At 70.6% G+C, this 56,147-nt stretch carries 52 protein-coding genes, 3 rRNA genes and 1 pseudogene (2 of these 56 only partly in view); 31 read left to right on the forward strand and 25 right to left on the reverse strand.

The features are described from left to right. The 11 genes from OHA89_RS21010 to OHA89_RS21060 all read left to right on the forward strand — a co-directional run. Positions 1-302 (forward strand): 16S ribosomal RNA (locus OHA89_RS21010) (it extends 1,223 nt beyond the left edge of the window). 284 nt (positions 303-586) lie between these two features. Next, positions 587-3,709: ribosomal RNA gene (locus tag OHA89_RS21015) — 23S ribosomal RNA — on the forward strand. 76 nt (positions 3,710-3,785) lie between these two features. Further along, positions 3,786-3,902 (forward strand): 5S ribosomal RNA (gene rrf / locus OHA89_RS21020). The 16S, 23S and 5S rRNA genes sit together here, the layout of an rRNA operon. Positions 3,903-4,036: 134 nt before the next feature. Beyond that, entirely contained in the window at positions 4,037-4,690 is a 654-nt protein-coding gene (locus OHA89_RS21025) for an HAD family phosphatase (protein WP_266609321.1), read from the forward strand. A gap of 43 nt (positions 4,691-4,733) precedes the next feature. Then, positions 4,734-5,945: an MFS transporter gene (locus OHA89_RS21030; protein WP_266609322.1), complete on the forward strand. Its 1,212-nt coding sequence runs from the start codon at positions 4,734-4,736 to the stop codon at positions 5,943-5,945. Then, on the forward strand, positions 5,896-7,065 hold the full coding sequence (locus tag OHA89_RS21035) for an acetoin utilization protein AcuC (protein ID WP_266609323.1): 1,170 nt from the start codon (positions 5,896-5,898) through the stop codon (positions 7,063-7,065). Before OHA89_RS21030 ends, OHA89_RS21035 begins: the two co-directional genes overlap by 50 nt. A 78-nt stretch (positions 7,066-7,143) precedes the next feature. Continuing rightward, a complete protein-coding gene (locus OHA89_RS21040; RefSeq protein WP_406366828.1) occupies positions 7,144-7,974 on the forward strand; it encodes a phosphatase in 831 nt (276 codons plus the stop codon). Positions 7,975-8,088: 114 nt separating this feature from the next. Next, positions 8,089-8,298 (forward strand): helix-turn-helix domain-containing protein, encoded by a 210-nt coding sequence (locus tag OHA89_RS21045; RefSeq protein WP_008738568.1) that lies wholly within the window; start codon positions 8,089-8,091, stop codon positions 8,296-8,298. A 121-nt stretch (positions 8,299-8,419) separates the two neighbouring features. Beyond that, positions 8,420-8,518, forward strand: a complete 99-nt coding sequence (locus tag OHA89_RS21050) for a 30S ribosomal protein bS22 (protein ID WP_003948845.1) — start codon at positions 8,420-8,422, stop codon at positions 8,516-8,518. Positions 8,519-8,613: 95 nt separating this feature from the next. After that, positions 8,614-9,690 carry an NAD-dependent epimerase/dehydratase family protein gene (locus tag OHA89_RS21055; protein ID WP_215147332.1) on the forward strand — a complete coding sequence of 359 codons (1,077 nt, stop codon included), beginning with the start codon at positions 8,614-8,616 and terminating at the stop codon, positions 9,688-9,690. Further along, complete coding sequence (locus OHA89_RS21060) at positions 9,690-10,664, forward strand: lysophospholipid acyltransferase family protein (protein ID WP_215147323.1); 975 nt, start codon at positions 9,690-9,692, stop codon at positions 10,662-10,664. The genes OHA89_RS21055 and OHA89_RS21060 overlap by 1 nt, the downstream gene beginning before the upstream one ends. 111 nt (positions 10,665-10,775) lie before the next feature. On the opposite strand, the gene OHA89_RS21065 is transcribed toward OHA89_RS21060, so the two are convergent. The 3 genes from OHA89_RS21065 to OHA89_RS21075 form a co-directional block, all read right to left on the reverse strand. Beyond that, the gene (locus OHA89_RS21065; protein ID WP_257555705.1) at positions 10,776-11,984 is read right to left on the reverse strand and encodes a DUF5667 domain-containing protein; all 1,209 of its coding nucleotides are present in this window, start codon (positions 11,982-11,984) and stop codon (positions 10,776-10,778) included. Positions 11,985-12,220: 236 nt separating this feature from the next. Continuing rightward, positions 12,221-13,036 carry an ECF subfamily RNA polymerase sigma factor, BldN family gene (locus OHA89_RS21070; RefSeq protein ID WP_257555706.1) on the reverse strand — a complete coding sequence of 272 codons (816 nt, stop codon included), beginning with the start codon at positions 13,034-13,036 and terminating at the stop codon, positions 12,221-12,223. 399 nt (positions 13,037-13,435) lie between these two features. Continuing rightward, positions 13,436-14,416 (reverse strand): HAD family phosphatase, encoded by a 981-nt coding sequence (locus tag OHA89_RS21075; RefSeq protein ID WP_215147325.1) that lies wholly within the window; start codon positions 14,414-14,416, stop codon positions 13,436-13,438. A gap of 80 nt (positions 14,417-14,496) precedes the next feature. Here OHA89_RS21075 and OHA89_RS21080 point away from each other — a divergent pair, with 80 nt between their 5' ends. From OHA89_RS21080 to OHA89_RS21120, 9 genes are all read left to right on the forward strand, one after another. Then, positions 14,497-14,775 (forward strand): glutaredoxin family protein, encoded by a 279-nt coding sequence (locus OHA89_RS21080; protein WP_215147327.1) that lies wholly within the window; start codon positions 14,497-14,499, stop codon positions 14,773-14,775. A 273-nt stretch (positions 14,776-15,048) separates the two neighbouring features. Next, entirely contained in the window at positions 15,049-15,858 is an 810-nt protein-coding gene (locus tag OHA89_RS21085) for a redox-sensing transcriptional repressor Rex (RefSeq protein ID WP_215147329.1), read from the forward strand. Continuing rightward, entirely contained in the window at positions 15,855-17,576 is a 1,722-nt protein-coding gene (locus OHA89_RS21090; protein ID WP_266609325.1) for a glutamyl-tRNA reductase, read from the forward strand. The genes OHA89_RS21085 and OHA89_RS21090 overlap by 4 nt, the downstream gene beginning before the upstream one ends. Continuing rightward, positions 17,573-18,541, forward strand: coding sequence for a hydroxymethylbilane synthase (hemC, locus tag OHA89_RS21095; RefSeq protein ID WP_257555709.1), 969 nt, complete (start codon positions 17,573-17,575; stop codon positions 18,539-18,541). Before OHA89_RS21090 ends, hemC begins: the two co-directional genes overlap by 4 nt. Then, the gene (locus OHA89_RS21100) at positions 18,538-20,205 is read left to right on the forward strand and encodes a bifunctional uroporphyrinogen-III C-methyltransferase/uroporphyrinogen-III synthase (protein ID WP_266609326.1); all 1,668 of its coding nucleotides are present in this window, start codon (positions 18,538-18,540) and stop codon (positions 20,203-20,205) included. Before hemC ends, OHA89_RS21100 begins: the two co-directional genes overlap by 4 nt. A 107-nt stretch (positions 20,206-20,312) precedes the next feature. Then, positions 20,313-21,314, forward strand: coding sequence for a porphobilinogen synthase (gene hemB / locus OHA89_RS21105; protein ID WP_257555711.1), 1,002 nt, complete (start codon positions 20,313-20,315; stop codon positions 21,312-21,314). A gap of 303 nt (positions 21,315-21,617) precedes the next feature. Further along, positions 21,618-22,958 carry a S8 family serine peptidase gene (locus tag OHA89_RS21110; RefSeq protein ID WP_266609327.1) on the forward strand — a complete coding sequence of 447 codons (1,341 nt, stop codon included), beginning with the start codon at positions 21,618-21,620 and terminating at the stop codon, positions 22,956-22,958. Further along, positions 22,955-23,182, forward strand: coding sequence for a hypothetical protein (locus tag OHA89_RS21115; RefSeq protein WP_266609328.1), 228 nt, complete (start codon positions 22,955-22,957; stop codon positions 23,180-23,182). The genes OHA89_RS21110 and OHA89_RS21115 overlap by 4 nt, the downstream gene beginning before the upstream one ends. Before the next feature lie 83 nt (positions 23,183-23,265). After that, a complete protein-coding gene (locus OHA89_RS21120) occupies positions 23,266-23,538 on the forward strand; it encodes a DUF1876 domain-containing protein (RefSeq protein WP_215150286.1) in 273 nt (90 codons plus the stop codon). A gap of 47 nt (positions 23,539-23,585) precedes the next feature. Here the strand turns inward: OHA89_RS21120 and OHA89_RS21125 are convergent, their stop codons facing one another. Together OHA89_RS21125 and OHA89_RS21130 are read right to left on the reverse strand one after the other, a co-directional pair. Then, the gene (locus tag OHA89_RS21125) at positions 23,586-24,335 is read right to left on the reverse strand and encodes an ABC transporter permease (RefSeq protein WP_406366830.1); all 750 of its coding nucleotides are present in this window, start codon (positions 24,333-24,335) and stop codon (positions 23,586-23,588) included. Further along, positions 24,332-25,258: an ATP-binding cassette domain-containing protein gene (locus OHA89_RS21130; protein WP_406366831.1), complete on the reverse strand. Its 927-nt coding sequence runs from the start codon at positions 25,256-25,258 to the stop codon at positions 24,332-24,334. Before OHA89_RS21130 ends, OHA89_RS21125 begins: the two co-directional genes overlap by 4 nt. Positions 25,259-25,350: 92 nt before the next feature. Between OHA89_RS21130 and OHA89_RS21135 the strand changes: the two genes are divergently transcribed. Beyond that, positions 25,351-26,121, forward strand: coding sequence for a TetR/AcrR family transcriptional regulator (locus OHA89_RS21135; protein ID WP_266609331.1), 771 nt, complete (start codon positions 25,351-25,353; stop codon positions 26,119-26,121). Here OHA89_RS21135 and OHA89_RS21140 read toward each other — a convergent pair. Both OHA89_RS21140 and OHA89_RS21145 read right to left on the reverse strand, forming a co-directional pair. Further along, positions 26,093-26,179 (reverse strand): annotated as a pseudogene (locus OHA89_RS21140) (DUF397 domain-containing protein); the annotation flags it as partial. The gene OHA89_RS21135 and the pseudogene OHA89_RS21140 overlap by 29 nt on opposite strands. 136 nt (positions 26,180-26,315) lie before the next feature. Then, entirely contained in the window at positions 26,316-27,113 is a 798-nt protein-coding gene (locus tag OHA89_RS21145) for a VOC family protein (protein WP_257559397.1), read from the reverse strand. Positions 27,114-27,304: 191 nt separating this feature from the next. On the opposite strand from OHA89_RS21145, the gene OHA89_RS21150 reads away from it, so the two are divergent. Then, complete coding sequence (locus OHA89_RS21150) at positions 27,305-27,826, forward strand: hypothetical protein (protein WP_266609333.1); 522 nt, start codon at positions 27,305-27,307, stop codon at positions 27,824-27,826. Between the two features lie 30 nt (positions 27,827-27,856). On the opposite strand, the gene OHA89_RS21155 is transcribed toward OHA89_RS21150, so the two are convergent. Next, positions 27,857-30,538 (reverse strand): BTAD domain-containing putative transcriptional regulator, encoded by a 2,682-nt coding sequence (locus OHA89_RS21155; protein WP_406366832.1) that lies wholly within the window; start codon positions 30,536-30,538, stop codon positions 27,857-27,859. 198 nt (positions 30,539-30,736) lie between these two features. Here OHA89_RS21155 and OHA89_RS21160 point away from each other — a divergent pair, with 198 nt between their 5' ends. Both OHA89_RS21160 and OHA89_RS21165 read left to right on the forward strand, forming a co-directional pair. Beyond that, positions 30,737-31,627 carry an aegerolysin family protein gene (locus tag OHA89_RS21160; protein ID WP_257555719.1) on the forward strand — a complete coding sequence of 297 codons (891 nt, stop codon included), beginning with the start codon at positions 30,737-30,739 and terminating at the stop codon, positions 31,625-31,627. A gap of 2 nt (positions 31,628-31,629) precedes the next feature. Further along, positions 31,630-32,157 (forward strand): hypothetical protein, encoded by a 528-nt coding sequence (locus tag OHA89_RS21165; RefSeq protein ID WP_257555720.1) that lies wholly within the window; start codon positions 31,630-31,632, stop codon positions 32,155-32,157. Between the two features lie 52 nt (positions 32,158-32,209). On the opposite strand, the gene argS is transcribed toward OHA89_RS21165, so the two are convergent. Continuing rightward, positions 32,210-33,982: an arginine--tRNA ligase gene (gene argS / locus OHA89_RS21170; RefSeq protein ID WP_266609337.1), complete on the reverse strand. Its 1,773-nt coding sequence runs from the start codon at positions 33,980-33,982 to the stop codon at positions 32,210-32,212. A gap of 168 nt (positions 33,983-34,150) precedes the next feature. Between argS and lysS the strand changes: the two genes are divergently transcribed. Further along, positions 34,151-35,881 (forward strand): lysine--tRNA ligase, encoded by a 1,731-nt coding sequence (lysS, locus tag OHA89_RS21175; protein WP_215150199.1) that lies wholly within the window; start codon positions 34,151-34,153, stop codon positions 35,879-35,881. Positions 35,882-35,962: 81 nt separating this feature from the next. Here lysS and OHA89_RS21180 read toward each other — a convergent pair whose 3' ends face one another. The 3 genes from OHA89_RS21180 to OHA89_RS21190 all read right to left on the reverse strand — a co-directional run bounded on the left by OHA89_RS21180 (position 35,963) and on the right by OHA89_RS21190 (position 39,102). Next, entirely contained in the window at positions 35,963-37,249 is a 1,287-nt protein-coding gene (locus OHA89_RS21180) for a DUF2637 domain-containing protein (RefSeq protein WP_406366834.1), read from the reverse strand. Positions 37,250-37,362: 113 nt separating this feature from the next. Then, a complete protein-coding gene (locus OHA89_RS21185) occupies positions 37,363-38,124 on the reverse strand; it encodes a DUF3558 family protein (protein ID WP_266609338.1) in 762 nt (253 codons plus the stop codon). A 126-nt stretch (positions 38,125-38,250) separates the two neighbouring features. After that, entirely contained in the window at positions 38,251-39,102 is an 852-nt protein-coding gene (locus OHA89_RS21190; RefSeq protein WP_266609339.1) for a DUF3558 domain-containing protein, read from the reverse strand. 191 nt (positions 39,103-39,293) lie between these two features. Between OHA89_RS21190 and OHA89_RS21195 the strand changes: the two genes are divergently transcribed. After that, positions 39,294-40,487, forward strand: coding sequence for an RtcB family protein (locus OHA89_RS21195; RefSeq protein WP_266609340.1), 1,194 nt, complete (start codon positions 39,294-39,296; stop codon positions 40,485-40,487). A 75-nt stretch (positions 40,488-40,562) separates the two neighbouring features. Here OHA89_RS21195 and OHA89_RS21200 read toward each other — a convergent pair whose 3' ends face one another. Together OHA89_RS21200 and OHA89_RS21205 are read right to left on the reverse strand one after the other, a co-directional pair. Beyond that, positions 40,563-41,135 (reverse strand): Uma2 family endonuclease, encoded by a 573-nt coding sequence (locus tag OHA89_RS21200; protein WP_215148424.1) that lies wholly within the window; start codon positions 41,133-41,135, stop codon positions 40,563-40,565. A gap of 166 nt (positions 41,136-41,301) precedes the next feature. Further along, entirely contained in the window at positions 41,302-42,132 is an 831-nt protein-coding gene (locus tag OHA89_RS21205; RefSeq protein ID WP_406366835.1) for a hypothetical protein, read from the reverse strand. A 335-nt stretch (positions 42,133-42,467) separates the two neighbouring features. Here OHA89_RS21205 and OHA89_RS21210 point away from each other — a divergent pair, with 335 nt between their 5' ends. Beyond that, positions 42,468-43,880, forward strand: coding sequence for a glycosyltransferase family 39 protein (locus OHA89_RS21210; protein WP_266609342.1), 1,413 nt, complete (start codon positions 42,468-42,470; stop codon positions 43,878-43,880). A 52-nt stretch (positions 43,881-43,932) separates the two neighbouring features. Next, complete coding sequence (locus OHA89_RS21215; RefSeq protein ID WP_266609343.1) at positions 43,933-45,081, forward strand: glycosyltransferase; 1,149 nt, start codon at positions 43,933-43,935, stop codon at positions 45,079-45,081. Positions 45,082-45,149: 68 nt separating this feature from the next. Here OHA89_RS21215 and OHA89_RS21220 read toward each other — a convergent pair whose 3' ends face one another. Both OHA89_RS21220 and OHA89_RS21225 read right to left on the reverse strand, forming a co-directional pair. Next, positions 45,150-45,911: an SDR family oxidoreductase gene (locus OHA89_RS21220; protein ID WP_215148433.1), complete on the reverse strand. Its 762-nt coding sequence runs from the start codon at positions 45,909-45,911 to the stop codon at positions 45,150-45,152. A 55-nt stretch (positions 45,912-45,966) separates the two neighbouring features. Continuing rightward, on the reverse strand, positions 45,967-46,302 hold the full coding sequence (locus OHA89_RS21225; protein WP_266609344.1) for a YnfA family protein: 336 nt from the start codon (positions 46,300-46,302) through the stop codon (positions 45,967-45,969). 126 nt (positions 46,303-46,428) lie between these two features. Between OHA89_RS21225 and OHA89_RS21230 the strand changes: the two genes are divergently transcribed. Continuing rightward, complete coding sequence (locus OHA89_RS21230; RefSeq protein ID WP_257555733.1) at positions 46,429-46,905, forward strand: hypothetical protein; 477 nt, start codon at positions 46,429-46,431, stop codon at positions 46,903-46,905. Here the strand turns inward: OHA89_RS21230 and OHA89_RS21235 are convergent. Genes OHA89_RS21235 through OHA89_RS21245 form a run of 3 tightly spaced genes read right to left on the reverse strand, consistent with a single transcriptional unit; the run spans position 46,893 to position 49,704 of the window. Then, entirely contained in the window at positions 46,893-48,461 is a 1,569-nt protein-coding gene (locus OHA89_RS21235) for an FAD-dependent oxidoreductase (protein ID WP_406366837.1), read from the reverse strand. The two genes, OHA89_RS21230 and OHA89_RS21235, sit on opposite strands and share 13 nt — an antisense overlap. 41 nt (positions 48,462-48,502) lie before the next feature. Then, a complete protein-coding gene (locus OHA89_RS21240) occupies positions 48,503-49,246 on the reverse strand; it encodes a Mut7-C ubiquitin/RNAse domain-containing protein (protein WP_257555737.1) in 744 nt (247 codons plus the stop codon). 41 nt (positions 49,247-49,287) lie between these two features. Continuing rightward, positions 49,288-49,704: a helix-turn-helix domain-containing protein gene (locus OHA89_RS21245; protein ID WP_266609347.1), complete on the reverse strand. Its 417-nt coding sequence runs from the start codon at positions 49,702-49,704 to the stop codon at positions 49,288-49,290. A 124-nt stretch (positions 49,705-49,828) separates the two neighbouring features. Between OHA89_RS21245 and OHA89_RS21250 the strand changes: the two genes are divergently transcribed. After that, positions 49,829-50,725: an NADP-dependent oxidoreductase gene (locus tag OHA89_RS21250; protein ID WP_406368540.1), complete on the forward strand. Its 897-nt coding sequence runs from the start codon at positions 49,829-49,831 to the stop codon at positions 50,723-50,725. Here OHA89_RS21250 and OHA89_RS21255 read toward each other — a convergent pair. Then, positions 50,709-51,233 carry a GNAT family N-acetyltransferase gene (locus tag OHA89_RS21255; RefSeq protein ID WP_266609348.1) on the reverse strand — a complete coding sequence of 175 codons (525 nt, stop codon included), beginning with the start codon at positions 51,231-51,233 and terminating at the stop codon, positions 50,709-50,711. The two genes, OHA89_RS21250 and OHA89_RS21255, sit on opposite strands and share 17 nt — an antisense overlap. 177 nt (positions 51,234-51,410) lie before the next feature. Here OHA89_RS21255 and OHA89_RS21260 point away from each other — a divergent pair, with 177 nt between their 5' ends. Further along, positions 51,411-51,911 carry an EF-hand domain-containing protein gene (locus OHA89_RS21260; RefSeq protein ID WP_266609349.1) on the forward strand — a complete coding sequence of 167 codons (501 nt, stop codon included), beginning with the start codon at positions 51,411-51,413 and terminating at the stop codon, positions 51,909-51,911. 41 nt (positions 51,912-51,952) lie between these two features. Here the strand turns inward: OHA89_RS21260 and OHA89_RS21265 are convergent, their stop codons facing one another. The 5 genes in view from OHA89_RS21265 to OHA89_RS21285 are tightly spaced (at most 41 nt apart) and all read right to left on the reverse strand, a layout consistent with a single transcriptional unit that may run on beyond the window. After that, positions 51,953-53,026: a zinc ribbon domain-containing protein gene (locus OHA89_RS21265; protein ID WP_406366838.1), complete on the reverse strand. Its 1,074-nt coding sequence runs from the start codon at positions 53,024-53,026 to the stop codon at positions 51,953-51,955. Positions 53,027-53,067: 41 nt separating this feature from the next. After that, positions 53,068-53,640 (reverse strand): phage tail protein, encoded by a 573-nt coding sequence (locus OHA89_RS21270; RefSeq protein ID WP_266609351.1) that lies wholly within the window; start codon positions 53,638-53,640, stop codon positions 53,068-53,070. Beyond that, positions 53,637-55,613 (reverse strand): putative baseplate assembly protein, encoded by a 1,977-nt coding sequence (locus OHA89_RS21275; RefSeq protein ID WP_266609352.1) that lies wholly within the window; start codon positions 55,611-55,613, stop codon positions 53,637-53,639. The genes OHA89_RS21270 and OHA89_RS21275 overlap by 4 nt, the downstream gene beginning before the upstream one ends. Further along, the gene (locus OHA89_RS21280; RefSeq protein ID WP_030722541.1) at positions 55,613-56,035 is read right to left on the reverse strand and encodes a GPW/gp25 family protein; all 423 of its coding nucleotides are present in this window, start codon (positions 56,033-56,035) and stop codon (positions 55,613-55,615) included. The genes OHA89_RS21275 and OHA89_RS21280 overlap by 1 nt, the downstream gene beginning before the upstream one ends. After that, positions 56,035-56,147, reverse strand: the 3' portion of a protein-coding gene (locus OHA89_RS21285; protein WP_257555752.1) for a PAAR domain-containing protein. It continues 205 nt past the right edge of the window; only the last 113 of its 318 coding nucleotides appear in the window; its start codon lies beyond the right edge, outside the window; the stop codon is at positions 56,035-56,037. Before OHA89_RS21285 ends, OHA89_RS21280 begins: the two co-directional genes overlap by 1 nt.

A 56,147-nucleotide genomic window follows, 5' to 3' on the forward strand; every position in this document is an offset into this window, starting at 1 on the left:
CGGTACAATGAGCTGCGATACCGTGAGGTGGAGCGAATCTCAAAAAGCCGGTCTCAGTTCGGATTGGGGTCTGCAACTCGACCCCATGAAGTCGGAGTCGCTAGTAATCGCAGATCAGCATTGCTGCGGTGAATACGTTCCCGGGCCTTGTACACACCGCCCGTCACGTCACGAAAGTCGGTAACACCCGAAGCCGGTGGCCCAACCCGTAAGGGAGGGAGCTGTCGAAGGTGGGACTGGCGATTGGGACGAAGTCGTAACAAGGTAGCCGTACCGGAAGGTGCGGCTGGATCACCTCCTTTCTAAGGAGCACAGTACCGATTGCAGACAAATGTTCTGCACGGTCAGCTCATGGGTGGAACGTTGATTATTTGGCACCAGACGGTCTGATGGTTCTCGAGTACTGCTTCGGCGTGGAAAGAGGAGACGGAAGACTGACTGGTGCCTGGCACGTTGTTGGGTCCTGAAGGTACGGCCGTGAGGTCATGTCTTCAGTGCCGGCCCCAGTGAACTCACTAGCTTGTCTGGTGGGGTGATGGGTGGCTGGTCGTTGTTTGAGAACTACACAGTGGACGCGAGCATCTGTGGCCAAGTTTTTAAGGGCGCACGGTGGATGCCTTGGCACCAGGAACCGATGAAGGACGTGAGAGGCCGCGATAGGCCCCGGGGAGCTGCCAACTGAGCTTTGATCCGGGGGTGTCCGAATGGGGAAACCCGGCAGTCGTCATGGGCTGTCACCCATGCCTGAACACATAGGGCATGTGGAGGGAACGCGGGGAAGTGAAACATCTCAGTACCCGCAGGAAGAGAAAACAACCGTGATTCCGGGAGTAGTGGCGAGCGAAACCGGATGAGGCCAAACCGTATGCGTGTGATACCCGGCAGGGGTTGCGCATGCGGGGTTGTGGGAATTCTTTTGATCGGTCTGCCGGCCGGTCGGCGAGTCAGAAACCGTTGATGTAGTCGAAGGACATGCGAAAGGTCCGGCGTAGAGGGTAAGACCCCCGTAGACGAAACATCAGCGGCTTGCTTAAGAATCTCCCAAGTAGCACGGGGCCCGAGAAATCCCGTGTGAATCTGGCGGGACCACCCGCTAAGCCTAAATATTCCCTGGTGACCGATAGCGGATAGTACCGTGAGGGAATGGTGAAAAGTACCGCGGGAGCGGAGTGAAATAGTACCTGAAACCGTGTGCCTACAAGCCGTGGGAGCGTCGCCGTTGTTCTTCGGAACAACGGTCGTGACTGCGTGCCTTTTGAAGAATGAGCCTGCGAGTTAGCGGTGTGTAGCGAGGTTAACCCGTGTGGGGAAGCCGTAGCGAAAGCGAGTCCGAATAGGGCGATTGAGTTGCACGCTCTAGACCCGAAGCGGAGTGATCTAGCCATGGGCAGGTTGAAGCGGAGGTAAGACTTCGTGGAGGACCGAACCCACCAGGGTTGAAAACCTGGGGGATGACCTGTGGTTAGGGGTGAAAGGCCAATCAAACTCCGTGATAGCTGGTTCTCCCCGAAATGCATTTAGGTGCAGCGTCGTGTGTTTCTTGCCGGAGGTAGAGCACTGGATAGGCGATGGGCCCTACCGGGTTACTGACCTTAGCCAAACTCCGAATGCCGGTAAGTGAGAGCACGGCAGTGAGACTGTGGGGGATAAGCTCCATGGTCGAGAGGGAAACAGCCCAGAGCATCGACTAAGGCCCCTAAGCGTACGCTAAGTGGGAAAGGATGTGGAGTCGCAGAGACAACCAGGAGGTTGGCTTAGAAGCAGCCACCCTTGAAAGAGTGCGTAATAGCTCACTGGTCAAGTGATTCCGCGCCGACAATGTAGCGGGGCTCAAGCGTACCGCCGAAGTCGTGTCATTGCAGCAATAGGGCCAACGCCTGCTGTGATGGGTAGGGGAGCGTCGTGTGCCGGGTGAAGCAGCAGCGGAAGCTAGTTGTGGACGGTTCACGAGTGAGAATGCAGGCATGAGTAGCGATACACACGTGAGAAACGTGTGCGCCGATTGACTAAGGGTTCCTGGGTCAAGCTGATCTGCCCAGGGTAAGTCGGGACCTAAGGCGAGGCCGACAGGCGTAGTCGATGGACAACCGGTTGATATTCCGGTACCCGCTTTGAAACGCCCAATATCGAATCAGGCGATGCTAAGTCCGTGAAGCCGTTCCGGACCCTTCGGGGAAAGGAAAGTGGTGGAGCCGACGAACCAGACTTGTAGTAGGTAAGCGATGGGGTGACGCAGGAAGGTAGTCCAGCCCGGGCGGTGGTAGTCCCGGGGTAAGGGTGTAGGCCGAGGGGTAGGCAAATCCGTCCCTCATTAAGGCTGAGACCTGATGCCGAGCCGATTGTGGTGAAGTGGATGATCCTATGCTGTCGAGAAAAGCCTCTAGCGAGTTTCATGGCGGCCCGTACCCTAAACCGACTCAGGTGGTCAGGTAGAGAATACCGAGGCGTTCGGGTGAACTATGGTTAAGGAACTCGGCAAAATGCCCCCGTAACTTCGGGAGAAGGGGGGCCATCACTGGTGAGGGAACTTGCTTCCTGAGCTGGGGGTGGCCGCAGAGACCAGCGAGAAGCGACTGTTTACTAAAAACACAGGTCCGTGCGAAGCCGTAAGGCGATGTATACGGACTGACGCCTGCCCGGTGCTGGAACGTTAAGGGGACCGGTTAGTGCGCTTTCGGGCGTGCGAAGCTGAGAACTTAAGCGCCAGTAAACGGCGGTGGTAACTATAACCATCCTAAGGTAGCGAAATTCCTTGTCGGGTAAGTTCCGACCTGCACGAATGGCGTAACGACTTCTCGACTGTCTCAACCATAGGCCCGGTGAAATTGCACTACGAGTAAAGATGCTCGTTTCGCGCAGCAGGACGGAAAGACCCCGGGACCTTTACTATAGTTTGATATTGGTGTTCGGTTCGGCTTGTGTAGGATAGGTGGGAGACTTTGAAACCCCAACGCCAGTTGGGGTGGAGTCGCCGTTGAAATACCACTCTGGTCGTGCTGGATGTCTAACCTCGGTCCGTGATCCGGATCAGGGACAGTGTCTGATGGGTAGTTTAACTGGGGCGGTTGCCTCCCAAAGGGTAACGGAGGCGCCCAAAGGTTCCCTCAGCCTGGTTGGCAATCAGGTGTTGAGTGTAAGTGCACAAGGGAGCTTGACTGTGAGACCGACGGGTCGAGCAGGGACGAAAGTCGGGACTAGTGATCCGGCGGTGGCTTGTGGAAGCGCCGTCGCTCAACGGATAAAAGGTACCCCGGGGATAACAGGCTGATCTTCCCCAAGAGTCCATATCGACGGGATGGTTTGGCACCTCGATGTCGGCTCGTCGCATCCTGGGGCTGGAGTCGGTCCCAAGGGTTGGGCTGTTCGCCCATTAAAGCGGTACGCGAGCTGGGTTTAGAACGTCGTGAGACAGTTCGGTCCCTATCCGCTGTGCGCGTAGGAATATTGAGAAGGGCTGTCCCTAGTACGAGAGGACCGGGACGGACGAACCTCTGGTGTGCCAGTTGTCCTGCCAAGGGCATGGCTGGTTGGCTACGTTCGGGAGGGATAACCGCTGAAAGCATCTAAGCGGGAAGCCTGCTTCAAGATGAGTATTCCCACCTCCTTGAGAGGGTAAGGCTCCCAGTAGACGACTGGGTTGATAGGCCAGATGTGGAAGCCCGGTAACGGGTGAAGCTGACTGGTACTAATAGGCCGAGGGCTTGTCCTCAGTTGCTCGCGTCCACTGTGTTAGTTCTGAAATAACGAACAGCTGTGTCCATGCCAGCGTTCAAATTTCATAGTGTTTCGGTGGTCATAGCGTTAGGGAAACGCCCGGTTACATTCCGAACCCGGAAGCTAAGCCTTTCAGCGCCGATGGTACTGCAGGGGGGACCCTGTGGGAGAGTAGGACGCCGCCGAACAATCATTGCGGGAAGCCCCGCACCAAACCCTTACGGGTTCGGTGCGGGGCTTTTCTGCGTTCACCACCAGAATCCGTCGGATGCCCGGCATGGGGTACGGATGGATCCGGGTTGACGGCTCGTAGGGTTGGGGGATGGGCTATGACCTCGTCATCTTCGACAACGACGGCGTGCTGGTGGACAGTGAGCCGCTCGCCAACAGCATCCTCGCCGGGTACCTGAGCGAGCTCGGGCACCCCACCTCGTACGAGGACTCGCTCCGCGACTACATGGGGGCCGCCGTGCACCGGGTGCACGATCTCGTTCTCGAGCGGACCGGGGAGCGGCTGCCGGACGACTTCGACGAGACGCTGCACGCGCGGACCTTCGCCGCGTTCGAGCGGGAGTTGCGGCCCGTGCCCGGGGTGGAGGAGGTGCTCGGGGCGCTGACCGCACACGGCATCGGGTACTGCCTGGCCTCCTCCGGGAATCACGAGCGGATCCGGGTCGGGCATCGGGCGGCCGGGATCGACGGGTGGTTCGAGGAGGAGTGGATCTTCAGCTCCCAGGACGTGGGCCAGGGAAAGCCGGCGCCCGATCTGTTCCTCCACGCGGCCCGGTCGATGGGCGTGGAGCCAGCGCGGTGTGTGGTCGTCGAGGACAGCCCGCTGGGCATTCAGGCCGCCGCGGCCGCGGGGATGGACGTGTTCGCCTTCACGGCGATGCTGCCTGCGGACCGGCTGCCCGGGGCCACCGCGTACTTCGGTGACATGAAGCAGCTGCCGGGGCTTCTGCAACTGCCCGTGTGATCGCTCTACCCACCGGTAGCCCCGGGGCCTACGCTGACCCGCCATGACGGTTGATGTGCGGCTGCGGCGCGGGCGCAGTGCCCTGGGGTTCAGCTTCTTCGCGCAAGGTGTCGCCTTTGCGCTGCTCGTGACCAGGATCCCGGCGATCCAGGACCGGTACGGGATATCCGACGGGCTGCTGCCCGCCTTCCTCGCCGCCGTGCCGATCCTCGCCGGGGTCGCGAGCGTGGCCACCGAGCACCTGGTGAAGCGGGTGGCGCCCAGTGCCGTACTGAGGTGGGCGCAGCCCGTGGTGCTGCTCGCGCTGCTCGGGGTCGGGGCCGGCACCGAGCTGTGGCAAGTGGCGGTGGCCCTGGGGTTGTTCGGGCTGTCGGTGGGTGCGCTGGACGCCTCGATGAACATGCTCGGCGTGAGCCTCCAGCGGGAGTACGGACGCAGCATCATGCTCGGCTTCCACGCCGCCTACAGCCTCGGGGGGATCGTCGGTGCCTCGGCCGCGTGGGCCGGGGCGCATTGGCGTCTGGACTTGTTCGTGAGCTATCTGCCGGCCCTGGTGGTGCTGGTGCCGCTCGTCCTGTGGGGGAGCCGGAGCTACGTCGACACGCCCTCCGAGGTGGTCCAGGAGAAGGGGCTGGGCGCCGGTGGCGCCAAGCTGCTGCTGCCGCTGTGTCTGGTGATGGCGTGCGCGTACATCGGGGACTCGACGGTGGCGAACTGGAGTGCCAAGTACCTTCAGGACGTGCTGGGGAGCTCCGAGCAGCTGGCGACCGTCCCGTACAACGTCTACATGGTGACCACCCTGATCGGGCGGGCCGTCGGGGACCTGGGCGTACGGCGCTTCGGGGCCGCGGCCGTGGTGCGGGGCGGGACGGTGGTGGCGGCCGCGGGGTTCGCCGTCGTGGCGGCCGCGCCGGGTGCGTGGGTGGGGATGCTCGGTTTCACGCTGCTGGGGATCGGGCTGTGCGTGATCGTGCCGCAGACCTTCGCGGCTGCCGGGAGGCTGTTCCCGGGGGGTTCGGACACGGCGATAGCCCGGCTGAACATCTTCAACTACGTCGGCTTCCTGATCGGGTCGCCGCTCGTCGGTGGGATCGGGGACGCCTGGAGCTACCGGGGCGCGATGCTCGTGCCGATGGTTCTCGTCCTGATCACGCTGTTCTACGCCCGTTCGTTCGGACCTCGGGAGGCCCGATACGGTGTCGGGCATGAGCGGCCGCGGGTTGTTGATGTGGGACGAGGCGGTTACGAAGTATGACTTCGGGCCCAGCCATCCGATGGATCCGGTGCGTCTGGCGCTGACCATGGGCCTGGTGCGCGCCTTCGGGCTGGACCGGGCCATGGAGGTACGGGCGGCCCGCGCGGCCGGTGACTCGACGCTGAGGCTGGTGCACCGGGAGGACTACGTCGCCGCGGTGCACGAGGTGTCCGCCGATCCCGGGGTCGCCGACGGTTCGTACGGGCTGGGGACCATGGACGATCCGGCGTTCCACGGGATGCACGAGGCGTCCGCGCTGATCGCCGGGCAGTCGGTGGCCGGGGCGGAGGCGATCTGGCGGGGCGAGGCCGAGCACGCCGTGAACTTCGCCGGCGGGCTGCACCACGCCATGCCGGGCGGGGCGGCCGGTTTCTGCGTGTACAACGACGCGGCGCTGGCCGTCGCGCGGCTGCTGGAGCTGGGGGCCGAGCGGGTCGCGTACGTGGACGTGGACGTCCATCACGGGGATGGCGTACAGGCGGCCTTCTGGGACGACCCGCGGGTGCTGACCATCTCCCTGCACGAGCATCCGCGGACGCTGTTCCCGCAGACCGGCTGGCCGGAGGAGACCGGCGGTGCGGCGGCCGAGGGGTCGGCGGTGAACGTCGCGCTGCCCGCGGGGACCGGGGACGAGGGGTGGCTGCGGGCCTTCCACGCCACGGTGCCGGAGCTGCTGGCGGACTTCCGGCCGCAGGTGCTGGTGACCCAGCACGGGGCGGACACGCACTTCGAGGATCCGCTCGCCCATCTGGCGGTGTCCCTGGACGCCCAGCGGGCCGTCCAGGAGGCCTGCCACCGGCTGGCGCACGAGTACGCGGACGGGCGGTGGCTGGCGCTCGGCGGCGGCGGGTACGCGGTGGTGGACGTCGTACCTCGGTCGTGGACGCATCTGGTGGCGATCGCGGCGCACCGGCCGATCGACCCGGCGACCGCGGTGCCGGCCTCGTGGCGGGACGAGGTGTACGCGCGGACGCGGCAGCTGGCGCCGGCCCGGATGACGGACGGGCGTGCGGTGGCGTGGCGGGAATGGGACGAGGGCTACGACCCGGCGGACCGCACGGATCAAGCCGTCCTCGCCACGCGGCGCGCGGTGTTCCCGCTGCGCGGCTTGCTGACCTGATGATGCATCGTTACGCCAAGTGTGGGGCCGTTCTCCGGAATTGATGATCCGCCAGATGTGTTGAGGCAGCATCGGAGGGTGTTGAGCTCCGGCGCGCTGCGTGCGCATCTGCTGGCCGCCCGGTTGGCCGGGCCCATCGCGACCTCCCGGGAGGAGAGCCTGCGCAGCTACCGGCTGTTCGCGGCGCGCGATCCGCGGGTGCTGCTCGGGCTGGATCCGGAGTGGGCCTGGGGCGAGGGTGACCTGCTGAGGCTGATGGCGGACAAGTGCGGGGTCTCGGCGGACCCGGCGCACGTCAGCGGGCCGGACGAGATCGACCCGGAGCGGACGATGGCCGCGCTGGAGGCCTTCGCGGGGCGGCTGCGGGCGGCGGCCCGGGCGCGGTCGCCCGTGCTGTTCGGGACGGGGCACCCGCACCGGCTCCTGGGCTTCTACGCCGGGTTGGCCGAGGCGATGTCGGCGGCGGGATGTGTTGTCCTCACTCCGGCGCAGGGGGTGAGTGTCGACATGGCGACCCGGTTCGGCGTACGCACGTACAGCATCGATTACGTACGAGGGGTCGCACTGGTGCGGGAGCCCGGCGTGCGGCCACCGGGGAGTGCGACCGGCGCGCACTCCCATTCGCCGCTGCCGGTTCGGCTCGCGCTGGGGGCCTTGGCGGAGGCCGGCGGGCCCTTGCCGGAATTGGTGGTGGGGGACCACGGGTGGGTCTGCGGTGCTGGTCAGCTGGGTGTGGAGGCGATCGGGCTGGCGGATACGGACGATCCCGCGCTGTTCGTCGGCGAGGCCGAGGGGCGGGTCTCGGTGGCCGTTCCACTTGATGACGCGGTGCGTGCGGACTACTACCGACCGCTTACTCGCTATGTGCTCAATCGGGCGAGTCTGTCGGGGCGCCAGGAGTGGCCGTAGCTCCTCTTCCCCACTCGTATCACGCGCCCCTACTCTGGGGAGTGAGCGTGCGACGACGAGGAGTAACCGGAGGGGAAGCCGGTGCCCGTCATGCGCGGAAGGTCAAGGTGTGTCATGGCTGCTGGCGAGAGGCCTCTCAGTGAGGTTCAGTTCCTGACCGTGGCGGAGGTTGCCTCGGTGATGCGAGTGTCAAAGATGACCGTGTACCGACTGGTGCACAACGGCCATCTGCCCGCAATCCGGGTGGGCCGGTCCTTCCGGGTCCCCGAGAATGCGGTCCACGAGTACCTCCGAGAGTCCTATGTGGGGGTGGAGTCGGCCTGAGACTGACCTCGGCACGCCCTCGGATTACAAGCTCAGAGCTCGGGACGGTAGGCTAGGCCGACGTAGGTCGTGTGGGCCCCGACGCCCCGCACCGAATGAAGAGAAGTGAGCGAGGGTAGTCGTGGGCTCTGTTATCAAGAAGCGGCGCAAGCGGATGGCTAAGAAGAAGCACCGCAAGCTGCTCAAGCGCACCCGCGTCCAGCGCCGTAACAAGAAGTAAACGGCAGCTGTACGTGTTCTCCGCAGCCCCTCCACCATTCTGGTGGAGGGGCTGCGGTGCAGCCGGGGGACTTCTTCGAGGGAGGCGCTGAACTCGTGGGGAAGGTCGTACTCGTCACCGGGGCTGCCCGGCAGCTGGGGGGCCGCTTCGTGCGGCGAATCCAGCGCGACCCGGATGTCGAGCGGGTGATCGCGGTCGACGCGGTTCCACCGCCGCACCGGCTCGGATCGGCCGAGTTCGTACGTACGGACATCAGACAGTCGGCGATCGCCCGCGTGCTGGCCGAGCACGCCGTGGACACGGTGGTCCATCTGGCGGTCACCGGCGGCAGTGTGGGGTCCGGCGGCGCGCACAGCACCGTCAAGGAAACGAACGTCATCGGGACGATGCAGCTCCTCGGGGCCTGCCAGAAGTCCCCGACGGTCCGGCGGCTCGTGGTGAAGTCCAGTACCAGCGTGTACGGGGGCACCTCGCGGGATCCGGCCGTCTTCACCGAGACCACGGAGCCGAAGTCGCTGCCGGCGGGCGGGTTCGCCAAGGACGCCGCCGAGGTCGAGGGCTATGTACGGGGCTTCGCGCGCAGGCGGCCGGACGTCGCGGTGTGCGTGCTGCGGTTCGCGAACATCCTGGGCCCGTTCGCGGATTCGGCGCTCGCCGAGTACTTCTCGATTCCCGTGATGCCGACCGTGCTGGGCTATGACCCGCGGCTGCAGTTCGTCCACGAGGACGATGTGCTCGACGTGCTGCGGCTGGCGGCGAAGGAGCCGCGGCGGGGGACGCTGAACAGCGGGACCTTCAACATCGCAGGTGACGGCGTACTGCTGCTGTCGCAGTGCTCGCGGCGGCTGGGGCGGCCGACGCTGCCGCTGCTGCTGCCCGCCGTGACGTGGGTGGGGTCGGCGCTGCGGGCGGTCGGGATCACCGACTTCTCGCCGGAGCAGATAAGGCTTCTGACGCACGGCCGGGTCGTGGAGACCTCGCAGATGCGGGACGTGCTCGGTTTTGAGCCGATGTACACGACCGCCGAGACCTTCGCGGACTTCGCGCGGAGCCGCGGGGGCGGGCTGCTGCCGCCGGAGCGGGCGGCGCGGGCCGTGGACCGGGTGGCGGCCGTGCTGAAGGTGGACGGCCTGGATGTCGACGTGGACGCGGTTGAAGGAGCGAAGCGATAGTGGCGGACGCCAAGGTCATTCCGTTCGACGAGGACCGGCCGCGCCGGCGGGCGCCCCGCAGGGTCCGGGCGGTGTCCGCTCCTGAACCGGTGGTGGAGCCGGCCGCTCCGGAGCCCGCGCCGGTGGAGGCGCGGGACGGCTGGGACCGGCGGATCGCCGGCGGGCTGGCGTTCCTGCGGCGGCGGGTCACCGGGGAGTACGAGGTCGACGAGTTCGGCTACGACAAGGAGCTGACGGACCAGGTCCTGATGTCCTTGATGCGGCCGCTGTTCGACAAGTACTTCCGGGTGGAGGTCAAGGGCATCGAGAACATCCCGGCGGAGGGCGGTGCGCTGATCGTGGCGAACCACTCGGGGACGCTGCCGCTGGACGGGCTGATGCTGCAGGTGGCGGTGCACGACCACCACCCGGCGCAGCGGCACCTGCGGCTGCTCGCGGCGGATCTGGTGTTCATGCTGCCGGTGGTGAACGAGCTGGCCCGGAAGGCCGGTCACACCCTGGCGTGCGCGGAGGACGCGCAGCGGCTGCTGGAGGCCGGGGAGCTGGTCGGGGTGATGCCGGAGGGCTTCAAGGGGATAGGGAAGCCGTTCGGAGACCGCTACAAGCTCCAGCGCTTCGGGCGGGGCGGGTTCGTGTCGACGGCTCTGCGTGCGGGGACGCCGATCGTGCCTTGCTCGATCGTGGGGGCGGAGGAGATCTACCCGATGGTCGGCAACGCGAAGACGCTGGCGCGGCTGCTGGGGATTCCGTACTTCCCGATCACGCCGACGTTTCCGTGGCTGGGGCCGTTGGGGGCGGTGCCGTTGCCGACGAAGTGGACGATCCAGTTCGGCGAGCCGATCGCCACCGCGGGTTATGCGGCGGAGGCGGCGGAGGATCCGATGCTGATGTTCAACCTGACGGACCAGGTGCGGGAGCAGATCCAGCACACGCTGTACAAGCTGCTGGTGCAGCGGCGGTCCGTCTTCTTCTGACGGTTGTGTGCCGGGGCTCCGCCCCGGACCCTCCCCCAGACTCCGTCCGGGGGGACCCCCACGCCTCGAACGCCGGCGAGGCTGGATGTGCCTCGCCGGCGTTCTCAAGTGCTACTCCGCGTCCTCCGCGTTGATGCCCAGGCCCGGCAGGAGGCCCGGGAGGAGGGGCGGGAGGGTGATGTCCGGCTTGGGCTGGTCCGGAGCGCCCGGGGAGGGCGGGGTGGACTGGCCCGCGGGCGGGATCAGCAGGTCGCCCGTACCGCCCAGGAGGCCGCCCGTGGTCGGGGGCCGGCTGCTGCTGCCCGAGGGGGACGGCGACGCGGGGCTGCCCGACGGGGTGCCGGAGGCCGGTGCGGACTGCTGCTTGCCGCTCGGAGCGCCCGGCTTGGCCGAGGTCCCGGGGGAGCCGGTGCCGCGGATCTGCTCGGGTGGCTTGGGGAGCAGGCTCTGGAGCGGTGCCACGTCTTCGTCTATGGCCTGGAAGACCGACTCCACCTCGCCGCCCACGTCCGTGAGCTGCACGGGGAGCCTCTCCCGGAGCTTGCCCCACGCGTCGCGGTGGGAGCGGGAGAACGAGGACAGCGCCTGGATCGGGCCGAGCGAGCCGTCCCGTTCGTACGCCGCCTGGAGGAGCCGGTGGCCCTCCTCCGCGTCGTGCTTCACCCCCGCCAGCGCTCGGCGGATCTCGCCCAGGGACTCGTGGTCCAGTAGGCCCGCCCGGTCACGCTCCATCAGCCTGCGGGCTTCCGACAGGCGGTTCGAGGCCTGGTCGAGATAGAGCTCGCCCCGGTCCGAATCGTCGTCGGCCATCCCGAGCTTCAGGTCCTCCATGCCCCGCTTCACGGGGTAGAGGTGGTCACCGGGCAGGGCGTCGGAACTGGCAGCGGCCACTCCGCTGAAGGCCCCTGCGGCCACACCTACGGTGAGGCCGCCTGCTGCGATGCCCTTGGACCAGCGGGAGCGGGGCCGCAATTTCCGGAGCGAGGTCGCCCGGTGGGCGCCGCGGCCGGTCCGCTGTTCGGGCACCTGAGGGTCCGAGGCGGCACCGCCCCCGGCCCTTTCCTCCATCACCATGGTCTCCATGGCGGCAACGAGCTGGGCTCGCTGCACCACTTTGACCTCTGGGTCCAGCACTGGGCGCGGCATTCGTTCGCCGAGCACGCTCGCCAGGGCCAACAGCCGGTCGTGGTCGGCAGGTTCGGCAGGTGCCTCGGACTGCTCGGCCGCCGGGTCCGGTTCCGAAAGGTCGGACAGGGTCCGATCCTCCAGGGCCTGGGCGAAGGCGTTCGCCCGCCGGTGCGGAGTCACGTTCGCGATCACTGGCGGCACCTCCTCTCGTCATGACGATCGACTCCCCAGGGTGTCCGGAAGGTTGCCTTCCTTGAGCACATCCACACTTTCGAGTGAGCGGCTTCAGGCAGGGCTTGTCCACAGGGGGTCTGCATTCCGCACAACGAGCGTCGCGGCACTTGGGTTACGGACGAAGGATGATCGGACCACAGCGTCATCGAGGGGTCACCGGATGTATGTGAGTTTGTGTTGATGTGTGAAGGGGGTCAGCGGGCGTCGTCCGGGAGGAGACGGGCCAGCGTGCGGACCGCCCGGTACTGGAGCGTCTTGATGGCGCCCTCGTTCTTGCCCATGACCCGGGCCGTCTCGGCGACCGAGAGGCCTTGCAGGAAGCGCAGGGTCACGCACTCCTGCTGCTGCGGATTGAGTTTCCGTACGGCCTCCAGCAGGGCCGCGTTGGAGAGGGACTCCAGGACGGAGTCCTCGGGGCTGCGCTCGACCTCGTTGGCGTCGAGCATCTCGCCGGTGGTGACCTCCAGCCGGAAGCGGCTGGACTTGAAGTGGTCGGCCACCAGGTTGCGGGCGATCGTCACGAGCCAGGCCCCGAAGTCGCGGCCCTGCCAGGTGAAGGTGGAGATGCGGCGCAGCGCGCGCAGGAAGGTCTCGCTGGTGAGATCCTCCGCGGTCGCCTTGCCGCCGACGCGGTAGTAGATGTAGCGGTAGACCGTGTCGCTGTACTGGTCGTAGAGGCGGCCGAAGGCCTCGGCCTCGCCGGCCTGGGCACGTTCGACCAGGTCCATCATGCGGGCCTGGTCACTGTCCGCGGTGGGGCGGCGGGGGGTGGCCTGGGTGCTCGTGCCGGCGGCGCTGTTCGAGCCCCCGGCCGCGCGACCTCGTCTGCCCACCGTCGCTCCGCCGTCGGTCAGGGCATAGCAAGGACCGGCCGGGCCGAGGCCGGCAGGGACCGCGGCGGCGAAGGCGGGGACGGCGTACGCGGTGGGGACGAAGCCACGCAGGTGGTCGAGGACCGTTGCGCGCAGCGTAGCCAGGCCCGAGGCGTCAACCCCGACAGGTGGGTACACGGGACTCCCAGAGGCAGAGCTTCCATCACGTGCAGTGCGGGACCGTTCACCCGTCGTAGCGACAGATGGCCGGTGGCATGCGTTTGAGGAGAATAACGCTTCGTACAGGCAGCGCTACACCCAGTTGCTCAAATCACCGGTTCCGACACTTCTGTTGCGTGTCGAGGGCATATTCAGTCGCAGTTGGTGATCGGTTGGTGATCACTTGGGTGCGCGGATTGGAAGCTTCCATGGGGGCTCGCGACCGAGTCGGGCAGGCCGGAGTGCCGTGTCCCGTCCGGGGGTAGGGCTGGGGGAATGCCGTGCCGGCCGTGGGGCCTGAGTGGGGCGGGGCCGGTGCGGGGCAGGCGTGGGCCGGGTCCGGGGCCGTGCGGTGGGCCCGGTGCGGGGCCGGCCTGACTACTTGCGGCGGCGGTGCAGGGCGATGGCGGCGGCCGCGCCGCCCGCGATCGCGCCGACTCCGGCGGCCGCCGGGACGCCGACCTTCACGGCCTTGCGGCCGGTCCGATAGTCGCGCAGCCGCCAGTCGTTGGTACGGGCATGCTTGCGCAGTTTTGTGTCGGGATTGATCGCGTACGGATGCCCGACCAGCGACAGCATCGGGATGTCGTTGTGCGAATCGCTGTACGCGGCGCAGCGTTCGAGATCCAGGCCCTCGGCGGCGGCCAGGGCGCGGACCGCCTCGGCCTTGGCGGGGCCGTGCAGAGGTTCGCCGACCAGGCGGCCGGTGTAGATCCCGTCGACGGACTCGGCGACGGTGCCCAGCGCTCCGGTCAGGCCGAGCCTGCGGGCGATGATCGTGGCCGTTTCGACGGGGGCGGCGGTGACCAGCCACACCTTCTGGCCGGCGTCGAGGTGGGCCTGGGCCAGGGCGCGGGTGCCCGGCCAGATCCGCTCGGCCATGTACTCGTCGTAGATCTCCTCGCCGATGGCCATCAGTTCGGAGACCTTGTGGCCCTTGACGATCGACAGGGCGCTGTCGCGGGCGTCCTGCATGTGGTCGGGGTCCTCGACCCCGGCGAGCCGGAACCAGGCCTGCTGCCAGGCGAAGCGGGCGAGCTCGCGGCGGCGGAAGAACTCGCGCTTGTAGAGGCCGCGGCCGAAGTGGAAGATCGCGGCGCCCTGCATCACGGTGTTGTCGAGGTCGAAGAAGGCGGCGGCGAGGTCGTCGCCCGCGACGGGGAACTCCGGCTCGTCCTCGTCCGCCGCGAGGGCTTCGAGGTCGGTGTCGAGGTCCGGTTCCGCGAGGTCCGGCTCCGTGAGATGCGGAGCTTCGGCAAGCGCGGTCTTCCGGGCGGCCTCGGCCGAGGCCTCGCCTGCCAGCACGCTCCGCGCGCTTGCGGAGCGTCTACGGGGGGTGAGCCATCCGAGAGCGGCCATGCGGCGAGCATAGCCACTGTGTTCGGGAGTTCTCGAACCGCTGGGAAACGGAGGCGTTAACACTTCGGGAGAATGAGGCCATGAGCCCTTTGTTGCGCCGCAAGGAAAAGAAGCGTCCCGGCGACCGGATGGTGACGCTGATCGGGAAGCCGGGGTGCCACCTGTGCGATGAGGCACAGGTCGTCATCGAGGAGGTCTGCGCGCAGACCGGTGCGCAGTGGGAGAAGAAGGACATCTCGCAGGACGCGGAGCTCTACCGGCTGCACTGGGAGCAGATTCCGGTGGTGTTGGTGGATGGCGAACAGCACACCTTCTGGAGGGTGAACCCGGACCGGCTGCGGCGGGCGTTGGAGGGCTGACCCGCATCCCGGTTACCATCATGGGCGATTTATGGGGTCTCGGGGGCGTATCTGTGAGGAGTGTGTACGGTTTTGCCCCCTTTGGGATTTGAACGGGTTCGGCGTGCCGCCGGTTCCCCGTTTACGCACTTGAGTCGCGTGACCCCGGTCACTTTGCTCGGACAAAGCGGACACAATCTTTGTGCACGCGTTCACAAAGGCATAGCCTGCTGTCGACGGGGCGGTCCTGGGACAAGTGGCCGCCTGCAGCCCCGCTCATCCCGCAGGAGCATCGTGGCAACTGGCCGAACTCACCGACCGGCGACCCGCAGCCGAGGTATTCCCGAGGCCACTGTCGCCCGGCTTCCGCTGTACTTGCGCGCCCTCACCGCGCTCTCCGAGCGATCGGTGCCCACGGTGTCCTCCGAGGAGCTCGCGGCCGCCGCCGGAGTCAACTCCGCGAAGCTGCGCAAGGACTTCTCCTACCTGGGCTCCTACGGCACCCGCGGCGTCGGGTACGACGTGGAGTACCTCGTCTACCAGATCTCCCGCGAACTCGGACTGACCCAGGACTGGCCGGTTGTCATCGTCGGCATCGGTAACCTCGGCGCCGCCCTCGCCAACTACGGCGGTTTCGCGTCGCGTGGTTTCCGCGTGGCCGCGCTGATCGACGCCGACCCGGCGATGGCCGGCAAGCCGGTGGCCGGGATGCCCGTGCAGCACACCGATGAGCTGGAGAAGATCATCGAGGAGAACGGGGTCTCGATCGGCGTCATCGCGACGCCGGCCGGTGCCGCGCAGCAGGTCAGCGAGCGTCTGATCGCGGCCGGTGTCACCTCCATCCTGAACTTCGCCCCGACCGTGCTCTCCGTGCCCGACGGCGTGGACGTGCGCAAGGTCGACCTTTCGATCGAGCTCCAGATCCTGGCGTTCCACGAGCAGCGCAAGGCCGGCGAGGAAGCCGCCGCCGCTGCTGCCGAGGGCACCTCCTCCGTGGGCGGCGCCGCCCCCGCCGCGGCCGTGGTGCCGCCGGCCGGGCGGGCAGCCGCCGAGGCGCGCAAGGGCAACCCCGAGGGTGACGTGCCGGCGGTGATGCCGGCATGAGTCTGCTCGTCGTAGGGCTGAGCCACCGCAGCGCGCCCGTGAGCGTGCTGGAGCGCGCCTCGCTGTCCGCGGACGCCAAGGTGAAGCTGCTGCACGACACCCTCGCCGCCGAGCCGGCGACGGAGGCGGCGGTGCTCGCCACGTGCAACCGGATCGAGCTGTACGCGGACGTGGACAAGTTCCACGCCGGTGTCGCAGAGCTGTCCACGCTGCTGGCGCAGCACAGCGGAGTGGCGCTGGAGGAGCTCACCCCCTATCTCTACGTGCACTACGAGGACCGGGCGGTGCACCACCTGTTCTCGGTGGCGTGCGGGCTGGACTCGATGGTCGTGGGCGAGGGGCAGATCCTCGGCCAGATCAAGGACGCGCTGGCGCTGGGGCAGGAGCTGCACACCGCCGGCCGGCTGATCAACGACCTGTTCCAGCAGGCGCTGCGGGTCGGCAAGCGGGCGCACTCGGAGACCGGGATCGACCGGGCCGGCCAGTCGCTGGTCACGTTCGGGCTCGAGCAGCTCGCCGGGGCCCGGGTGCCGGTGGGGGAGTGGGCCGCCGGGAAGCGGGCGCTGGTGATCGGGGCCGGGTCGATGTCCTCGCTGGCCGCGGCCACGCTGGCGCGGGTCGGTGTCGCCGAGATCGTGGTCGCGAACCGGACCGCCGAGCGGGCGGAGCGGCTGGCGGAGATTCTGGTTGCCTCAGGCACGGGTGTGCGGGCTTCGGCCATCGCCATGGCCGGTGTCGCCGAGGAGCTGACACGAGTCGATGTGGTGGTGTCCTGCACCGGTGCCACGGGGCTCGTGCTGACCGACGATGACGTGCTCGCCGCCGTGTCCTGGGGCTCCGTCCCGGACCCCGCGCCTCAAACTCCCCCAGCTACCGCTGGGAGGGGCCCCCAGGCGGGGCTGACTTCGGCTCCGGCCGGAGGTTCGCCTGCCGCCGCGGGGCTGGATTCGGCCGATGTCGTGGCTCGGCTGGCTGCCGCTGCCATGACGCACGGCCGGCTGGCCGATGCCGGGGCCGCGCGGACGATGCCCGCCGCCGTGGAGGCCGACGGGTGTCCCGTCGGGCCCGACGGGCGGGCGGCGCTGACCGGGGTCGACGCCAACTCGCTCGAGCTGCACGGGACCTGGGCCGACCAGGGCGAGGCCGCCGCGCAGCGGCAGCCCCGGCGCGGCACCCGTACGCACGCCGACGGTCCGACCGCGCGGCTGGCGCTGCTGGACCTGGCCATGCCCCGGGACATCGACGCGGCCGTGCACCGGATCCCGGGCGTGCGGCTGGTCGACATCGAGAGCCTCGCCGAGGCGTCCGCGGACGCCCCGATGGCTGCCGACGTCGACGCGGTACGTGCGATAGTCGCCGAGGAAGTGGCGGCTTTCGGGGCAGCCCAGCGGGCCGCGCACATCACGCCCACCGTCGTCGCCCTGCGGGCCATGGCCGCGGAGGTCGTGGCCATGGAGGTGGCGCGGCTCGACGGGCGGGTGCCAGATCTCGACGAACGGCAGCGGGCCGAGGTCACCCAGACCGTGCGGCGCGTTGTCGACAAGCTCCTCCACGCGCCGACCGTGCGCGTCAAGCAGCTCGCGAGCGAGCCCGGCGGCGCCGGGTACGCCGAGGCGCTGCGCGAACTCTTCGACCTCGACCCTCAGACGGTGGCTTCCGTCAGCCGGGCAGACGCGGCCGAACCCCTGAACGACGACGACCCAGGACGGGCATCATGAACACACGTCCCGACCAGCCGCTGCGGCTCGGTACGCGGCGGAGCAAGCTGGCCATGTCCCAGTCGGGCCACGTCGCCGAGGCGGTACGGGCGATCACCGGCCGGCCTGTCGAGCTCGTGGAGATCACGACGTACGGCGACGTGTCGCGCGAGCATCTGGCGCAGATCGGCGGGACGGGCGTGTTCGTCACGGCCCTGCGCGAGGCGCTGCTGCGCCACGAGGTCGACTTCGCCGTGCACTCGCTGAAGGACCTGCCGACCGCGCAGCCCGATGACCTCGTGATCGCGGCGATGCCGCTGCGCGAGGACGCGCGGGACGCGCTCGTCGCCAGGGACGGCCTGACCTTCGAGCAGCTGCCCGACGGTGCCCGGATCGGTACCGGTTCCCCGCGGCGGACGGCTCAGCTGAACCACTACGCCCGCTCGCTCGGCAAGCGGATCGAGACCGTGCCGATCCGCGGGAACGTCGACACCCGCATCGGGTTCGTACGGGACGGGGAGCTCGACGCCGTCGTGCTCGCCGCCGCCGGTCTGAACCGGATCGGGCGCAGTGACGAGGCCACCGACCTGCTGTCGGTCGACCACATCCTGCCCGCTCCCGGCCAGGGAGCCCTGGCTGTGGAGTGCCTCGCGTCCGAAACGGACCTCATCGCCGCGCTCGGCGAACTCGACGACCCGTACACCCGGGCCGCCGTGACCGCCGAGCGTTCCCTGCTCGCCGCCCTCGAGGCCGGCTGCAGCGCACCCGTGGGCGCGTTCGCCGACCTGTTGGCCGACGGACAGATTGTCAATGAAATGCGCCTGCGCGGCGTCGTCGGAACCCTCGACGGCTCGACGCTGGTGCAGCTGTCCACCACCGGTCCCGTGCCCCAGTCGTACGACGAGGCCATGTCTCTCGGCCGCGAACTCGCGGACGAGATGCTGGCCAAGGGCGCGGCCGGTCTGATGGGGGAGCGATCGCTTTGAACCCCTCAAGTCCGACCACCTCCGCATTCTCGGCACTCGCCGCCCACGGACACGTCACCTTCCTCGGTGCCGGCCCCGGCGACCCGGGTCTGCTGACGCTGCGCGCCGTCGAGGCACTCGCCGCCGCGGACGTACTGATCGCGGAGCCCGAGGTGCTCGACGTCGTACGGACGCATGCGCGCGCGGGTGTCGACACGCCGCAGCTGACGATTGCTGACGAAGTGTCAGCAGCCGCCGGGGTCCCGGTGATCCGCGACGCCGCCAATCTTGTCATGGAGGCCGCACGCTCCGGCAGGCGGGTCGTGCGTGCCGTCACCGGTGACCCCGGTCTCGACGGGAACGCGGCCGAGGAGATGCTCGTCTGCGCCACCGCCGGCATCCCCTTCGAGGTGGTGCCGGGTGTCGCGACGGCCGTCGGCGTGCCCGCGTACGCCGGTGTGCCGCTCAGCGACAAGCAGGGCGCGGACGTGCGGTTCGTGGACGCGAAGAACGCGTCGGCGCGCTGCTGGAGCGAGGTGGGGGCGAGCGACGGGATCCTCGTCGTCTCCGCGACGCTGGAGACCGTGTCGAGTGCCGCCGCCGAGCTGGTGAGCGCCGGGCGCAAGCCCGACACCCCGCTGACGGTGACCGTCGCCGGTACGACCACGCGCCAGCGCACCTGGTCCGCGACGCTGGGCACGATCGCCCAGGTGTTCAAGCAGGGCAAGGTGCTCCCCTCGCCCGAGGGCGCCCGGCCGGTCATAGCCGTGGTCGGTGAGCACAGCGCCGCCGCGCGGCGCGAGGAGCTGGCCTGGTTCGAGTCGAAGCCGCTGTTCGGCTGGCGGGTGCTCGTACCGCGCACGAAGGAGCAGGCCGCCTCGCTCTCCGACCAGCTGCGTTCGTACGGCGCGGTGCCGCACGAGGTGCCGACCATCGCCGTGGAGCCGCCGCGGACCCCGCAGCAGATGGAGCGGGCCGTGAAGGGCCTGGTGACGGGCCGCTACGAGTGGATCGCCTTCACCTCGGTCAACGCCGTGAAGGCGGTGCGCGAGAAGTTCGAGGAGTACGGGCTCGACGCGCGGGCCTTCGCGGGCATCAAGGTCGCCGCGGTGGGCGAGCAGACCGCTGCCGCGCTGGTGGAGTTCGGTGTGAAGCCGGACCTGGTGCCGAGCGGGGAGCAGTCCGCGGCCGGTCTGCTGGAGGACTGGCCTCCGTACGACCCGGTCTTCGACCCGATCGACCGCGTGTTCCTGCCGCGGGCCGACATCGCGACGGAGACGCTGGTCGCCGGGCTGATCGAGCTCGGGTGGGAGGTCGACGACGTCACCGCCTACCGGACGGTGCGCGCGTCGCCGCCGCCGGCGGACACGCGTGAGGCGATCAAGGGCGGCGGTTTCGACGCCGTTCTCTTCACGTCGTCGAGCACCGTGCGGAACCTGGTGGGCATCGCCGGGAAGCCGCACAACGTGACCGTCATCGCGTGTATCGGGCCGGCGACGGCCAAGACCGCGGAGGAGCACGGGCTGCGCGTGGACGTGCTGTCGCCGGAGCCGAGCGTGAGCAAGCTGGCGGAGGCGCTGGCCGAGTACGGCGCGGCGCGCCGCGAGGCGGCCAAGGAGGCCGGCGAGACGGTGTTCCGGCCGAGCGAGCGGCGGCCGGGGGCGCGCAGGCGTCGTACGACGTGACGTACGACGTGACGTGATGTGAGTGGTGTGGGTGGGGCCCGGGCGCGGTGCGCTCGGGCCCTACGCTTGTCCGGACTGTTCTCGATGCTCGAAGAGGCGACTAGAAGATGAGCACGTACGGATCCTTCCCCGGCTCGCGGCCCCGTCGGCTGCGCACCACCCCGGCGATGCGGCGGATGGTCGCCGAGAACCGGCTGCACCCCTCGGACCTGATCCTCCCCGCGTTCGTGCGGGAGGGCATCAGCGAGCCGCTGGCGATCTCGGCGATGCCGGGCGTCGTCCAGCACACGCGGGACACGCTGCGGAAGGCCGCCGTGGAGGCGGTCGAGGCGGGGGTCGCGGGGATCATGCTGTTCGGCGTCCCGGCGGACGAGAACAAGGACGCGCTGGGGACGGCGGGCACCGAGCCGGACGGGATCCTCCAGGTCGCGATCCGCGACGTGAAGGCCGAGGTCGGCGACGATCTGGTGATCATGTCGGACCTGTGCCTGGACGAGTACACGGACCATGGCCACTGCGGGGTCCTGGACGCGGACGGCCGGGTCGACAACGACGCGACGCTGGAGCGGTACGCCGAGATGGCGCAGGTCCAGGCCGACGCGGGCGTCCACGTGGTGGGCCCGAGCGGGATGATGGACGGCCAGGTCGGCGTCATCCGCGACGCGCTGGACGAGACGGGCCACGAGGACGTTTCGATCCTGGCCTACACGGCGAAGTACACCTCCGCCTTCTACGGTCCCTTCCGCGAGGCCGTCGCCTCCTCCCTGCAGGGCGACCGCAAGACGTACCAGCAGGACCCGGCGAACGCGCGGGAGTCCCTGCGGGAGCTGGCGCTGGACCTGGAGGAGGGCGCCGACATGGTGATGGTCAAGCCGGCCGGGCCCTACCTGGACATCCTGTACCGGGTGGCGCAGTCGGTGGACGTCCCGGTGGCGGCGTACCAGATCAGCGGCGAGTTCGCGATGATCGAGGCGGCGGCGGAGAAGGGCTGGATCGAGCGGGACCGGGCCATCCTGGAAACCCTGCTGGGCATCAAGCGCGCCGGCGCGGACACGATCCTGACGTACTGGGCGACGGAGGTCGCGGGCTGGCTGCGCGCGGCCCGCTGAGGCTGCGGCCGGTCGGCCATCCCGTAGAAGACGATGCGGCCGAGCACCGCGGCGGCCGGGGCCATGAGCGCGAGCCCCACCCGCGTGCGGTGTTCGGCCGGGGGCTCCTCGGGTGGCTGCGCTGTGTTGCGGGCCTGCCTACCCGGTGCGACCGTTTTCGAGGGGGCGATGCCGACCGCCTTGCAGGCGGCGGCAATACGGGCCGACGCACGGCCGAGCCGCGCCCCACCATCCCCGGCACTGCCACTCGGTGGACCGGCGCGTCCACCAACCGGGGGAAGCGCACAGAAAGCGGGAAACCCAATGGCGAACGGACCCATGGACAGGCGCGCCTTCGGCGAGCAGCCCGAACGGCCCAACGGCAACGGCAGCGGCAGCCGCCACAGTACGGAGTACACCGGTCGGTACGTGGTCCTGCTCGATCCCGGCAACCAGGAGAGCGGACTGAACGCACTGCGTGCCGCCGCCGACATCGCGCCCGTGGAACGCGTCCGGGGAGCCGCGGCCGCGAACGTCTCCGAACTCCTCGAACGCCCGGACGTTTCGGTGCTCTTCGAAAACCTCTCTGTGGCCGTCGTCGAGGTACGGCCCGAGAACCGTTTCGCGCTGGTGACCACGGCCGAGGCGGAGGCATCGATCCTCGCGGCCGAGCCGGAGCGCATGGTCTACGCCTCGCCGATCACCACCCCGCAGCTGGCGCCGACCGATTTCTTCCCGGCCTACCGCAGCGACGAGGAGGTGGTCGCCCACCAATCCCAGGCCGAAGCCGCCGCGTCCCTGGGGCCGGCGCTGGACGAGCAGAGCATGACCTGGGGCCTCCAGGCGATCAGGGCCAACATCTCCGGCATGACCGGACACGGAGTGAAGATCGCCGTTCTCGATACCGGCGTGGACACGGACCATCCCGACCTGATCGGGTGCATCGAGGAGACGGCCTCCTTCGTGGCCGGCCAGACGGTCGAGGACGGCCACGGCCACGGCACGCACTGCATCGGCACCGTTGCCGGTCCGCGGAACCCCCGGCAGGGCCCCCGCTACGGGGTGGCGTGCGACGCGCGCATCCTCGCCGGCAAGGTGCTCGCCAACAACGGGGAGGGCCCGGACGGCGGAATCCTGGCGGGCATCGAGTGGGCGATCGCCCGCGGCGCAAAGGTGATCTCCCTGTCGCTCGGCGCTCCCGTCCGGCCGGGTGCGCTCTTCGCGAATACGTACGAGATCCTGGCCAAAAGCGCGCTCGCCATGGGGACGGTGATCGTCGCGGCGGCGGGCAACAGCAGCCTGCGGCCCGGACTCGTGGCACCCGTCGAGCATCCCGCCAACTGCCCCAGCATCCTTGCCGTGGCCTCGCTGGACAAGGCGCTGAAGACGGCGTTCGACTCCTGCGGGGGCATCAACGGCCAGGGCGGCGAGGTCGACATCGCGGGTCCCGGCGTGGCCGTGCGCTCCGCCGCCCCCGGCGGTGGCTACGCGAGGATGTCGGGCACGAGCATGGCCACGCCGCACGTCGCGGGTGTCCTCGCCCTGCTCGCTGAGGCGAACCCCACCGCCTCCGCGGCCGCTCTCAAGGCCACTCTCCTGTCCAGTGCGTTCCCTCTTCCGCAGCCCGCCCGGGACGTCGGCGCGGGTCTGCTCCAGGCCCCGTGAGCGAGTCGTCCGAGCCGGTCGGGGTCATCCTCGCGGTCGACCCCGGCCGGTTCGCGGAAGTGGTCGAGGCGCTGCGGCGTGCCGGGTTGACGGTCACCGGCGAGCAGCCGATCACCGGCACGCTCTCCGGCACCGTCGCGGAGGACCGGATCCCGGCCCTGGCGGCGGTCGACGGCGTCGCGTCCGTCGACCGGGAGCGCATCAACCGGATCTCCCCGCCGTAGCCTCCCGCCCCGGCCCCCGCTCGCGCGCCGTCCTCCGGGGGCGCACCCTGGAGGGAAGGGTGACCCCCTGGAGGTGATGCACCATGTCCACGCTTGTCGGGTGGCATGTGGAGCTCGAATTCACCGAGGAGGGCCACCGCACCAGTGCGGCGGCCCTGGTCAGACTCGGGGACGGCTCCGAGATCAGGGCGCACGGCTATGCCATGCGCCACCCCTCCGACCCGGAGCAGCTGAGGGTCGGGGAAGAGATCGCGGGCGCTCGCGCGCTCATGGATCTCGCGTCGCAGATGTTGCAGAAGGCCCATGGCGAGATCGACGAGGCCACGGGCCGCCATTCCTACCCGCTCAATCGCTGAGCAGCGAGCGGCGGGTCGACCCGTTGGCGGGTTCCTTCCGGAGCCCGTCAGCGGGTTCGTCGGTTGAAGAGGGTGGCCGCCAGGGCCACGGACACGGTTGCGATCGCCGCGCACCAGGTCAGGGCCACCCAGGGGGCGTTGCCCGGGGGCTGGTCCAGGAGGAGGGCGCGGAGGGATTCGATCACCGGGGTCAGCGGCTGGTGATCGGCGAAGCCGTGGAGCCAGCTCGGCATGGTGTCGATGGGGACGAAGGCGCTGGACGGGTAGGGCAGGAACATCATCAGGAAGGTGAAACCGCCCGCCGCCTCGGGCGACTTGGCGAGCAGGCCGAGCGTCGCGGCCAGCCAGGAGATCGCCGTGATGTACGCGACGAGGAGCGCCGCAGCGGCCAGGAAGGCGGGCGCCGAGGCCTGCGGGCGGAAGCCGATGGCGAGGGCGACGGCCAGGACCAGGGTGGTGGAGACGAGGTTGCGCAGGACCGAGGCCGTTACGTGTGCGGCCAGGATCGGGATGCCGCCGATGTTCCGGGAGCGGAAGCGGTCGATGACGCCGTTCTTCATGTCGTCGGCGACGCTGACGGCGGTGCTCGCCGCGCCGAAGCCCGCGCAGAGCAGCATGGCTCCCGGGACCACGTACGTCACGTACTGCGTTCCGGTGTCGATGGCCCCGCCGAAGAAGTAGACGAAGATCAGCATCAGCATGACGGGGAGCATCAGGGCGGTGATCAGCGCGTCCGGCTGGCGGCGGCTGATGCGCAGGCTGCGGCCGGCCAGGGCGAGGGCAGGTGTGGTTGTCATGTGGCGGCTCCCGTCAGGGTGAGGAACACGTCGTCGAGGGTGGCGCTGCGGACCGTGAAGCGGTCCACGGAGGTGCGGTCCGGGTCGAGTTCGTCGAGCAGGGCCCGGACGTGGGCGGCGCTGCCGTCGGTGGGCAGGCCGAGGGTCAGTTCGTCCGGGGAGTGGTGGACGGCCCGCCCGGCGAGCGCCTCGTAGGCGGCCTGCGTGGTCAGGGTCAGGTCGAGGCGGTGCCCCGCGACGCGGGACTTGAGTGCGGTGGGGGTGCCTTCGGCGGCGATCCGCCCGTCGGCCAGGACGGCGACGCGGTCGGCGAGCCGGTCGGCCTCCTCCAGGTACTGGGTGGTGAGCAGTACGGTCGTGCCGTCGGCGCGCAGTTCCCGTACGAGGTCCCACAGGTCCTGGCGGCTGCGCGGGTCGAGTCCGGTGGTCGGCTCGTCCAGGAAGATCACCTCCGGCCGGGAGACGAGGCTCGCGGCGAGGTCGAGGCGCCGCCGCATGCCGCCCGAGTACGTCTTCGCGGTTCTCCCGGCGGCCTCGGCGAGCCCGAACCGGGCGAGGAGTTCGTCGGCGCGAGTACGGGAGTCGCGTGCGGAGAGCCCGGCCAGGCGGCCCATCATGCGGAGCATCTCGGTGCCGGTCTGGAGGTCGTCGACGGCCGCGAACTGCCCGGTGAGGCTGATGCGTTCGCGGACGCGGGCGCGTCCGGTGGTGACGTCGTGCCCGGCGACGCGGGCGGTGCCGGAGTCGGGGGCGGTGAGGGTGGCGAGGATGCGGACGGTGGTGGTCTTGCCTGCGCCGTTGGGGCCGAGGAGTGCCAGGACGCTGCCGCGCGGGACGGCCAGGTCGATGCCGTCGAGGACGCGGAGGTCGCCGTAGGACTTGGTCAGGCCGGTGGCGTGGATACCGAGGGCGTGCAGGGTCATGAGGGGTGGTCCCCCTTTCTGCGTATGGCTTACGCTCTTCTGTGTAAGTAATACACAGAACTAGGATGGGGGTCAATCGAGTAGGGGCGGTCATGGCGGACGAGGACAGCGGGACCGGGCTCCCGACGAGCCTGGAAATGGCCTGGGGTTTGCGCGAACGCCCCGGCAAGGGGCCGCGTCCCACGCTCACGCTGCCCCGGATCGTGGAGGCGGCGGTCGCGCTGGCCGCCACGGAGGGCACGGACGCCGTGTCGATGGGCCGCGTGGCCAAGGACCTGGGCGTCTCGACGATGTCCCTCTACCGGTACGTCGCCGCCAAGGAGGAGCTGTACGTCCTCATGGCGGATGCGGGGGTCGGCGTCCCGCCGCCGCTGCCGCCCGAGGCGGACGGGTGGGGCTGGCGCGAGCTGCTCACGGACTGGGCGTACGCACAGCGGGCCGTCCTGATGACCAACTCCTGGATCCTGCGCATCCCGATCACCGCCGCGCCCGTCTCCCCGAACCAGCTGGCCTGGATGGACCGGGGCCTCGCGTCAATGGCCGGCACATCCCTGAAGGAGGGCGAGAAGCTCTCGACGATCATCCTGATCGGAGGGCTGGTGCGGAACGAGGCCACGATGGCCGCCGACATGATGGACGCCATCGTGAAATCCGGGGTCGCTCCGGAGCAGGCGCTCGGTCAGTACGTACGCACGCTGCGACTGCTGACCGGCCCGGACAGCCACCCGGCCGTGACGGGGCTGCTGGACTCGGATGCCTTCAGCGGCTCCGGCGAGCCCGACTTCCAGTTCCGCTTCGGTCTGGACCGGATCCTGGACGGCCTGGCCGAGCTGATCAGTTCGCGGAGCCGGTCCACTCCGTGAGGGCGGCCCAGGCGGCGGGGGTCAGGTCCAGCTCCGGGCCGTCCGTGACCTCGGGGTCCCGGACGCGGACCTGGGTCGCACAGTTGGCGACCTCGACGCACTCGCCGCCCTCGCCGGCACCCGGGGCGTGGTGCCCCGGGCGCCGGGCGCCGGGCGAGGTGGTGTGGTGCGAGGTGCGCTGACTATGGCAGGCATCAGGCGGGCTGTTCCGGGGCCTTCGCCGTGATCACCGCGAACGGCGCGCCCTGCGGGTCGGCCAGGACGGCCATGCGGCCCGCCATCATGTCGAAGGCCGGGGTCACGGCCTTGGCGCCGGCCTTGGTGGCCGCGGCCTGGATGGTGTCCACGTTGTCGACGTGGAAGTACGGCAGCCAGTTCGGGGGCGTGCCGGGCGGGAGGTTGTCGAGGCCCATCATCCCGGCCACCGAGCGACCGGCGACCTTGAACTCCGTGTACGCCGGGCCGCCTTCCATCTCGGACGGGGCCGTGGTGACCGGCAGGATGGCGGAGTAGAACGCGCCGGCCGCGCCGGTGTCGCCGGTGCTGAGCTCGTTCCAGATCAGCGCGCCGTGCTCGTTGACGATGCCCGCGCCGTCGAAGGTGCCCGGCTCCCACAGGCCGAAGACGGCGCCGGTCGGATCGGCGGCCACGGCCATCCGCCCGAGGTCCATGACATCCATCGGGCCCATCACGACCTGGCCCCGTGCCTCGGTGAGGGACTTGAGGGTGGAATCGAGGCCGTCGGTGGACAGGTACGTCGTCCACACGGTCGGCGGCATCGGGTCGGGGATGCTGCCGTCCGGGTTCATCGCCTTCATGATCCCGGCGACCGGCTTGCCCTTGAGGGTGCAGACGGAGTAGCCGCCCTGCTCGGGCGGGCCGATCTCGCCCTGCCAGCCGAAGAGGCCGCTGTAGAAGTCGAGGGCCGCCTGCTGGTCGGGGACCATCAGGTCGATCCAGCACGGAGTGCCGGGCTTGTAGGGGCCGTTCATGTCGGGCACTGGGCTCTCCCGTCGAATGGGGGAAGGACGGGCCGTCCCCTACCCGGCCCGTACGACCCGAACCGGGCCGAACGGGTGACGTTAGGCCCGCGTCACGTCGGCCGTTAGAGCCCTGGGGCAGCGTTCCGTTCCGTCCGGGCGCCGGGCCAGGCCCGCGCCTTCGGAGACCGGGAGATGGGGAGATGGCTGTGGAAGCAACGGTGAAGCAGTACGGGGAACGGGGCACCCGCCGAGGGCGGATGGTGCGGCGCTTGGCGACGGCGGGGGCCGCGGTGGTCCTGGCCGGTGTGGCGGCCGGCCCCGCGAACGCGGTGGCCCAGCCGGTCGCGCCGGCGGCGGAGCAGCAGGCCGTGCCGGGGATCCTGGCGGCACGCAGCACCCACGTGACGCTGGTGAACATGACCGGCCGGGGCTGGACGTTCGGAGAGGCATCGCTGCGCTCGGGGATCTGGAGCTCCCGCCTGCCCGAATGGATCGCCCCGTACTCCGCGGGCGAATGGCAGTCGGAGTCGAACGGGGCCATGACCGGCACCGAGGGGCGGGCGAGCTACTCGACCGACCAGGGTTCCGTGGAGGTCCGCTGGAGCAACCCGTTCGTCGGCAGCAACTCCTACAGCTGCCACGTACCGTCCGGCTATTGGTGCCAGCGGACCGGAGGCTCCGGCAACAACGCCTCGGTGACCTTCGAGGTGCGGCCGGTCTGAGGCCGGTGCCCGCGGGCCGCAGTCGGCGTTTCACCGCCCTGTGAGGGCCGCCGCCCGCGTCCAGCAGCGCCGGGCCTCCTCACCGCGGCCGAGGGCGCGCAGCGCCTTGCCGCAGGTGTCCAGGAGCAGCGCCCGGCGCTCCTCCGACTGCTCGTCGGAGGCGAGGGCCAGCCCCCGGCGGCAGTGGGCCAGCGCCTCGTCCGGGCGCCCGGTGGTGAGGCAGTGGGCGGCCAGGTGGTAGAGCGCCAGGACCTCGGTGTGGGGGTGATCGAGGTCCTGGGCCATCCGCGCGGCCTGTTCGCGCCGGTCCCCGGCGCCCGGCAGGTCGCCCGCGCGCTCCAGCGCGATGGCCCAGTTGATCAGGGCGATGACCTGGCCCGGCGGATCCGCCGCCCGTAACGCCAAGTCCGGTGCCAGGCTCAGGTGCTCCAGTGCCGCGGTGTGCTGCCCGTTCTCGGTGAGGACCCAGCCGAGCAGCGAGCGCAGCCGCGACTGCGCATCCGGGTCGCCGAGTCCGGTGGCAGCGGCCAGGGCGTGCTGGAGGGCCGGCTCCCAACCGTCGTGCACCTGCCGGACGATGAGCGGCCACAGCTGTACGGCGATGCGCCAGGCCAGCTCCGGGTGCCCGGCGTCGGCCGCGGCGGCGACCGCCGCGGTCAGGTTGGCCCGCTCGGTGCCCAGCCAGGCCATCGCCTCGGCTCGGTCGGCGAAGACGGGCGGCGGACCGGGCGGGAGCACCCCGGCGGGCAGGGTGCAGCAGGGCTGGCTGCCGGGTTCGGCGGCCGCCGTGGCGGCCCGGGCGGCGGACAGGTAGTGCACCAGCAGCCGCCGCAGTCCCCCGGTGTCGGCCCGGTCGGCGAAGGAACGGGCGTACAGGCGGGTCAGGTCGTGCATCAGGTACCGGTCGCTGCTCCGTTCCTCGACGAGGTGGGCCGTGGCCAGGTCCTCCAGGGCGCCGCGGGCCGCCAGGGGCGGCAGGCCGCTGAGGGCGGCCGCGGCGCCGGCGTCGAGTTCGCAGCCCACGTGCAGGGCGAGCTGGCGGAAGAGCAGTGCGGCGTCCGGCGGCAGCTGCTGCACGCTCATCCGCAGCGTCGCCTCGACACCGAGGTCCTCGCCGGACAGCAGGGAGAGCCGCTGGTGCTCGTCGACCAGACCGTCGGCCATGTCGCGCAGGGCGAGCCGGGGCCGGACGGCGAGCCGGGCGGCGGCCAGCCGCAGGGCCAGCGGAAGGCCGTCGCACAGGACGGACAGTTCCTCCGCGGCGGCGGGCTCCGCCTCCACCCGGCCGTCGCCGATGACGGCGCGCAGGACCCGCACCCCGTCGGCGGGGGCCAGCCGCTGGAGCGGCAGAAGCCGCGCGCAATCGGTGGCCACGAGACCTTCCAGCCGGTTGCGGCTGGTGACCAGCACCGTGCAGTCGGGCGTCCCGGGCAGCAGGGGACGGACCTGGACCGAGTCCCGGGCGTTGTCGAGCAGGACGAGGGCCCGGCGGCCGGCGAGCGTCGCGCGGTACAGGTTCTCCGCGGCGCGTGCCTGGGTCGGCAGACGCTCCTCCGGGACGCCGAACGCCTGCAGGAAGTCGTTCAGGACACCGGTCGTCTGGGGGCCGGTGCCGTCCGGTTCCCCGGCGCGCAGGTCGGCGTAGAGGATGCCGTCGGGGAAGTCGTCGGCGTGTGCGTACGCCCAGTGGACGGCGAGCGAGGTCTTGCCGACCCCGGCCGGGCCGGTGACCACGCTCAGCGGCGCCCGGTCCGACCGCGCGGCCCCGGTGAGCCGTGCCAGATCGTCCGCGCGGCTGACGAAGCCGGCGGGCGCGCGCGGTAACAGGAAGGGCGGCGCGGGCGGTTGCGGGCCGGCGGACGGCCGGGCGGTCGGCCGGTGTGCCGGTGCCTGCGGGGGCGTCTGTGCCGGTGCCTGCGGCGGCGTCTGCGGCGGTGCCACCGGGGTGCGTACGGCGGCCGCCGCGCGCTGCGGGGACTGCGGGGGCCGCCCGCGCAGCAGGGCCAGGTACGCCTCGGACAGCGCGGCGCCCGGGTTGACACCCAGCTCCCGGGCGAGCCGGCGCTGTGTGCGGCGGTAGAGCTCGACGGCGTCGGCCTGGCGGTCCGCGTGGTGCAGGGCGCGGACCACGGCCGCGATCAGGGACTCGCGCAGCGGGTGCCGCTCGGCGGCGGGCCGCAGCAGCGCGAGGGCCTCCGCGCCCCGGCCGCATGCGTGCAGGGCGGCGGCGAACTGCTCCAGCGCGGCCAGCTGTTCCTCCACCAGCCGGTCGGCCGCCGCGGTCATCAGCGGGGTGTCGCCCACCCCGCCGAGTACCGGGCCGCGCCACAGCCCCAGGGCCTCCCGCAGCAGCTCCGCGGGCTGTTTCCCCGGGGGCGGGGCCGCGGACCGGCGCACCAGCTCGCGGAAGCGCCACAGGTCCGCCGAGCCCGGCGCGGCGCGCAGGGCGTACCCGCTGTCCCTGGTGACGACATCGGTGTCCCGCTCGGTACGCAACAGGCCGCGCAGGGCGGACACATGGCCGTACACGACGGTCCGGGCGTGCGTCGGCGGCCGGTCGTCCCACAACGCCTCGGTGATCCGCTCGGCACCCACGGGAGCGCCGTCCGCCAGTACGAGCAGTGCCAGCAGGGCTCTGCGCTTGGGCGGCCCGAGCGGTATCTCGGCCTGCCCCGAGAAGGCCGACACCGGCCCGAGCAACCGGAAGTCCATCACGTGCCCCACCCGCCCCACGTCGTTCCTGACCGCACCTTACGAACCCATACGGACCTACTCGCGGGCGAAGAGGCATAAAGGCGTGAAGTGGTTCACCAACTACACCAACACAGCCGGAATCCGCGTTAGATCGTCGTTAGGCCGCGTCGGCAAGCTCATCGCTGCGAAGCCGGAACGAGGAACAAGGAGACAGACATGTCGACCAACTCGGGATTCCACAGAGGAGCGCGGAGCACCGCCGTCGCGGTCATGGCGGCCGCCATGGCGCTCGCCCCGGCCGTCACGGCCGTCGCCGCGACCGGGAACGACACAGCACAGCAGTCCTCGGTGGTCGCGCAGTCGGCGCGCAGCACCAAGGTGAACGTCGTCAACGAGACCTCGACGACGATGTACCGCAACTACACGGAACTCTCGCACGGGGTGTGGGACGACGAGACACCGCCGGAGACGATCGAAGGCCGGAAGTCCGCCACGTGGGGATCGCACTCCTCGGGGATGATGACGGGGACGGAAGGGGGCGCGTGGTATGCCCTCGGGAACGACGGCGAGGCCGCCATCCACTGGAACAACCCGTACGCCGGCAGTAACTCCTACAGCTGCACCGTGCCCGACGGCTACACCTGTTCGCGCACGGGTGGCAGCGGCAACAACGCGACGGTCACCTTCACCATCGGCCGGAACGGGGCGAGGGCGGCAGCCGCATCCGCCCGTGGGCAGGACGCGCCGTTCTCGGTGACCGCGGCCCGCAGCACGCAGGTCAAACTGCAGAACCGCACCCCCAACACGATGGACCGCACCTCGTCGAGCCTGGTGCACGGAACGTGGAGCGACAACATGGTCCCGCCGGACCGTGTGTACCCCTTCGGTGACGGCACCTGGCGGTCGGAGTCGAACGGCTTCATGACCGGGACGGAAGGGGAGGCGGTGTTCAGCATGCTCGACGTCGGCAACGTCAGCATCGGCTGGAACAACCCCTTCTCGGGCAGCAACAGTTACTACTGCCACGTCCCGGAGGGCTTCAATTGCAGGCAGGGCGGCGGCAGCGGCGACAACGCCGCCGTCACCTTCACCGTGACGAAGGGCTGACGATGAACCGACGCATCGCAGCGGTGGCGTGCGCCGCCGCGCTGACCTCGATCGCGGCGGGCACGGCTTCGGCCGCCCCCGCCCCCGCTCCGGCGTCCGCGTCCGCCTCCGTCGGTGTGATGGCACCGCCGGTGCCGGGGCGCACGTACGTCGTGGCGCCCCAGGACACGCCCGACCAGTGGCTCGGCGACAACGACTGGTTCGGCAGCGTGGTGTGCCAGGCCAGCCGGCTCTGGAGCGGTGACCGGCGCGACGACGCCCTGTGGCGGGTGACCGGGAACAACGACGGCTCCATATCGCTCGTGAACATGGACGCGGCCCAGAACGGCTGGAGCCTGGCCTCTTCGGGCGAGGGGATCCGCATCGCCGAGGGCAACGGCGAGGAGTTCCACTGGGACGTGGTCGCCGGTCCCGGCGGGACGGTCGCACTGCAGAACAGGCAGACGCGGCGGTTCCTGTCCATCGTCGCCGGGACGGTCGTCGGGGCCGCCCAGGCCTACTACTGGTACATGACCAACGCACGCCCCTGAAACGGCGGTGGCCCCGCCTCCCGGGAAGGGAGGCGGGGCCACGTTGCGTACGTCAGAGCTTCTCGGGGGTCCGGATTCCGAGGAGCGACATGCCCTTGTTGAGGGTGCGGGCGGTCAGGTCGCACAGGAACAGGCGGTTCTCGCCGACGACGAGCTCCGGCTGCGGCTTGACTACCGGGCACTCGGTGTAGAACGTCGTGAACAGCGAGGCCAGCTGGTAGAGGTACGCGGCCACCTTGTGCGGGGCGTGGTCCGCGGCCGCCTCCTCGATCAGCGCGCCGAACCCGTCCAGGTGCAGGCCCAGCGCCCGCTCGGCCGGAGCCAGCGCCAGCTCCGGGTGGGCCACCGGGGAACGGTCGCCCGCGTTGCGCAGGATGGACCGGATCCGGGCGTACGCGTACTGGAGGTACACGGACGTGTCACCGGTCAGCGACACCATCTGGTCCAGGTCGAACTTGTAGTCGCGCGCGGCGGAGGTGGAGAGGTCCGCGTACTTGACCGCGCCGATGCCGACCTGGAGGCCGTTCTCGACGATCTCCTGCTCGGTGAGCAGGCCGCGTTCCTCGTCCTTCGAGCGGACCACGGTGGTCGCCCGCTCCACGGCCTCGTCCAGCAGGTCCACCAGCCGGACCGTCTCGCCCTCACGGGTCTTGAACGGCTTGCCGTCCTTGCCCAGCACCGTGCCGAAGGCCAGCTGCACGGCCTTGACCTCGTCGCTCAGCCAGCCCGCCCGGCGGGCGGTCTCGAAGACCATCTTGAAGTGCAGGGACTGCCGCGCGTCGACCACGTAGATCAGGGTGGTGGCGCCCAGCTCGGCGACCCGGTTGCGGATGGCGGAGAGGTCGGTCGCGGCGTAGCCGAAGCCGCCGTCCGACTTCTGCACGATCAGCGGGGTCGGGTTGCCGTCCGGGCCCTTGACGTCGTCGAAGAACACGCACAGCGCGCCGTTGGAGCGGACGGCGACACCCGACTCCTCCAGCAGCTTGCACGTCTCGACGAGCATGTCGTTGTAGCCCGACTCGCCGACCACGTCGGAGTCCCGGATGTCCATGTCCAGCTTGTTGAAGACGGAGTAGAAGTAGATCTTCGACTCGTCCACGAACCGCTGCCACAGCGCCAGGGTCTCGGGCTCGCCGGCCTGGAGGTCCACCACCCGGGCCCGGGCCCGGGTCTTGAACTCCTCGTCGGAGTCGAAGAGGGCGCGCGAGGCCTTGTAGAGGCGGTTGAGGTTGGACATGGCCTCCTCGCCGGAGACCTCCTCGTCGGACTTGTGGTCCAGCTCGTGCGGGTGCTCCAGCAGGTACTGGATGAGCATGCCGAACTGGGTGCCCCAGTCGCCGATGTGGTGGCGACGGACCACCTTCTCGCCCGTGAACTCCAGGATCTCCACCATCGCGGCGCCGATCACGGCGGAGCGGAGGTGGCCGACGTGCATCTCCTTGGCGACGTTCGGCTGGGCGTAGTCGATCACCGTGGTGCCCGGGTTCGCCGCGAGCGGCACGCCGAGGCGGTCGTCGAGCGCCCGCGCGGAGAGGGTCTCGATGATCGCCTTGTCGGTGATGGTGATGTTGAGGAAGCCCGGGCCCGAGACCTCGATCTCCTGGATCAGGTCACCGGTCGGGATGCCCTCGACCACGGTCGTCGCCAGCTCGCGCGGGTTGGCCTTCGCCTTCTTCGCGAGCGCCAGGATGCCGTTGGCCTGGAAGTCCGCCCGGTCGCTTCGTCGCAGCAGCGGGTCGGTGGCACCGGCCTCCGGCAGGGCGGAGGCAAGGGCGTCCGCGACGCGCTGGTTGACGGAGGAAGCGAGGGAAGGGACCGAGGCCATGAGCTGCCGTTCCTGTTGAGGTGCACTTGGTTGTTCCGACAAGTGCCGAGTATCCCACGGAGGGGCCCTTGGTTTCTCGGGAGAATCCCGGGCGATGAGCAACCTCGGAGTGGCCCGTTCCGTCTGGGAGAATGGCTGAAGCCAGCATTCGAGATAGAAGGACGTGTCGTGGCTCAGAGCAGCACCGAGACCGACTGGGTCTCCCGTTTCGCGGACGAGGTCATCGCCGAGGCGGAGCGCCGAGCACCCGGCAAACCTGTCGTCGTCGCGTCCGGACTCTCCCCCTCCGGCCCGATCCACCTGGGCAACCTCCGAGAGGTCATGACCCCGCACCTGGTCGCGGACGAGATCCGCCGCCGGGGCATCGAGGTCCGGCACCTGATCTCGTGGGACGACTACGACCGCTACCGCAAGGTGCCCAAGGGCATCCCCGGCGTGGACGAGGAGACCTACGGTCAGTACATCGGCCGCCCGCTGACGGCCGTCCCCGCCCCGGCCGGGTCGGAGTACGGCAGCTGGGCCGAGCACTTCAAGGCCGCCATGGTCGAGGCGCTGGCCGAGCTGGGCGTCGAGTACGACCCGATCAGCCAGACCGAGCAGTACACCTCCGGCGCCTACCGCGAGCAGGTACTGCACGCGATGAAGCACCGCGGTGACATCGACGCCGTGCTCGACCAGTACCGCACCAAGCAGAAGCCGGGCGGCAAGAAGCCCCAGCAGAAGCAGGTCGACGAGGCCGAGCTGGAGGCCGCCGAGGGCTCCGGCGCGGCCGCCGAGGACGACGGCAGCGCCGGCGAGGGCGGGTACTTCCCGTACAAGCCGTACTGCGCCGAGTGCGGCAAGGACTTCACCAAGGTCACCTCGTACGACGACGAGACGACCGAGCTGACCTACGTCTGCACCGAGGACGAGTTCACCGAGACGGTCAAGCTCAGCGAGTTCAACCGCGGCAAGCTGGTCTGGAAGGTCGACTGGCCGATGCGCTGGGCCTTCGAGGGCGTCGTCTTCGAGCCCTCCGGCGTCGACCACTCCTCGCCCGGCTCGTCCTTCCAGGTCGGCGGCCAGATCGTGCACATCTTCGGCGGCGAGCAGCCGATCGGTCCGATGTACGCGTTCGTGGGCATCAGCGGCATGGCGAAGATGTCCTCCAGCAAGGGCGGGGTCCCGACCCCGGCCGACGCGCTGAAGATCATGGAGCCGCAGCTGCTGCGCTGGCTGTACGCGCGCCGCCGCCCGAACCAGTCCTTCAAGATCGCCTTCGACCAGGAGATCCAGCGGCTCTACGACGAGTGGGACAAGCTGGAGTCGAAGGTGGCGGACGGCTCCGTGCTGCCCGCCGACGCGGCCGCGCACGCGCGTGCCGTACGGGTCGCCTCGCACGAGCTGCCCCGCACCCCGCGCCCGATGCCGTACCGGACGCTCGCCTCGGTCGTCGACGTCACCGCCGGCCACGACGAGCAGACCCTGCGCATCCTGAGCGACCTGGAGCCGGAGAAGCCGCTCACCTCGCTCGACGAGGTACGGCCGCGCCTGGACCGCGCGGAGAACTGGATCACCACCCAGGTCCCCGCCGACCAGCGGACCCTCGTACGCGAGGAGCCCGACGCGGAGCTGCTGTCGTCCCTGGACGACGAGGGGCGCGCGTCGCTGCGGCTGCTGCTCGAGGGGCTGGACTCGCACTGGTCCCTGGACGGGCTCACCACGCTGGTCTACGGCGTGCCGAAGGTGATGGCCGGGCTCGAGCCCGACGCCAAGCCGACGCCGGAGCTCAAGGTCGCGCAGCGGACGTTCTTCGCGCTGCTGTACCGGCTCCTCGTGACCCGGGAGACCGGGCCGCGACTGCCCACGCTGCTGCTGGCCGTGGGCGCCGACCGGGTGCGCAAGCTGCTCGCGGTCTGAGCCGTCCGAGCCGTCCGACGTACGGAGAAGGGCCCGCACCCCTCGGGGTGCGGGCCCTTCCGCATGCCTGCCGCCCGAGGCTCAGGCGATGTGCTCGTTCTCCAGGTCCTTCTGGTAGCGCTGCTTGAACGCCGGGATCATGCGGCGCAGCAGCGAACCGCTGCGCGGGTGGGTCACGCCGTAGCCGTCCGAGAGGTGTATGTCGAGCGCCTCGGCCGTCGGGAAGTCGTTCTGCTCGTCCACCAGCGCACGGAACACCTTGTACGCGACCTCCGCGAACTCGGCCTCGTCCGGGGTCTCCACGGCTTCCGGAGCGTCCTCTTGGCGAGGGGCCGGTATCGGCAGCTGCTCCTGCTCCTGTTGGGGCTGGGGCTGGGGCTCCTCCGGGCCCGTCGGGCGCATGACCGGGGTCGGCTCCAGGCCCTCGACGTACTGGGGGTTGTAGCCGCCCTCGTACGCCGCCTGCGGGGCCAGCGGCGCGGCGAACCAGGCGCTGTTGTGGGCCGCGGGCATGGCCGTCGGGTCCACCGCGAACGGCGGCGGGGCGTGGGCGGCGGCCACGGCCGGGACCGGGGCCTGCGCCGCGGTCTGCGCCGCGAGCTGCTGCTGGAGGCCGCCGGCCGGGGCGGCCGCCGCCTCCAGGGCGGGGGCCGGAGCCGGGGCGGGAGCCGCCGGGGGCAGCAGCGCCGGGTCGATGCCCGCCGCCGCCAGCCCCTCCGGGGCCGTCTGGGACAGGGGCACGCCGATCCGGGCCAGCTTCAGCGGCATCAGGGCCTCCACCGGAGCCTTGCGCCGCCAGGAACGCCCGTACCGCGCCTGCAGCCGCGCCTGGTAGATCAGCCGGTCCTGCTCCATGCCGACCGCCTGCTCGTAGGAGCGCAGCTCCCACAGCTTCATCCGGCGCCACAGCTTGAAGGTCGGCACCGGGGACAGCAGCCACCGGGTGAGGCGCACGCCCTCCATGTGCCGGTCCGCGGTGATGTCCGCGATCCGGCCCACCGCGTGCCGGGCGGCCTCGACCGTCACCACGAACAGGATCGGGATCACGGCGTGCATGCCGACACCCAGCGGGTCCGGCCAGGCCGCGGCGCCGTTGAACGCGATCGTCGCGATCGTCAGCAGCCACGCCGTCTGGCGCAGCAGCGGGAAGGGGATCCGGATCCAGGTCAGCAGCAGGTCCAGCGCGAGCAGGACGCAGATGCCCGCGTCGATGCCGATCGGGAACACCAGCGAGAAGCTGCCGAAGCCTTTCTGCAGGGCGAGTGCCCGCACTGCGGAGTACGAGCCCGCGAAGCCGATGCCCGCGATGACGACGGCTCCGGCGACCACGACGCCGATGAGTATCCGGTGCGTACGAGTCAGCTGCATCGCCGCCACCCGCGATCCCCTCCCCTTGTCGAGCACACTTACCGAGCCTTTACCCGGCTGCGGCAGGCACAGCGTACGGGTGACCCGACGTCAACGCCTCAGGCGGGCCCGCTCTACTGCTGGGGCTGCGGGGACTGCGGCTGCTCCGCCTGCTTGTTGGCGGCGTCGACCGAGGCCACGGCCTCCTTCGCCGCCGCGATGGCGTCCTGGAGCAGCTTCGCCTGGTCCGGTGCGCCGGCACCCTCGTACGCGGCACCGTTGTAGTCGAGCGTGACGACCACGTTCTGGGTGCGGGCCACGATCGTCGTGTTGAAGGAGTCGACGTCCTTCTTCACGCTGTACACGACCGACGTGGCCTGGTCGCCGATCCCGCCCGCCTCCTCCGCCTTCAGGTTCTGCGCGCCCTCGGTCGCCTTCGCCGCCTCTATCTGCTTGGTGTACTGCTCCTCGGCGCGCTTGTTGGCGCTGCCGAGGGAGGCCTGCGAGTCGTGGCGGGAGAAGTAGATCGCGAGCCAGCGGTACTGCGAGCCCTTCAGACCGTCCTCGTCCAGACCGTTCCAGGAGCAGCTGGCACGGCTCGCCAGGTCGTTCGACTTGCTCGCCGTACCGTTCTTGTCCTTGGCCTCCGGGACGAGCGTGTCGATCGTCGGGGTCTGGACGGCCTTGCAGGGGTCCGGAAGCGTGCCGTACGCCGCCTTCTCCAGCGTCGCGGAGGGCTTCGCGCTGGGCTTGCCGGAAGCGGAGGAGCCGGTCTTCTTGCCGCCGTTCGAGCCCGAGTCCTTGCCCGAGTCGGACGAGCACCCGGCGACGGTGAGGATCACCGGGACGGCTGCGCAGGCGAGAACGCGGGTGAGGCGCGAGGCTGATCGGTGCATGATTCCTTCAGTACGTTTGTGGGTCTTCTTCGGACACGGGGCCGGCGGTGGGACCCGGGCAACGGTAGCCCGATCGGGTGCGGGCTTGCTGTGCGCGCCGTCACCCAGGGCCGCGGCGGGCCCCGCTCACTCGTTGAGACGCTCGACCAGAGCCTGCGCCAACTGCCTTGCCCTGTCCTGGGTTTCGGCGCTGGAGGGGACCGTGCCGGGCAGTGCGGGCTGCACGCTGTACTCCAGCGTCACGATGACATTCGAGGTACGGAACACAATCCGCACGGTCCGCGACTGCGCCGCGGTGGCTCCGGCGGGGCTCAGCTTGTCCTCGATGAAGGCCTCGTTCCCGAGGCCGTCGATGACGCGGGAGCCGAGCTCGACCGGGGCGGACGGGCTGCCGGAGGGCGAGGGCGATCCGGAGGCGGGCGGCGCACCGGGCGTGGTCGCGGGCGCGGCCGGGGCCGTGGGCGTCGGGGCCGTCTGGGCCGGCGGGGTCGGGCTCGCGGTCGGGCCGGGGAAGGGCAGCTTGGCGGCGGTGAGCTGGCGCACGTAGACCTGGCGCGCCTTGTCGTCGTCGCTGGCGACGGCCCGGTCGTACGAGACCACGCGCTCGAAGCCGACCGACAGCAGCCGGGTCTCCTCGGGCGTCTGCGCGGTCCAGCGGCAGCCGACGCGGCGGTCGCCGTCGTACGAGGCGTCCGCGGTGCCCGCGTAGAGCTGGTCGCGCTGCTCGGGGGTGAGCGATTCCGCGACCGGGAGCATGACCTTGAGGCGCTTGCTGTCGGCGCCGGCCTTGCAGGGGGCGGGCAGGATGCGGTACTTCCCGGGTTGTGCGGGCGCGGCCTGGTTGCCGCCGGCCTTCGAGTCGCTGGTGCCGCCGGTCCTGCTTCCGCCGGTGCACCCGGTCAGACCGGCCGCGCCGGCCACGAGCACGGTGAGCATCGCGATGCCCGGGAGGGCTCGCCGTACCGCCTTGCGCTGCACGTCCAATGGCTCCCTTCGACCGGCGGTGCCCCCGACGGTCAGGAAAATGCGTTGCCGCGACTCGGGCGCGGATGGACACAATGTCTATCGCACACGCTGGTGCCGGCGCCGGTTCCTTGTCGCATTTGGGATCAAGAGCGAGGCTTTTGCGTATTCAGACTTTTCTGTGGTTTTCGGGGGATTGAGACCGTATGTCGTATGTAGAGGTGCCCGGGGCGAAGGTCCCGATCCGGATGTGGACCGACCCGGCGTCGGTCGAGGACGGCGCGATGCAGCAGCTGCGCAACGTCGCCACCCTTCCGTGGATCAAGGGCCTGGCCGTCATGCCGGACGTCCACTACGGCAAGGGCGCCACGGTCGGCTCGGTGATCGCCATGAAGGACGCGGTCTGCCCGGCGGCGGTGGGCGTGGACATCGGCTGCGGCATGTCGGCGGTGAAGACCTCCCTGACGGCGAACGACCTGCCGGGGGACCTGTCGAAGCTGCGGTCGAAGATCGAGCAGGCGATTCCGGTGGGCACGGGGCTGCACAAGGAGGCCGTGGACCCGTCGCGTCTGTACGGCTTCTCGGTGGACGGGTACGACGACCTCTGGAAGCGCTTCGACTACCTCACCGACGCGGTCAAATTCCGTCAGGAACGCGCCACGAAGCAGATCGGAACGCTCGGAAGCGGCAATCACTTCATCGAATTCTGTCTCGATGAGACAGGTTCGGTCTGGCTGATGCTGCACTCCGGGTCCCGCAACATCGGCAACGAGCTCGCCGCCCACCACATCGGAGTGGCCCGCAGCCTGGACCACAACCAGAACCTGGTCGACCGGGACCTGGCGGTGTTCCTGTCCGCGACCCCGGAGATGGAGGCGTACCGCAACGACCTCTTCTGGGCGCAGGAGTACGCCAAGTACAACCGCGCGGCCATGATGAGCCTGTTCAAGGAGGTCATCCGCAAGGAGTTCCGGAAGGCGAAGGTCTCCTTCGAACACGAGATCAGCTGCCACCACAACTACGTGGCGGAGGAGCGGTACGACGGCATGGACCTGCTGGTCACCCGCAAGGGCGCGATCCGCGCCGGCAGCGGTGACTACGGGATCATCCCGGGCTCCATGGGTACGGGCTCGTACATCGTGAAGGGCCTCGGCAACGAGAAGTCCTTCAACTCGGCCTCGCACGGCGCGGGCCGGAAGATGAGCCGGACGGCGGCGAAGAAGAAGTTCTCGGCGCGGGACCTGGCGGAGCAGACCAAGGGCGTGGAGTGCCGCAAGGACTCCGGCGTCGTGGACGAGATCCCGGGGGCGTACAAGTCGATCGAGCAGGTCATCGACCAGCAGACCGACCTCGTGCAGGTCGTGGCCAAGCTCAAGCAGGTCATCTGCGTGAAGGGCTGAGCGGCCCGGGCGCATTTGTCGGGGGAGCGGAGGGGCCCGGGCCGTGTGACGGTCTGGGCCCCTCCGCGCAAGTCGTCAGTCGAGCAGCATGTCCACGGGCAGTTCGAGGGACACACCGAGGTGGTCGGGAAGCTTGAACGATGTGCCGCGCTTGAAGGTCCTGCGCAGGCGATAGGACGTTGCGCGTGGATCCGTGTAGATCACGACTTCGTCGTGGTGACGGTCGGCGACGATGTAGACGGGTACGTCGGCCTTGGCATAGCTCTCCACCTTGGTGCCGATGTCGTCTGCCCAATTGGAGGAGGTGACCTCCAGGATCATGCGGAAGACGTCCGGTCGGTAGCAGTTCTTGACCACCTTGTGGTCCAGAAAGTCTGCCTCGACGAGCGAGAAGTCCGGGACGGCGTAGTCGTCCTCGCCGGTGGGCAGCCAGATGCCGATGCCCTGGAGGAATTCCAGGCCTGCCTTTTCGGCTCCGGCCTCGTGGAAGGCCACGGTGAGCCGTGTCAGAGTGCGGGCATGCCGCCCGTCGGCAGGTGGTGTCACGGTGAGCCTCCCCTGGAGAATCTCCACTCGGTGCCCGGGAAGCTCCCTGGAGAGTCGATCGGCGGCCTCCGCGATCGTGGTCTCGTGCTGTATCACGGCCATAGCTTCCTCCTTTTCGTGACCCACGCTTTCGGAGCGTAGCCGCGGCCGCCGGCTATCCGCGCGACTTCACCCGTACGGGCCGGTTCGGGCGGCCTCCGCACGCACGTGTGCCGTGCCCGGGAGGGTTCGGGCACGGCACGCGTGGTTCAGCGGGGGCCTGACGGGGTCAGTGGCGCATGCTCTTCGAGAGGCCCTTGTCGATCTTCGGCGGTGCGAGGGCGCCCGGCTTCCGCGGGGCACCGTGGCTGAGGAGGGTCGTTCCCGGAGGCTGCGGGCTGGCCGGGGTCCAGACCCGGGGGGTCGGGCAGTCGAGCAGGTTCGGCTCACCGTTGATCACAGTGCAGCTGGTCTCGTAGATCTGTCCGGCTGTGGTGACCACCTCGACGATGACCCGGCCGGCGGTCTCCGCGATCGTGATGCCGCAGGGGCTGGCCGGGTAGGTCGTGGACGGCGTGCTGAGGTTGTACCAGGTGTAGGCCGGCACGTCGGGGTTGGGCGCGTTGAAGTCGAACACACCCGCAAACGCGGTGCCGTCGGGGGTCAGTACCGCCTTGTACTTGACCTCCGCCTCGTCCCACGAGGTGGAGAGGTCGACGCACGGACCGGTGGCGCCGGTCGCACCCGTGGCGCCCGTCGCGCCGGTCGCGCCTGTGGCTCCCGTCTCACCCGGGGTTCCGGGGTCACCGGTGGCGCCCGTCGCGCCGGTCGCCCCCGTCGCGCCCGTGGCTCCGGTGGGGCCCGTCGGGCCGACCTTCCCCTTGCACTTGTCCCTGTCCTTGTCGCTACGGACGCCCTCGTCATCCTCGTCGTAGCCGTCGGGACCGTCTTCGTCATGACTCTTGCCGTCACGGCACTCGTCGCCGCCCGCCACCACGCCGGCCGAAAGCGGTCTCTCGGCGATCGCCAGTGCGGGGTTGGCGAAGCCGAGCATCACCATCGCCAGCGATGCCACCGCCCCGCCGGCGATCCACTTGCCTCGCCCGGGAAGCGGACCCATACGCGACGGTGTCCTCTTGTCAGGACTCATGTGTGTTTGCTCCTCGTGGAACCGGATGGATTGACCCTGAAGCGCTGTGAGCCTCGTCCGGATTCATTCCCGTTCGGTGCGAAATATGGTGAGTTACGAGGTGGGATCATCACATCGGAGTCATGTGCGGAGCCGATCAGGCGAATGCTGAAGCCACCGTCCGTGGCCAGCCCCGAGTGGCGCCGTAGTGGAGATATGACTGTTCCGTGACGACTCTCACCCGTCCTGCTCAGAACGCAGAGGCTCGGCCCGGGGAAAGGAGGCGACGCTTCTTCGGAGCACCGTCCGGCCTGTGGCTGTGGCCGATGCTGGGCACTCTGGCACTCGCGGTGTCCGGGATCAACAGCCCGCAATTGGGCACCGACGAGCTGGTCACCTGGAGCGTGGGCGAACGCAGTACGGGTCGGATCCTGGCCCTGGTGCACAACGTCGACGCGGTGCACGCCGCGTACTACCTCCTGATGCACGAGTGGATGGCCGTATTCGGCGATTCGCACACGGCCCTGCGCATGCCCTCGGCACTCGCCATGAGCGGCGCGGCGGCCTTCGTGGCGCTGATCGGGGGCCGGCTCTTCGGCCGGCGTGCCGGACTGTGCGGCGGGATGCTCTTCGCCCTGATCCCCGTCGTGAGCCGGTTCGGTCAGGAGGCCCGCAGTTACGCCCTGGTGGTCCTGGCCGCGACGTTGGCGACGTACTTGCTGCTCCGGGCGCTGGACAGGCCCGGGAGCCCGTGGCGCTGGGCGGGGTACGCCCTGTGCCTCGCGGCGGTGGGGCTGCTGCACCTGGTCGCGCTCACCGTTCTGCTGGGGCACCTGGCCCTGGTGGTCCTCCGCTTCGTCCGCCGTGAGCGCAGCGGCCTGTGGGGCTTCTGCCTGGCGGTTCCGGCCGGTGCGGCCTGTGTGGTGCCGTTGGTCCTGGTGGGCAGATCGCAGGCGTCCCGCCAGCTGTTCTGGCTTCCGGCGCCGGGGGTGGGGGGTCTCGTCGGCATCTGGCCGCAGGTGTTCGCCTCGGCCCTGTGCGCCGGAGTGGTGATCACGCTGGCCGCACTGGCGTGGAAGGAGGGCCGCGACGGCCTCGTGCTGTGCCTCGCGGTGGCCCTGCTGCCGCCACTGGTGCTGTGGGCGGCGTCCCACGGGGATGTCTCGTACTTCCGCTTCCAGTACGTCATGTTCACCGTGCCGGCGTGGGCGGTGCTGGCGGGGGCCGGACTGGCCGCAGTGACCCGGCCGTCCTGGCGGCCGGTGGCCGTGGGGCTGGCCGTGCTCGCGGTGCTGGTGCTTCCCGACCAGCGCACGATGCGGGGCACCTTCCAGCACGATGTCCCGCACGGCGCGGATTACGCGGGAGCCGCACGGACCATCGAGAAGTACTACCGGCCCGGGGACGCGGTGGTCTATGTCAGGGGTGCGCCGTGGATGCTCGACCAGGGGGTCCGCTACTACCTCCGGCGTGACCTGAAGCTGCCGGAGGTCTTCCTCGCGGAGTCGGCGGTCGAGAAAAACGAGCTGTATCCGGCCCATTGCGCGCAGCCGGCCAAGTGCCTGAAGGGCGAGGGCCGGATCTGGGTGGTGGTTCCGGGTACGGGTCCGGATGCCTTGGATGCGGTGCCCGTGCACCAGGCCCGGGCCTTGAGTGCGAAGTACACGACCTACGGGACGGAACGGGTCAGCGGTCTGACCGTCGCGCTGCTGCAGCGCAAACCGCAGCGCACACCGTAACCGTAGGTCTGACATCTCCTTCCGGTAGGGACATCACAGAGATGGATGGGCTGTGAAATCAACCGTCTGCCTGAACATGATCGTCAAGGACGAGGCCCCGGTCATCCGGCGCTGCCTCGAATCCGTACGTCCTCTGATCGACAGCTGGGTCATCCTGGACACGGGCTCGACGGACGGCACGCAGGACGTCATCCGCGAGGTTCTCGGGGACCTGCCCGGCGCCTTGCACGAAAGCCCTTTCAACGGGTTCGACGCGAGCCGCAGTGAGGCGATCGACCTCGCGATGGCGCGCGGCGACGCGGACTACCTGCTGTTCATCGACGCCGACGACCTGATGGAGGTGGAGCCGGGCTTCCGCATGCAGTCGCTGACCCACGACGCCTACCGGGTCGCCCTGCATGACGGGCCCATCATCCACTGGCGTCCGGCGCTGGTCTCCACGCGGCTGCCCTGGCGGTACGTCGGAATCCTGCACGAGTACATCGAGTGCGGAAAGCCGTACAGCCTGGGGACGCTCACCGGCGCCAACATCCTCTCGGTGGGGGGCGGGGCGCGCCTGCGGGAGGACGGCCAGCGGAAGAAGTACCTGCGCGATGCCGAGCTCCTCCAGCAGGGGCTGGTCAAGGAGCCCGACAACACCCGTTACGTCTTCTACCTCGCCCAGAGCTGGCGGGACGCGGGCGAGCCGGAGAAGTCGCTCGAGGCCTATGACCGGCGGGCGGCGATGGGCGGCTTCGCGGAGGAGGTCTTCTGCGCGCAGCTGTACGCCGCACGGCTCGCGGTGAACCTCGGCCGGCCGCAGGCCGAGGTGATGGACCGGTTCCTGCGCGCGCACGAATGCCGTCCCTCGCGGGCGGAGGCCTTGGGCGACCTCGCCCGTCTGTGCCGGGTGAACGGCCGGCGCTGGCCGCTCGCGTACATGTTCGCGCGGCAGGCGGTGGCGATCCCGTATCCGCAGGACATCCTGTTCGTGGAGTTCGACTGGTACGACTGGCGCGCACTCGACGAACTCGCGGTGGCCGCCTACTGGGTCGGCGAGTACGAGGAGTCGGCGCGCTGCGCGGAGCGCCTCCTCGCGGGCGGCAAGCTGCCGGCCGGCGAGCACGAGCGCGTGGCCCGCAATCTCGAATTCGCGCGCGGCAAGCTCGCCGAGCCGGGCAAGCTCGGCGAGCTCGGCTCGAAGGATCTCGTGGACGCCTGATCCGTCGGTCCGTCCGCGAAGGGGGTGAGGGGCCGCCGGGCTGGAGCCGGCGGCCTCGTGCCGCAGTACTAGAGCTCGCGGTGGACCTTCGTGTTCGAGGCCTGGGCGCGGGGGCGGACCACCAGGAGGTCGATGTTGACGTGGCTGGGGCGGGTCACTGCCCAGGTGATGGTGTCGGCCACGTCGTCGGCGGACAGGGGCTCCGCGACGCCCGCGTACACCTTGGCCGCCTTGTCGGCGTCGCCGCGGAAGCGGGTGGTCGCGAACTCCTCGGTCTTGACCATGCCGGGGGCGATCTCGATGACGCGCACGGGCTGGCCGACGATCTCCAGGCGGAGGGTCTCGGCGAGGACGCGGGCGCCGTTCTTGGCGGCGACGTAGCCGGCGCCGCCCTCGTAGGTGGAGTGGCCGGCGGTGGAGGACAGGACGACCACCGTGCCGTCGCCGGAGCCGGTGAGCGCCGGGAGCAGGGCCTGGGTGACGTTGAGGGTGCCGATGACGTTGACCTCGTACATCGTGCGCCAGTCGGCGGGGTCGCCGGTGGCGACGGGCTCGGCCCCGATGGCGCCGCCCGCGTTGTTCACCAGTACGTCGCAGCGGCCGAGGGAGGCCGCGAAGGCGTCGACCGCGGGGCGGTCGGTGACGTCGAGGGCGTGGGCGGTGGCCTCGTGGCCGGCCGCGGTGAGCTCGGCGGCGAGCGCCTCGATGCGGTCCTTGCGGCGGGCGGTGAGGACGACGTGGTAACCGGCCGCGGCGAGCTGCCGGGCGGTGGCGGCGCCGATGCCGCTGCTCGCTCCGGTGACGACGGCGGTTTTGGTGGCCGTGCTCATGTGCGGGGCTCCTCGTTCGTTCGTACGGGCGAATACCCGCCAGCATAGGTGGGGCTCAGCGGCCCCGCGGAACGTACATGATCACGGCCATGCCGGCGAGGCATACGAGGGCTCCGGCGACGTCCCAGCGGTCGGGGCGGTAGCCGTCGGCGACCACGCCCCAGACGAGGGATCCGGCGACGAAGACCCCGCCGTAGGCGGCGAGGACGCGGGCGAAGTCGCCTTGGGGCTGGAGGGTGGCGACGAAGCCGTAGAGGCCGAGGGCGATGACACCGGCGCCGATCCAGGCCCAGCCCTTGTGCTCGCGGACGCCCTGCCAGACGAGCCAGGCGCCGCCGATCTCCAGGAGGGCGGCGAGGGCGAAGAGGGCGGCCGAGCGGGCGATGAGCATGGCCGGAAGCCTACGCAGGCGCCGGGGCGGTGCGGGCGAATGGCGGGACGGCCTGCCCTCATTCGTGTGATGGTCCGACCGGATGGGCCGGGTGGTGGCTAGCGTCCGCGCGTGGAGGTGGTGGCGATGCGCCGTGTTGCCGTACGGAGTGTGGTGCTGGCCGGGCTGCTGGCGGTCGGTGGGGCGGTGCCCGCGGCGGCGGCCCCCGGGTGGGCGGGGCCGGAGGCCGACGTGGCGTACCACGGGCGGGTGTCCCTGGCCCATGGCCAGTTGCGGATCTGGCTGGTCCCGGAGAACGAGGGGCCGTCGGCGGTGCCCAACGCGACGCTGCGGGTGCGGCTCTCGGCCGATCTCGCGGACCGGCAGGAGCTGTCGCAGGGCTGTGCGCGGGTCGGGCCGCGCGAGGTGGTGTGCGAGACCGGGCCGCTGCCCTTGCACGGGCGGGGGCGGCACATCGGGCTGGTGCTGGATCTGCGGGACCGGACGCCGGAGGTGGTGGTGCGGGTCGACACCTGGTGGAACGGCGGTGCGACGGACCGGAACCACGCGAACAACGAGCACGTGGTGCTGGCGCTGGACACCGGAGACGCCTACGCCTTCTGAGCGGGACCGGCCGTACGGCCGGGGGTGGCGGCGGGCAGGAGCCAGGCCGCCACCGCTGCCGTGAGTTCGGCGTCGGTGGCCCGGGGTGCGCTCCAGGCGACGTGACCGTCGGGGCGTACGAGGACGCAGGCGGTACGGGCGGTACGGGCGGCACCGGCACGGGCGTTTCGGGTGGTACGCCGGCCCGTGCGCCAGTGGACGTGGGTGAGCGGGGCTCCGGGCGGGGTGGCCCGGCCGGGCGGGGTGACCAGGACGAAGCCGCCGGAGCGCAGGGCCTCGTAGAGCCGCTGCCCGTGCGGGCCGGGCTCGAGGGCGAGGTCGGGGGCGCGCCGGCCGGCGGGGCGGCGGGTGCCGGGCGGTGGCGGGTAGGAGATCCCGATGCCGGAGACCAGGCCGAGGGCGCGGTCGCGGGCGGGGCCGATGCGGGGGAGGACGGCGGCGCCGAGGCCCCGGGCGGTGCGGCGGACGGGGCCGGTGGCCATGACGGCGCGGACCAGGGCGCCGCTGATGCGCAGGACGAGGCGGCCGACGGGGTGGCGCTCGCGGTGGTAGCTGTCGAGGAGGGCCTCGGGGTCGGGGGTGCGGCCGTGGAGGACGGCGGCGAGTTTCCAGGAGAGGTTGGCGGCGTCCTGGAGGCCGGTGTTCATGCCGAGGCCGCCGGCGGGGGAGTGGACGTGCGCGGCGTCGCCGGCGAGGAAGACGCGGCCGGAGCGGTAGTGGGGGACCTGGCGTTCGTCGCTGTGGAAGCGGGAGATCCAGCGGGGGTCGTGCATGCCGTGGTCGGTGCCGAGGGCGGTGTGGAGGATGGCGCGCAGCTCGTCGAGGCCGACGGGGTCGGTGTCCTGGGCGCGGCCGTCGCGGTGCCAGCCGATGGCGCGGTACCAGCCGTCGCCGAAGGGGACGAGGAAGCCGAAGGCGTCGGCGTTGCCGTTGACGGCGAGGAGGTCCTCGGGGGGCCGGGTCAGGCGGACGTCGGCGAGGATCATGGAGCGGACGACGGCCTGGCCCGGGAAGGGCAGGCCGAGGGCGGTGCGGACGGTGGAGCGGACGCCGTCGGCGCCGATGGCGTGGCGGGCGTGGAGCGTGGTGCGGGTGCCGGTGCTGGTGCCGTTTGAGGTGCGCAGGTCGAGGGTGACGGTGTCCCGGTCCTGGCTCAGTCCGATGAGCTCGCAGTCATATCGGATGTCCACGCCTGTGGACAGCGCGCGACGCTCCAGCAGTTTCTCTGTCTCATATTGAGGGGTGATGAGTACGAACGGGTAGCGGGTGCTCAGCCGTTGAAGGGAGAGAGCCATGCCTCCGAAGGGGCGTACGCGGTCGATCCGCCGGCCGGTGGAGAGGAGTGCGTCGGCGAGGCCGCGCGCGTCGAGCAGTTCGAGCGTGCGGGCGTGCACGGCGAAGGCGCGGGTGAGGTTGGCGGCGGTGCGGGGGCGTCTTTCGACGAGAGTGACGGAGAGTCCGGCGGCGGCGAGGTCACCGGCGAGGAGCAGCCCGGTGGGCCCGGCGCCGACCACGACGACGTCGATCGTGTCCTCTGTGTCCACTGCGGAGGTCATGCCTCGGCAGTCTGCCACCCGCGGGCCGCCGAGGCGTGGAGTCAGACGGTGCCGGAGTCGGCCGTGCCGAATTCCAGGACCGCCTCGTCGACGATCCGCTCCAGGCGGGCGTGGTGGGCGCCGCGCCAGTAGACGCGCTCGCAGTCGGTGCACTGGGCGAAGACGTCGTAGGAGCGGTGCGTGCCGTGTTCGAGGCGGTCGCCGACGCTGTCCTTGTCGGCCTCGTGGAGCGGGCCGTTGCAGGCGGTGCAGCGGGTCCACGGGGCGAGCGCGGGTGCGAACCGGCCGAGGATGTCGCGCAGTTGGTCGTCGGGGTTGTCGCTGTAGACGTACGCGCCGGCGAAGAGCTCGCGGCGGCGCAGCAGTCCGCGGTCGCGGGAGAGCAGTACGCGCTGTTCGGCGGCGGAGCGGGTGGCGAGGGCCGGGTCGCCGATGTCCTCGTTCTCGTAGGCGGCGTCGACGCCGAGCAGGCGCAGGCGGCGGGCGAGGGTGCCGAGGTGTACGTCGAGGAGGAAGCGGAGCGGTGCGCCGGGGACCTGCTGGGGGCGGTCGACCCCGAACACCTCGACGGACTGGCCGTCTTGGGGCACGTAGGAGACGGGCACCTCGCGGCCGTCGACGAGGAGGCGGCCGACTTCGGTGAGCGGGACGCCGGCCGATTCGACGACGTGGCCGAGGCTGGAGGCGCCGTCGGTCGCGGTCGGTACCCGTTCGGCGCGCCGGCTGGGCGCGGCGAACAGGCGCAGTTCGGGGGCGAGGGTGAGCTGAATGCCGGGTCCGTTCACCCTGTCAGCATGCCACTGCCGGGGCGGTGGATGCGGCCGAATTACGGGGTCGCGGTGGTCTGGTCGTAGCTCTCGCGATGGGTGTTGACCTCGTCGAAGTGGTTTTCGGCCCAGAGTTTCACGGAGGAGAGGAGGCAGCCGAGGCTGCTGCCGAGATCGGTCAGCCGGTAGTCGACGCGGACGGGGACGGTGGGGGTCACGGTGCGGGTGACCAGTCCGTCGCGTTCGAGGGAGCGCAGGGTCTGGGTGAGCATCTTCTGGCTGACGCCGGGGATCTTGCGCCCGAGGTCGCTGTAGCGCATGGAGCGGTCCTCGGCCTGGCCGAGGGCGCTGACGATGAGGCCGACCCACTTGTCGCTGATCCGCGCCAGGAGCTGGCTGGTGGGGCATTCCTTGAGGAAGGCGTCGTAGGCGGAGCGGGCCTCTTCGCGGAGGGCTGCGGCGGTGCGGGTGGCCATGTGTGCCCACTTCCGGGTCGGGTACGCACCCCGAAGTGCGTACTTACGAAAAGAGAGTACCTCTCCCTAGGTTAGTGCTCATCGAGGACGAACCGAATGGGAGTGGACGATGACCGAGCAGATGATGTCGGCGGTAGTGGTGAACGAGTTCGGCGGCCCGGAGCGGGTCGAGTCGGCCGAGGTGCCGGTGCCGCGCCCGGCGGCGGGGCAGGTCCTGATCCGGGTGCGGGCCGCCGGGCTGAACCCGGTGGACGGCGCCGTCCGCGCCGGTGTCTTCGGCGGCGCCGGGCAGCGGCTCGGTCTCGGCTGGGACGTGGCGGGGGAGATCGCCGAGGTCGGCGCGGACGTGACGGGCTGGAGCCGCGGCGACCGGGTCGTGGGGCTGCACTACGGGCCGGTGAAGCCGCTGGGCACGCATGCGGAGTACGCCGTGCTCGACGCCTCCGCCGTGGCGGCCGCGCCGGCCACCGTGGACGCCGTGGCCGCGGCCGCGCTCCCGCTGGGCGGGCTCACCGCGGCACGCGCCGTGGACCAGCTGGGCCTCGCACCCGGGTCCACGCTGCTCGTCACCGGCGCGGCGGGCGTGGTCGGCGGCCTCGCGGTCCAGCTCGCGGCGCGGGCGGGCCTCGTGGTGACGGCCCTGGCGGGGGCGGAGGACGAGGAGCTCGTACGGTCGCTGGGCGCGGCCGCCTTCGTACCGCGCGGCGCGGCGCCGGCCGGGCCGGTGGACGGCGTCCTGGACACGGCCGTGCTGGGGGAGCCCGCGCTGGGCTTCGTCCGCGACGGCGGGGTCTACGTCGGGCTGATCCCCGGCGCCGCCCCGGCGGCGGAGCGCGGGATCCGGGTCGAGGAGCAGGAGGTCGCCGCGGACGGAAGGCACCTGGCCCGCCTGGTCGCCCTCGTCGACGAGGGCGCCCTCACCCTCCGGGTCGCGGACGCCTTCCCGCTGGCGGATGCCCAGAAGGCCCACGCCCTCCTCACGACCCCGGGCACGCGCGGCCGGATCATCCTGACGGCGTGACGGGGCGGAGCCGGTAGCACCAGTCGAAGCTGGGGTGGGGGACTCCGGGCGGGTACTCGAAGTCGACCTCACCCAGGCACTCGAAGCCCGCCCGGCGGCAGACCGCGTTCGAGGCCGCGTGGTCGGTGCCCGGGAAGGCGTGGACGGTGTCGCGGGAGCCGTGGATGCGCGCGTAGGCCAGGAGTTCCGTCAGCGCGGCCACGGCCAGCCCCCGCCCCTGGAACTCGGGCAGGACACCCCAGCCGGCCTCGTAGACCGGCTCGCCCTGCCACTCCCGCTCCCAGAAGCCGATGCTCCCGACGCTCTCCCCGGAGCCCTCCAGCACCACCCGGAACATCCGCCCGGCCGCGGGCTCCCGCGCACTCAGGGCCTCGTACCGCCGCTGCCGGTCGTGCAGCTTCTCCGCGGGCTCCGGCCCGCCCAGGTACCGGGTCATGACGGCCTCGTTCTTGCGCTCCAACAACCAGAAGTCCCCGGCACCCCAGGGAGTCAGCAGCACGGATTCCATGCGCCAAGGCTGCCAGAGGCCGACCTCGGTCCTCCGGGTGCCGGGTTACAGGGGCACGGGCCGGGTCGTAGGTGGGGGCGGAAAGGGGTGAGAGGGGGGCGCAGGGGCGTGTGGGGGGTGTGGTGGGAGGTGGGGGTGGGCAGCGGGTCGGTTCAGAGTCCCGCGAAAGGAATGTTTGTGGACACCATCACCGCTAAGGGTCATATCTTCGCCATGCTCGATGTGGACGGCGACGGGGTGATCTCCCGGCGCGAGTACCTCGCCCGCCCCGAGCGTGCGGCCGTGGCGCTGGGGCGGAGGGCGCAGGACCCGCTCGTCGCCGTCGCCCGTACCGCCCATGAGCGGGTCTTCGCGTCGATGGACGCGAACGGCGACGGAGAGGTGAGCTTCGAGGAGTACGCGGCGTGGGCGGGCGCCGAGGCCTTCGACGAGGTCTGCCGGCAGGCGTTGGGGTCGCTGTTCGACCTTGCCGACACCGACGGGGACGGGGCCCTGGACCGCGCGGAGTTCACGCGGCTGCGCGAGGCGCTGGGCAACCCGGCCGACAACGCCGGATCGGCGTTCGACGCGCTGGACGCCGACGGCGCCGGACGTGTCGACCGGGACGCCTACCTGGCCTCGATCCGTACCTTCGTCACCGACGGCGCCTCACCCATGGCCGAAGCCCTGCACCGTTAGGGCAGGGCCGGCCGGCTCCTCGCGCGTGATTCGCCGGGCCGTCAGCTCCGCTGGAAGAACTCCACCTCCGCCAGGGCGAGATGGCGGTCCGGAGCCGTCAACCCGGCGGGGGCGTCGAGGGTCAGCCGGATCGTCGTGGCGTCGCTGATGCCCGTGGGGAAGGTCTGTGGACCGGGCTTGTCGCTCAGGGTGAGCTTCTTGCGGACCTGCCGGCCGTCCCGCGACGTCACTTCCATGTCGATCTGGAGCGCCCGTCCCTGTTTCGCGTAGTCCTCCGGCGAGGACGAGGCGCCGTTGGTGATGATCACGTCGACCAGGCGGAACGGCTTGGTGAAGGTGTAGGTCACCGAGGCACCGGGGCCGGGCGCGCCCCAGTAGCGGTTGCTGAGCCCGTCCGTGGCGTGGCTCACCGGGTGCCCGGGCAGCTCGGCGCTCGCCTCGACGCGGGCCGCGGTCACCGCCTTGGCCTTGCCGAGCTTGTCCCGGGTGTCCTCGATCAGGTGGCGTCCGGCCGGCAGCATCAGGAAACCGGCCGCGCACAGGGCCAGCACCACGGCCAGGATCACCAGGAAGCGCACCATCCGGCCCGAGCCCGCCCGTGTGCGGCGGCGGAACGGCCAGACCGTCCGCCACCACGGCAGGGGAGCCGGTGCGGTGCCGGGCGTCAGCGGCGCCGCGCAGCGGCGGCAGAAGCGGCGGTCCGGCGGGTTGGGAGTGCCGCAGGAGGGACACGGCACCCCGGCCACGTCGTCGTTCACCGCGGCGGGACGCACGACCGGGCGCGGCGCGACGGCCTTCGCGGGCTGGACGGGCTGCGGGGCCGATGCCTCCGGGGCGGCGGGCGGTACGGCGGCGGCGGGCGGCACAGTGGCGGGGGTCGTGCGCGGCTGGGTGTCGGGGCTCCGCCCCGCGCCCGGTGCCTCAAACTCCCCCAGACTCCGTCCGGGGGGACCCCCAGGCGGGGCTGGAGTTGCCTCGGTGGCGCCGTCGGCGCTCCGGGCGGCGGGCGGCGGGGATTCCGCCCGTTCCGGGGCCGTGGCCCGGGGGGTGGTCGGGGTGGTGTCTTCCGACCAGCCCAGGTAGGCACCGCAGTTGCCGCAGAAGTCGTCCGTCACACCATTGGACGCACCGCACACGGGACACGCACGCAACGCCGTCACCTCCCTTCACCCGCGGGCGGCCCGGACAGGACCTCCACCCGACAGACCGTGTGGACAGGGCACAGGGTGCGGACGAGCGAGCGGACCCGGTCCGCGTCCACCTCGTACGCCCCTCCCTCGCGGTGCGGCCACACCCGTACCAGCACCTCGTCGGCCGGGGGAGGGGGCAGCTCGCCGCCGCCCGTACGGGACCAACTGGCACCGCCGTCCCCGCTGACCTCGGCGGACACGCCCAGCACCAGGCGCAGGGCCTCGGTCAGGCCGCGCCGGGTGCCGCGCCATCGGTGCAGTTCCACCGCGCGGGCCACCGCCTCGCGCCGCAGTTCGACCGGCCAGCGGGGGTCGTCGACACCGCCCACCCAGGAGGCCAGCCAGGACAGGAAGTCGGCCGGGGCCAGCCGGGGATCGAGGTAGGAGGGCAGGTTGTCGAGGGTCGTGAACACCGGGGCCAGGACCGTGTCCAGCCCCGCCGTGAACCGCTGGGCGAAGTCGTCGTCGGCGTACAGCGCGGGCAGCTGCGCGCCGATCGGGTGCCGGCTGGGCAGGCCGGGGACGGCGGCCCGGCTCATCCGCGGACCTCCGGCTCCGGGGCCGTCACGACCACCTGGTGCTGGTAGGAGAAGACCAGCGCGCCCGCGCCGATGTCGATCCGGTCGACCGGGGCACCGCGCCGCCCCGTGATCGGGTCGGCGGCGAACATCCGGATCTCCTCCACCAGCACGTCTCCGATGGCGCGTTGCAGTACGCCGAACACCTCGCCGTACTGCACGGGCCGGCCGAACGGCCAGCCGGCGCCGTCGGGCCCGCCGCGCAACGGGTTGAGGTGGCGGAACAGCGCGGCGAGCGCCGCGTCGCGCACCCGGTCCGCGTCCCCGGCGGGCGCCGACAGCCGGGCGACCACGGTGACGCCCTGGTAGACGGGCGGCTCCACGACGAGGCGCGTGCCGATCAGGCGCCGTTCGTCGAGGGTGGTGGTGATCGCGGTGAGCACCTGGTCGGAGGGGATCAGCTGCTCGAAGCGGAGCCGGTCGCCCTCGTCGGCCACCGCGTCCGGCACCACCAGGACCCGTACCGCGCCGGCCTCGCCGCCCGTGGCGGGCAGACAGCGGACCCGGCGCACCGAGGGCGCCGCCTGGCGGGCGATGATCTCGTAGTCCTCGGCGGTCACCGCGCGCTCCTGCATGCGCAGCGTCTCCGGCGCCCGCAGCTTGGCGTTGTCGATCGTCTCCCCGGCGACACCGCCGCGCGCCGCCTCCCGGTTGGTGACCCGGGCGACGTACGGGACGGAGCTGCGCAGTACGGAGATGGCGCCGCGGGAGACGTTGCCCGCCGGGCCGCCCCCGGTGCGGTAGCGGGCCACGCGGACCTGGGAACCCTTGGGCGGTACGGCGCCGCAGGGGCGCAGGGTGCCGTCGGCCTCGCGCAGGACCGGAGGGAACGTGAACTCGCCGGTGGTGGCGTCCACGCGCACGTGCCGGTCGTCGGGCGCCGAGCGGCCGAAGTGCTCCACCACGTCCCAGCGCTGCCACCCCTCGGGGGAGGACACCTCCACGACCGGGGGCTCCCCGTCGAGCAGCACGGGCGGGCGGCCGAGCCGGAACGTCTGCCCCGCCACCCCCTCCGACGCGCCGAGCGGTACGTCGGTCACCCGCTCGGCGTGCTCCACGGCCATCGTGCCGCCGACGGTGAAGACGGCGGCCTCGCGCACGGTCGGGGACTCCGAGTAGAACGGCTGGCCGGGCTCCGGCTCGGTGACCCGGCAGCGCAGCCAGCCCGCGCGGGTCCCGCTGATCAGCGACGCGGTGTGCCCGGCCGGTACGTACACGATGACCTCACCGGGCCGGTTCAGACCGCCGGTGCTGTCGTCGCCGGTCTCGCAGCGCTGCCACCGGCCGCCGTCCCACGCCTCCCACACCAGCGGGGGCTGGCGCGGGTCGACACCCACACCCTCGACGCGGCTGTCGAGGCGCACCGCGACCACGCAGCGCGGCACCGCGGTCGGCAGGCCGAACAGCAGCGCGTCGCCGGGCTCGGGCGTCGCCTGGAAGCACGGTATGTCGCGGCCCTCGGCGAGCGCACCGGTCCGGTCGGTCAGGTCACCGGTGCGGGGCGCGGTGACCAGGCGCGTCAACTCGCTCGGCACGATCCGCAGATCGCCGGTGGTGGCGAAGACCACGGCCTCGGTATCGGTGTGGGGATCGGTCTCGCCGGCCGCGGTCGTCACCTCGGTGCCCGCGGGCAGCGTCACCGTCTCGGGCTGCGGAGCCGACAGCCAGAAGTCGACGTCGGCGACGGCGGCCGAGGGCGGGTACAGCTGGATGCCCAACAGGTCCAGGAACGCCAGGTAGTTCTTGTCCGGAACCCGGTTCAGCCGGTACAGCAGCTGGTCCACGAGATAGGCGAACGTCTCGATCAGGGTGACGCCCGGGTCGGAGACGTTGTGGTCGGTCCACTCCGGGGCGCGCTGCTGCACGTACCGCTTCGCCTCGTCGACGAGCTGCTGGAACCGTCGGTCGTCCAGGTTGGGGGAGGGCAGGGCCATCAGTCCGCGACCATTTCCTCGGCCCCCTCCTCGGAGGGGATCGTGTAGAAGGGGAAGACCAGGTTGCGCCGGTCGTTGGTGGTGCGCACCGTGTAGTGCACATCGATGTAGAGGGTGCCCGCCTCCACGGAGTCGAAGGCCACGACGACCTCGTCGACCGCGATCCGGGGCTCCCACCGCTCCAGGGCCTCGCGGACCTGCTGGGCGACCCGGCCGGCGGTGTCGCCGTCGCCGGGGGCGAAGACGTACTCGTGGATGCCGCAGCCGAACTCGGGCCGCATCGGCCGCTCGCCGGGCGCGGTGCCCAGGACCAGCCGGATGGCCTCCTCCAGCTCCCGCTCCCGCTCGACCATGGCGATCCCGCCGGTCGGCCCGACGCGCAGGGGGAACGCCCAGCCGCGTCCGATGAACCGCTCGCTCATCACACGCCCCCGATCAGGACGTTCATGGCGCCGGTCAGGACCATCGCGCCGCACGCGGTCTGGTCACGGGCCCGGGCGGCGGGCAGTCCGCCGATGAGCACCGCGCCCGCGG

The organism is Streptomyces sp. NBC_01546, from assembly GCF_045208355.1.
Lineage (GTDB): Bacteria > Actinomycetota > Actinomycetes > Streptomycetales > Streptomycetaceae > Streptomyces.

Coding starts and splice junctions, on each gene's coding strand:
- OHA89_RS21245 (WP_266609347.1), bottom strand. CDS start 49,704: ATGGCCACCCGCACCGCCGCAGCCCTCCGCGAAGAGGCCCGCTCCGCC.
- OHA89_RS21200 (WP_215148424.1), bottom strand. CDS start 41,135: ATGGCCGTGATACAGCACGAGACCACGATCGCGGAGGCCGCCGATCGA.
- OHA89_RS21110 (WP_266609327.1), top strand. CDS start 21,618: ATGGCGAACGGACCCATGGACAGGCGCGCCTTCGGCGAGCAGCCCGAA.
- OHA89_RS21225 (WP_266609344.1), bottom strand. CDS start 46,302: ATGCTCATCGCCCGCTCGGCCGCCCTCTTCGCCCTCGCCGCCCTCCTG.
- OHA89_RS21145 (WP_257559397.1), bottom strand. CDS start 27,113: ATGAACGGCCCCTACAAGCCCGGCACTCCGTGCTGGATCGACCTGATG.
- OHA89_RS21030 (WP_266609322.1), top strand. CDS start 4,734: ATGACGGTTGATGTGCGGCTGCGGCGCGGGCGCAGTGCCCTGGGGTTC.
- OHA89_RS21205 (WP_406366835.1), bottom strand. CDS start 42,132: ATGGGTCCGCTTCCCGGGCGAGGCAAGTGGATCGCCGGCGGGGCGGTG.
- OHA89_RS21165 (WP_257555720.1), top strand. CDS start 31,630: ATGAACCGACGCATCGCAGCGGTGGCGTGCGCCGCCGCGCTGACCTCG.
- OHA89_RS21035 (WP_266609323.1), top strand. CDS start 5,896: ATGAGCGGCCGCGGGTTGTTGATGTGGGACGAGGCGGTTACGAAGTAT.
- OHA89_RS21130 (WP_406366831.1), bottom strand. CDS start 25,258: ATGACCCTGCACGCCCTCGGTATCCACGCCACCGGCCTGACCAAGTCC.
- OHA89_RS21250 (WP_406368540.1), top strand. CDS start 49,829: ATGTCGGCGGTAGTGGTGAACGAGTTCGGCGGCCCGGAGCGGGTCGAG.
- OHA89_RS21280 (WP_030722541.1), bottom strand. CDS start 56,035: ATGAGCGAGCGGTTCATCGGACGCGGCTGGGCGTTCCCCCTGCGCGTC.
- OHA89_RS21150 (WP_266609333.1), top strand. CDS start 27,305: ATGGCTGTGGAAGCAACGGTGAAGCAGTACGGGGAACGGGGCACCCGC.
- hemC (WP_257555709.1), top strand. CDS start 17,573: ATGAACACACGTCCCGACCAGCCGCTGCGGCTCGGTACGCGGCGGAGC.
- OHA89_RS21180 (WP_406366834.1), bottom strand. CDS start 37,249: ATGCAGCTGACTCGTACGCACCGGATACTCATCGGCGTCGTGGTCGCC.
- OHA89_RS21235 (WP_406366837.1), bottom strand. CDS start 48,461: ATGACCTCCGCAGTGGACACAGAGGACACGATCGACGTCGTCGTGGTC.
- OHA89_RS21090 (WP_266609325.1), top strand. CDS start 15,855: ATGAGTCTGCTCGTCGTAGGGCTGAGCCACCGCAGCGCGCCCGTGAGC.
- OHA89_RS21230 (WP_257555733.1), top strand. CDS start 46,429: ATGCGCCGTGTTGCCGTACGGAGTGTGGTGCTGGCCGGGCTGCTGGCG.
- OHA89_RS21135 (WP_266609331.1), top strand. CDS start 25,351: ATGGCGGACGAGGACAGCGGGACCGGGCTCCCGACGAGCCTGGAAATG.
- OHA89_RS21075 (WP_215147325.1), bottom strand. CDS start 14,416: ATGGCCGCTCTCGGATGGCTCACCCCCCGTAGACGCTCCGCAAGCGCG.
- hemB (WP_257555711.1), top strand. CDS start 20,313: ATGAGCACGTACGGATCCTTCCCCGGCTCGCGGCCCCGTCGGCTGCGC.
- OHA89_RS21210 (WP_266609342.1), top strand. CDS start 42,468: ATGCTGGGCACTCTGGCACTCGCGGTGTCCGGGATCAACAGCCCGCAA.
- OHA89_RS21255 (WP_266609348.1), bottom strand. CDS start 51,233: ATGGAATCCGTGCTGCTGACTCCCTGGGGTGCCGGGGACTTCTGGTTG.
- OHA89_RS21160 (WP_257555719.1), top strand. CDS start 30,737: ATGTCGACCAACTCGGGATTCCACAGAGGAGCGCGGAGCACCGCCGTC.
- OHA89_RS21120 (WP_215150286.1), top strand. CDS start 23,266: ATGTCCACGCTTGTCGGGTGGCATGTGGAGCTCGAATTCACCGAGGAG.
- OHA89_RS21155 (WP_406366832.1), bottom strand. CDS start 30,538: ATGGACTTCCGGTTGCTCGGGCCGGTGTCGGCCTTCTCGGGGCAGGCC.
- OHA89_RS21195 (WP_266609340.1), top strand. CDS start 39,294: ATGTCGTATGTAGAGGTGCCCGGGGCGAAGGTCCCGATCCGGATGTGG.
- OHA89_RS21275 (WP_266609352.1), bottom strand. CDS start 55,613: ATGGCCCTGCCCTCCCCCAACCTGGACGACCGACGGTTCCAGCAGCTC.
- OHA89_RS21025 (WP_266609321.1), top strand. CDS start 4,037: ATGGGCTATGACCTCGTCATCTTCGACAACGACGGCGTGCTGGTGGAC.
- argS (WP_266609337.1), bottom strand. CDS start 33,982: ATGGCCTCGGTCCCTTCCCTCGCTTCCTCCGTCAACCAGCGCGTCGCG.
- OHA89_RS21125 (WP_406366830.1), bottom strand. CDS start 24,335: ATGACAACCACACCTGCCCTCGCCCTGGCCGGCCGCAGCCTGCGCATC.
- OHA89_RS21220 (WP_215148433.1), bottom strand. CDS start 45,911: ATGAGCACGGCCACCAAAACCGCCGTCGTCACCGGAGCGAGCAGCGGC.
- OHA89_RS21270 (WP_266609351.1), bottom strand. CDS start 53,640: ATGAGCCGGGCCGCCGTCCCCGGCCTGCCCAGCCGGCACCCGATCGGC.
- OHA89_RS21045 (WP_008738568.1), top strand. CDS start 8,089: ATGGCTGCTGGCGAGAGGCCTCTCAGTGAGGTTCAGTTCCTGACCGTG.
- OHA89_RS21185 (WP_266609338.1), bottom strand. CDS start 38,124: ATGCACCGATCAGCCTCGCGCCTCACCCGCGTTCTCGCCTGCGCAGCC.
- OHA89_RS21080 (WP_215147327.1), top strand. CDS start 14,497: ATGAGCCCTTTGTTGCGCCGCAAGGAAAAGAAGCGTCCCGGCGACCGG.